This is a genomic window from Pseudocitrobacter sp. RIT415 (genome assembly GCF_003057695.2).
In the GTDB taxonomy this organism is placed as follows: Bacteria; Pseudomonadota; Gammaproteobacteria; order Enterobacterales; family Enterobacteriaceae; genus Pseudocitrobacter; species Pseudocitrobacter faecalis.
This window is the reverse complement of sequence record NZ_QBJC02000030.1, coordinates 1-54,116: the sequence shown is the minus strand read 5'-3', so window position 1 is coordinate 54,116 and position 54,116 is coordinate 1. Positions and strand designations below refer to the sequence as shown.

Genomic DNA, 54,116 nt, shown 5'->3' with positions numbered 1-54,116 from the left:
GTTAAAAAGTGTTCACCATGTCCCCGAACACCTGTCTACCATGTCCCCGGACCGTACACTCCCTTGAGGGAGAGGGGACCGATCGTGCCAAAGTTTAAGTGTCTGCAGTTTTCTCCCTCTCCCCTTGGGAGAGGGCCAGGGTGAGGGCGTTGTGTGCGGTTTCATCCCTTCTTCAACTGCGACACCACCAGTTGATGGCGTGAATTGTAAAATTTCCGGTACGTCAGATAGCAGGCAATAATCGTTGATAAACTGGCCGTCGATAACAGCATAAACGTCACCATTATCTGATATTTAATCGCCTTCACCGGGTCGATACCTGCAAATATCAGCCCCGACATCATGCCCGGTAAACTCACCAGCCCTACCGTTTTTGCCGAATCCACGGTTGGGATCAGCGACGCGCGAATACTTTCCCGGATAAGCCTCGCAGACGCCATTTTAGGCGTCGCGCCCAGGCTAAGTTTCTCCTGAATCTGCTGCTGCTCAGCACTAAAGCGCTGCCCAAGATTGTTGTAACACAGCCCCACCGCCACCATCGCATTGCCGGCAATCATCCCGGAAATGGGGATCACCTGCATCGGCGTAAATTCAATCGAGCCCGAAAAGACCAGAACTGCCAGCGTTAACCCGGCCCCGGTGGTGATGGCGATAAACGACGACATAAACGCTTTGCTGATGTATTTACTGCGTTTTTGCGCGTTATACGCGGCGTTAAAGCAGATAAACAGCACCATTAACAGCGTCAGAATCGCGTGGTTAACATTGAAAATGTATTTCAGCACATAGCCAACAATAATCAGCTGTACAACCGCCCGGCAAATACTCCAGATAATATCTTTTTCCAGCGCCAGCTTTTCCCGGTAGCTCACCAAAATCGCCACCAGCACTAATACCATTGAGAGCGCCAGCGATTCATTGGTAATGGCATGTTCATTCATGGGTGGCCTCCTGCACATCCTTTCCCGAGAGCGGTAATGTAATGACATCATCCGCATGTTCTATTTCATCTTTATCGTGGGTGACCCACAGCACAGCAATATTTTTCTCCCGTACATAGCGATGAATAATATCGTTCACGTTATGCTTATTTTCTTCATCAAGTGCACTGGTAATTTCATCCAGTAATAAAACATCCGGCAAAAATTGTAGGTTGCGGATCAGGGAAATACGCTGCTTTTCACCGCCAGAAAGATCGTTGATTGATTTTGATAACGTCTCTTCAGGTAAGCCAAACCGCGTCAGGAAGCCCAGAAAGGTATCCGGTTCGGTGCGTTTATTCCGGATCTGCCAGGGGAAAATCAGGTTGTCATAGACCGTCTCGCCAAACAAAGCGGGCGTCTGCGCGCAGTAGGAAACCTGCTGGCGATACTGCTCTGGGGACAGTGTGGTGTAATCCTGTCCTTTAAACTGAATGGTTCCTTCACACGGGCTTAATAGCGAAGCGATGATTTTTAATAATGTACTTTTACCACAGCCCGAGGGGCCGGTTATCAGCTTAAACTCACCCGGCGCAATGCTGAAATTGATATCGTTTAGCACTTGCCGTTCACCGATGCGATAACCCACGCCTGTTAATTGCAGAATCGCGTTGCCTTCCTTCATAATTATTTGAAACTCCTGTTCCGGACTAATGGACACAGTGTAACGATTTTTAAGGATGAGGCGTTAATCGAATTTATCTATTTCGCTGATGCAATAAAAATGGCGCTCACCGCGCATATTAGAGAACGCCTTTTCTCTTCTCCAGTAACGTTTATTCCGTCAGAAAAGTTCTTTTTTAAGTATTTCAGAACCTTTTTATTAACCTTACGTTCTGTGATTTTATAGCCGTTCCAGTACCCAGACTGCTCATGATAAACGTCTGGCGGAACGCTGAGATCATTGCAGGACACAGCGTAATCCTCCATGAAGATCACACTGCATTGGTTGCCTCAGGTGACGAAAACAGACATGAAGCTGCGGTGAGCTTCCTCCTTGCCGCAGATAGCTTCTCCGTCAGCGATGATTCTCAACAGATTTTATGATGAACATCATGAGAGAAATGAAGAATTAACACTGCTGGCCTTCGTGCTGCCCGATACGTTAAAAAACGATAGTCGTGTCTGCATGATGTTTCCCGCTTTTCCCTACCGGTTTTAAGAGGGGCTTTTTTAAAACACAATTAGCAGTTCTTTTAAAATGTCTTGTTCCGGACATTAGGTCTAAAGTGAAGCAATATCAAAATCTGGCAGGCGAATTTCGTCATGGTAGTCGATATACTTAACCTCAGCAGCGGCACATGCCGCGTATCTATACGGACGGTTTAACAGGAGGTTTCATGCTGATATTTATCCCTATCATGATTTTTGTTGTGCTGGTGGTGGTTGCCGCTGGCGTCAAAATCGTTCCTCAGGGCTACCAATGGACGGTCGAACGTTTTGGCCGCTATACCAATACGCTTCAGCCTGGGCTCAGCCTTGTTGTCCCCTTCATGGACAGGATTGGTCGTAAGATCAACATGATGGAGCAGGTTTTAGATATTCCGTCTCAGGAAGTTATCTCCAAAGATAACGCCAACGTCACCATCGACGCCGTCTGTTTTATTCAGGTCATTGATGCGCCAAAGGCTGCCTATGAGGTAAGCAACCTGGAACTGGCGATCATCAACCTGACGATGACCAACATCCGTACCGTGCTGGGTTCTATGGAGTTGGATGAAATGCTCTCCCAGCGCGACAGCATCAACACGCGTCTGTTGCATATCGTTGATGAAGCCACCAACCCATGGGGCATTAAAGTTACCCGTATCGAAATCCGCGATGTTCGCCCGCCCGCAGAACTGATTGCGTCGATGAACGCCCAGATGAAAGCGGAACGTACAAAACGTGCCTATATTCTGGAGGCGGAAGGTATTCGCCAGGCGGAAATCGTTAAAGCCGAAGGGGAAAAACAGTCGAAGATCCTCAAGGCGGAAGGTGAACGTCAGTCGGCCTTCCTTGAAGCGGAAGCCCGTGAACGTTCCGCAGAAGCGGAAGCGCGCGCAACCAAAATGGTGTCAGAAGCCATTGCTGCCGGGGACATTCAGGCGGTCAACTACTTCGTCGCGCAGAAATACACCGAAGCGCTCCAGCAAATTGGTTCATCCAGTAACAGCAAAGTCGTCATGATGCCTCTGGATGCCAGCAGCCTGATGGGATCTATTGCTGGCGTGGCCGAACTGATTAAAGACAGCGCCAACGAACGGAAAAGATAATGGTCGAGATGATTCTGGCTCATCCGCATATTTTCTGGTTAAGCCTCGGCGGTCTGTTACTCGCCGCCGAGATGCTGGGTGGCAACGGTTATCTGCTGTGGAGCGGCGTTGCCGGGGTGATCACCGGCCTGCTGACCTGGATCCTGCCCGTCAGTTGGGAGTGGCAGGCGGTTATCTTCTGTATCCTGACGCTGCTGGCGGCGTGGCTGTGGTCAAAATGGCTCGCGCGCCAGGTTAAAGAGCAGAAACCCGCCGACAGCCAGCTTAATCAACGCGGACAACAACTTGTGGGGCAGCGTTTTACCCTGGATAACGCCCTGGTGAATGGTCGTGGACAAGTTCGGGTGGGCGACAGCGCCTGGCCAGTGATTGCTGATGACGACTTGCCTGCGGGGTCAAAAGTTGAAGTCGTAGCAGTTGAAGGTATTACGCTGCGCGTCCGACTCTTTGAACAGGTAAAACGTTAAGCCTGTTTTTTATGCTGACAACAGCCCGATAAGTGGTCAATGATCGGGCAGTCCACGCCATCATCGCCAGGGCATGACGCCGCGAGCGCAAGAAGTTGATCGCGCATCGCCTGCAGGTCGCTGATATGCTTTTCAATTTCAGCGACTTTCTGCAAAGTATGCGCTTTCACATCAGCGCTGTGGCGTTTCGGGTCGTTGAACAGCGTCACCAGTTCGCCACACTCTTCCAGATTAAATCCTACCTGGCGCGCCTGACGTAACAGCGTAAATTCGTCGATATGTTTTTGGGTGTAGCTACGATAACCGTTCTCGCTGCGCAGCGGTGGCGTCACCAGCCCCTTCTCTTCATAAAAGCGAATCGCTTTACTGGTTAAACCGGTTTTTTTGGCAACATCGCTGATGTTCATCCTCTTCTCCAAATGCTGGGGTATCGCTCGCCCAAGTATAACCTGTTTAGGTTGCAGTAAAGCCCGGCAAAAAGGAATTCCGGTAATTGTTCACTACGTCCTTGACCTTCCCCTTGCGGGAAGGTTTAAGCTTATTCACACTCAGAAGATAAGGAGTCTGTTATGTCCAATACTATCGACCTGACGCTTGATGGCCTCTCCTGTGGTCACTGCGTTAAACGTGTAAAAGAGAGCCTGGAAAAACGTCCTGACGTTGAACAGGCTGATGTCACCCTCACCGAAGCCCACGTCACCGGTAGCGCCAGTGCGGAAGCGCTGATCGAAACCATTATTGAAGCGGGTTACGGCGCAGAGTTAAGCCACCCAAAGGCTAAACCGCTGGCGGAAGCAGTAATCCCGTCGGAAGCCCTGACAGCGGTCACCCCTGCGCTTCCGGCAGCCCAGGATCTGGACGACAGCCAGCAGTTGCTGATCAACGGAATGAGCTGCGCCAGCTGCGTCTCTCGCGTGCAAAAAGCCCTTCAGGCGGTACCGGGCGTCGCACAGGCACGGGTAAATCTTGCGGAGCGCACTGCACTGGTAATGGGCAGTGCCTCCGCCGCTGATTTAGTTCACGCCGTAGAGAAAGCAGGCTACGGCGCGGAAGCGATTGAAGATGATCTCAAACGTCGTGAACGTCAGCAGGAAACCGCGCTCGCCACCATGAAGCGCTTCCGCTGGCAGGCCATTGTCGCGCTGTTGGTCGGTATCCCGGTGATGATTTGGGGAATGATCGGCGACAACATGATGGTGACCGACGCCAACCGCTCACTGTGGCTTGTCATCGGATTGGTAACGCTGGCCGTAATGGTCTTCGCCGGTGGCCACTTCTACAGTAGCGCGTGGAAAAGCCTGAAAAACGGCACCGCGACGATGGATACGCTGGTGGCGCTGGGTACCGGTGTGGCGTGGCTCTATTCGATGAGCGTCAACCTGTGGCCACAGTGGTTCCCGATGGAAGCGCGTCATCTCTATTATGAAGCCAGCGCGATGATCATCGGTCTGATTAACCTCGGGCATATGCTGGAAGCCCGCGCCCGTCAGCGTTCATCAAAAGCGCTGGAGAAACTGCTCGATCTGACGCCGCCGTCTGCTCGTGTGGTGACGGAAGACGGTGAAAAAACCGTGCCGCTGGCCGAGGTTTTGCCAGGTATGACGTTGCGCCTGACCACCGGTGACCGTGTGCCGGTCGATGGCGAAATCACTCAGGGTGAAGCCTGGTTTGACGAAGCGATGCTCACCGGTGAACCGGTGCCACAAGAAAAAAGTCATGGCGATGCTATTCACGCCGGGACGGTGGTACAGGACGGTTCCGTTCTGTTCCGCGCCAGCGCGGTAGGCAGCCATACTACGCTTTCGCGCATAATTAAAATGGTGCGGCAGGCGCAAAGCAGTAAACCCGAAATCGGCCAACTGGCGGATAAAATTTCGGCGGTGTTCGTGCCTGCCGTAGTCGCCATCGCGCTGTTCAGCGCCGCCATCTGGTACTTCTTCGGGCCGGCACCGCAGATTGTCTACACTCTGGTGATCGCCACCACCGTACTGATCATCGCCTGTCCGTGTGCTCTCGGTCTTGCAACGCCGATGTCGATTATTTCTGGCGTGGGTCGTGCGGCTGAGTACGGCGTGCTGGTGCGTGATGCCGACGCGCTGCAACGGGCCAGCGAACTTACCACGCTGGTGTTTGATAAAACCGGCACGCTGACGGAAGGTAAGCCGCAGGTTGTGGCAGTGAAAACCTTCTCAGGCGTTGAAGAAGCGCAGGCGCTGCGTCTTGCCGCCGCGCTGGAACAAGGTTCAAGCCACCCGTTAGCGCGGGCAATTCTGGAAAAAGCGGGCGATGCAACGTTGCCGCAGGTTAACGCCTTCCGTACCCTGCGCGGGCTGGGCGTGAGCGGCGAAGCAGAGGGTCATACACTGCTGCTGGGTAACCAGGCGCTGCTCAATGAACAGAATATCTCAACCGCTGAACTGGAAAGTGAAATCAACGTGCAGGCTTCACGAGGTGCCACGCCGGTACTGCTGGCCGTCGACGGCAAAGCCGCTGCTTTGTTCGCCATCCGCGACCCGCTACGTGCCGATAGCGTTGCGGCGCTGGAGCGCCTGCACCGCGAAGGATACCGTCTGGTGATGCTGACCGGCGACAACCCAACCACCGCCAATGCCATTGCCAAAGAAGCGGGTATTGATGAAGTGATCGCCGGTGTTCTGCCGGACGGCAAAGCCGAAGCCATTAAAAATCTGCAACGTCAGGGGCAGAAAGTGGCGATGGTCGGCGATGGCATCAACGATGCGCCCGCACTGGCGCAGGCAGAAGTGGGTATCGCCATGGGGGGCGGCAGCGATGTGGCCATTGAAACGGCGGCCATCACCCTGATGCGTCACAGCCTGATGGGCGTTGCGGATGCGCTGGCGATTTCCCGCGCCACGTTGCGCAATATGAAGCAGAACCTGCTGGGCGCGTTTATCTACAATTCTCTGGGTATTCCTATCGCCGCCGGTATTCTCTGGCCGATAACGGGTACGCTACTCAACCCGGTAGTCGCTGGCGCAGCAATGGCGCTCTCGTCCATTACGGTTGTGAGCAACGCGAACCGATTGCTGCGGTTTAAACCGAAGGCATGATCCCTACTCCCTCCTGATTCAGTTTCAGGAGGGAGATTTGCACCTTTACGATGGCCGCGCTAGCATGAACCTTTCTCAAAGGGAGCGCGGATGAGTCTGTTAAATCAACTAAAACGCTTGTGGCACGCGCTGCGAGGCGCCCCCTATAGCTGGCCCGCCATCGATATCTCACTGCCTGGCGGTCGCGAACTTCATCTTGTCGGCAGTATTCATATGGGCACGCGCGATATGTCGCCGCTGCCGCCGAAGCTGGTCAAGAAGCTCCAGCAGGCCGATGCACTGATCGTTGAGGCAGATATTTCCGGCAATGAAGCACCTTTTGACAACCTTCCTGTTTGTGCTCCCCTGGCCGAACGCCTGACGGCGACGCAGCTTGCCAGGCTTGAAAAACTGGCCGATGAGCAAGGCTTACCGCTTGCGCGTTTCGATACCCAGCCACTGTGGCAAATCGCGATGGTGATGCAGGCAACGCAGGCGCAAAAGCTGGGCCTGCGCCCGGATTACGGGATTGATTATCAACTTTTGCAGGCGGCACGGCAGGCTTCCCTTCCCATTCAGGAACTGGAGGGCGCATCAAGTCAGATTGCATTGTTACTCCAGTTGCCTGATAACGGGCTGGCGCTGCTGGAGGACACCCTCACCCACTGGCACACTAACGCGCGGTTGTTGCAGGTGATGATTGGCTGGTGGCTGGAACAGCCGCCAACGGACAGAAATTCACCGCTACCGAATACCTTTAGCCAGTCGCTGTATGATGTGTTGATGGTGCAGCGTAATCAGGCGTGGCGCGATATGCTGCTGGCGCTGCCGCCGGGCCGCTATGTGGTGGCGGTTGGGGCGCTGCATCTGTACGGCGAAGGCAACCTGCCACAGATGCTGAAATAAAAAAATGGCCAATATCTCTATTGGCCCGTCAAAGAGGAATTTCATCATTATTATTATCCCGAAGTTCGCACTTCGGATCTTTTGATTGTCGCTCAAAGTCATCATCACTTCCATTACTATTGCGCAAGATAATACTATTTTTTAGCCAGCTCAGAGGCGTATGCTTAGAGGATGTCTGTTTAGTAGTAAGAAAGGATGATTATGACTCCCGCCGTTAAGTTACTCGAAAAAAACAAAATTTCTTTCCAGATTCACGCCTACGATCACGATCCGAGCGAAACCAACTTTGGTGACGAAGTGGTGCGTAAACTGGGTCTGAATGCGGACCAGGTCTACAAAACCTTACTGGTTGCCATCAATGGCGATATGAAGCATCTGGCCGTGGCGGTCACGCCGGTGGCCGGTCAGCTTGATTTGAAAAAAGTGGCGAAGGCGCTGGGCGCGAAAAAAGTCGATATGGCCGACCCGATGGTGGCGCAGCGTACAACCGGGTATCTGGTCGGCGGTATCAGCCCGCTGGGGCAGAAAAAACGCCTGCCGACGGTGATTGATGCGCCCGCGCAGGAGTTTGCCACCATCTATGTATCAGGCGGCAAGCGCGGGCTGGATATCGAACTCGCGGCAAGCGATCTGGCGAAAATTCTTGATGCGAAATTTGCGGATATTGCGCGTAGAGATTGAGTGCAGTCTTCCCTTCACCCCGGCCCTCTCCCGCAGGGAGAGGGAGAAAACCGAGTTCGTATTTGCATTGAGCACAATCCGTCCCTCTCCCTGCGGGAGAGGGTTAGGGTGAGGGGTAAAACCCTTATTCCCAGCGCACTTCCCCTTTCGGTTCGTAAGCATTCACATCTATCGGCGAGTTCTGTTCGATAAACTGCTTCAGCACTTCCGCATCAATAAACCCGGTGTTCACATAGCCCGGTAATTGATCAATCTGCGGATACCCATCACCGCCACTGGCATTAAAATTAAGCGTCGCCATACGGTAATTTTTTGCCGGGTCGACAGGCTCCCCTTTGATTTTCAGATCCGTCAGCTTACCGCCTTTCGCGATAAAACTGACGTTGGCAAACTGCGGGTAGGCACCGGAGTCAGGCTTTTTCTGTGCCACGGCGGTAAGGTAATCAGTCACCTCTTTACCCGTCATGTCAGCATAGACAACCACGTTGCCAAACGGTTGAACTTTCAGCACGCTTTTATAGGTGATATCACCCGCTTCGATAGAATCACGAATCCCACCGCCGCTCATCACCGCGAAATCAGCGCCGGTTCGCGCCATTTGCGCCGCAAGAATCACCCGCGCAAGGTTGGTCTGCACGAAACGGACTTTGCTGCGGTCGCCTTCCAGATGACCATTCACCGTACCAATTTTCACGCCGAGCTGCGCTTTGCCTTTATTCTGGAACGGGCTCAGCAGCGAGAGCATCTGCGCGCTTTCCGGGATTTGCGGCGTGTAAAGTACGCGCTCACTTTGCCCGTTATCGTAAGTCACTTTCTTCTTCAGGTTCACCGGGATCAGCTGATAATGCACCAGCTTGAGTTCGCCGTTGCGGAACTCAAAATCGGCGCGCCCAACGTATTTACCCCACTCATGGGCCTGCACAATCCAGATGCCGTTCTGTTTATCCGGCGCGCACGGCGTGCCTGGCACATAATCGACCTGCTTTTTATTCTCCGACGCCATGCAAACCGGATCTTGTGAGTGACCACCCACAATCATCGCCAGCGCCCCGGCAGGCAGGCTACGCGCCATTTCGACATCGCCCGGTGCGTTAGAACCGTGGTTACCGTTGTCATAGTGACCCATGTGCGTAGCGGCGATGATAAAATCAGGTTTTTCATTCATCTGAAGTTCCTGAATAACCAGCTTCGCTTCTTCGGCAGGCTTACGAAACTCAATATCAGTAAAGTTTTCCGGGTTGCCGATGCGCGCGGTGTCGTCGGTCGTCAGGCCAAGCACGGCGATTTTGAGATCCTGACGCTTGAAGATCGCCCACGGTTTAAACAGGCGCTCGCCGGTACTTTTCTGATAAATATTGGCCGACAGAAACGGGAATTTTGCCCATTTCTCCTGCTGGCGCAGCACGCTCAGCGGGTTATCGAATTCGTGATTGCCGACGGCCATCGCATCGTAACCGACCAGATTCATGCCACGAAAATCGGGCTCGGCGTCCTGTAGGTCAGACTCAGGAACGCCCGTATTGATATCGCCGCCTGAGAGCAGCAGCACGCTACCGCCTTCTGCGGCCACCTCTTTGCGAATGCCATCCACCAGCGTTTTTTGCGCCGCTAAACCGTATTCACCATATTCGCTGCGCCAGAAGTGACCATGGTGATCGTTGGTATGTAATATTGTGATTTTATAGGTTTTATCTTTTTCCCAGGCCTGAACGCCCGTGCTTGCCAAAGACAGCGCCGCCAGCATCGCCAGCGCTATGCCCCGTCGAACAAATTTCATGATCCGCTCCCTGATTGAATGACAAGTGCCGAAATTACAACGCTCTGAAAGAATAGTCGAATTTCATTTTAGAAATGAGACTTCCTTCATACGCCGCAGACAGGTATCTTAGGCTGATAACTATTACAACATCGATTATCTCCAACATCGCACCATCAAATATAAGTGGAATCTATGGCAATCAGTGAAACCAGTCCTGGGCTGTCCGGCTCCTCTGCGCCCCAGCAACAGGCACGCACGTCGTTTAAAATTCTCGGGGCCATCAGCCTCTCTCACCTGCTTAACGACATGATTCAGTCGTTAATTCTGGCTATCTACCCGCTGCTACAAGCTGAATTCTCGCTCAGTTTCGTACAGATCGGCATGATTACCCTCACCTTCCAGCTCGCCTCCTCGCTGCTTCAGCCGGTGGTCGGCTACGTGACCGATAAGCGCCCGATGCCGTGGTCGCTGCCTATCGGCATGTGCTTTACCCTGAGCGGCCTGATTCTGCTGGCACTGGCGGGCAGTTTCTATACCGTTCTGCTGGCCGCCGCGCTGGTCGGTACCGGGTCATCTGTTTTCCACCCGGAATCCTCGCGCGTGGCGCGCATGGCGTCCGGGGGCCGTCATGGTCTGGCGCAGTCGATCTTCCAGGTCGGCGGTAACTTTGGCAGTTCGTTAGGGCCACTACTGGCTGCCGTGATCATCGCCCCGTACGGTAAAGGCAACGTCGCCTGGTTCGTACTGGCGGCGCTGCTGGCCATTGTCGTACTGGCACAAATCAGCCGCTGGTATGCCGCACAGCACCGCATAAATAAAGGTAAACCTAAAGCCGCGATTATTAATCCGCTGCCGCGCAACAAGGTGATTCTGGCCGTTTGCGTCCTTCTGATGCTTATTTTTTCAAAATACTTCTACATGGCGAGTATCAGCAGCTATTACACCTTTTATTTGATGCATAAGTTTGGCTTATCCATCCAAAATGCGCAGATACACCTCTTTTCCTTCCTGTTTGCAGTTGCGGCGGGAACCGTGATTGGCGGGCCTGTGGGCGATAAAATCGGGCGTAAATATGTTATTTGGGGCTCTATCCTCGGCGTTGCACCGTTTACGCTTATTTTACCCTACGCATCGCTGGAATGGACCGGTATTTTAACGGTGATCATTGGATTTATCCTCGCATCCGCATTTTCGGCGATTCTGGTATACGCACAGGAGCTCTTACCTGGCCGAATTGGCATGGTTTCCGGTTTATTCTTCGGTTTTGCCTTCGGCATGGGCGGCTTAGGGGCTGCGGTATTGGGGCTGGTTGCTGACCACACCAGCATCGAACTGGTCTATAAAATCTGTGCTTTCCTGCCACTTCTGGGGATGTTGACCATATTCCTGCCTGATAATCGACAAAAACAGTAAGTTTAACGCAGCCAAAGTCAAACTTTGGCTGCGCACTACCCCAGCTACTGCGGAATTTCCCTTACTATTCCTCAGCCAATCCCACTTTTGGGGTTGTTCCGATCATAAATTCCTTTTTTTATTAAAATTCAACATTTATTCATAAACATGATGCCCCATTTTGTCATAAACTATTACAAGGTTTTTTGGTTTTCCGGATGATGTCACGCATCTGAGCCAAAAATGGAACAACGCACCACCACGAAAGGAGACGGAATGCATCACGCCACACCGCTTATCACCACCATTGTTGGTGGTCTTGTTCTCGCATTTTTCCTTGGCATGATTGCCAACAGATTACGCATATCTCCTTTAGTCGGTTATTTATTAGCAGGCGTCCTGGCCGGGCCATTCACGCCGGGTTTTGTCGCCGATACGCAACTGGCACCTGAACTGGCGGAACTGGGCGTGATTCTGCTGATGTTTGGCGTCGGTCTGCACTTCTCACTAAAAGACTTGATGGCGGTAAAGGCCATCGCCATTCCCGGTGCAATCCTGCAGATAGCGGTGGCGACGCTGCTGGGTATGGCACTTTCGTCATTGCTCGGCTGGTCGTTAATGACCGGTATCGTGTTCGGCCTCTGCCTTTCCACCGCCAGTACCGTGGTGCTGCTGCGCGCGCTGGAAGAACGCCAACTGATTGATAGCCAGCGGGGGCAGATTGCCATCGGCTGGCTGATTGTTGAAGATCTGGTGATGGTGTTAACGCTGGTTCTGCTGCCAGCCGTTGCGGGCATGATGGAAAAAGGCGACGTCGGGCTGGCTTCACTGGCGCTCGATATGTCGATGACTATCGGTAAGGTTATCGCCTTCATCGCCATCATGATGCTGGTAGGTCGCCGTCTTGTGCCGTGGATCCTCTCACGTAGCGCCGCCACCGGTTCGCGTGAGCTCTTTACTCTTTCTGTACTGGCGCTGGCGCTGGGCATCGCCTTCGGTGCGGTTGAGCTGTTTGATGTTTCTTTCGCACTCGGTGCGTTCTTCGCCGGAATGGTGCTGAACGAGTCTGAACTGAGCCACCGTGCGGCGCACGATACGCTGCCGTTGCGCGACGCGTTCGCCGTACTGTTCTTCGTTTCCGTCGGCATGCTGTTTGACCCGATGATTCTGATTGAGCAGCCGCTGGCCGTGCTCGGCACGCTGGCTATTATCGTCTTTGGTAAGTCGTTAGCGGCATTCTTCCTTGTGCGTATGTTTGGTCACTCACAGCGTACCGCGCTGACCATCGCCACCAGCCTGGCGCAGATTGGCGAATTTGCCTTTATTCTGGCGGGGCTCGGCATGGCGCTGGATCTCCTCCCGCAGGCCGGGCAGAACCTGGTGCTGGCAGGAGCCATTCTGTCGATTATGCTCAACCCGATTCTGTTTACTCTGCTGGAAAAATATCTCGAGAAAACCGAGACGCTGGAAGAGCAAACGCTTGAAGAAGCGATTGAGGACGAGAAGCAGATCCCGGTGGATATCTGTAACCATGCGTTGCTGGTTGGCTACGGACGTGTCGGCAGCCTGCTCGGCGAGAAGCTGATGGCGCAGGGTATTCCGCTGGTGGTGATTGAAACGTCCCGCACGCGCGTTGATGAGCTTCGCGAGCGCGGTATTCGTGCGGTGCTGGGTAACGCCGCAAATGAGGAAATAATGAACCTGGCGCATCTGGATTGCGCGCGCTGGCTGCTGCTGACCATTCCGAATGGTTACGAGGCCGGAGAGATTGTCGCCACCGCCCGCGAGAAATGCCCGGGCATTGAGATTATCGCCCGCGCGCATTATGACGATGAAGTGGCGTATATCAGCGAACGCGGTGCCAATCAGGTGGTAATGGGCGAGCGTGAGATTGCGAAAACCATGCTGGGCTTGTTAGAAAAACCGCCGCTTGAAGAGGCGGTGACAGGCTAAACATTGTGTGCCGGATGGCGGATTCGCCTTATCCGGCCTACAAATTCACATAAACGTTCCAGGCCCGGTAAGCGAAGCGCCACCGGGCAACACACAATACTACCTTTCCCAGTACGCCTCTTCGAGGCTATCTTCCCTTTCCGGCAGGCCGCGCGTCAGGCGCGGTGAATGCTGGTTCAGTACCTGATAACTCACCCGGTTGGCATATTTACACACCTGTGCCAGCGACGAATAGGTAAGCCAGTGATGCTGATGTTTACTGGAATTCGGCACGTTAGTACGATGGTAGTTATTGGCGGTGATATCGTGCAGCAGTGCCGCCAGCGCGCCGTCGCCTGCCCCGTTGGTATTCATGATTTTCTCCGGGCCGCCCATATAGGGCGCGATGTGCGAGTAAACGCGCAGCGGCTCCTGGCAATCTTTATAACGCACTGCACGGCTGAATTCATACTGGTTAAATTCGGCAATGGCTCCCGGCAGCAGCGGATGCTGAGTTTTCCGTTTTGCCTCGTTCTCGGTAAAGCCCGCCATATACAGCCCTATCGGCCCGGCGGTGCACAATACCAGATCCACCCAGTCCAGCGCTTTATCGGAGGCCAGCAGCGGGTCGTCCAGCCCGGTGAGCGCCAGGCCCTCTTCTTCATTCATTGCCAGAATCGAGACATGCTCTTTGAGAAATTCCTGCCACCACTGCGGGTTATCAGCAATCACATACTTGGTGCCGAGCGTCAGAACTACCGGAACGTTATATTTCTTCGCGTAGGCAATCGCCTGCATGGTGGCGTCTTTCATCGGCTCACCGGGCTTGCAGCGCACCAGGTAAGAGGTCAGCACCAGCGCAGACGCGCCCGCGATCACGGCTTCCGGAATACTTTCCGGGCGCAGTTGGTTCATGTGGCCTGGGCTAATCGCGAAGGTGCGTTCGCCGGATTCGCTGATCAGCGTGAAGCAGCGACCAATGGGGCCATCAACGCCCTGCAAATAGTTGAGATCGGTACGGCTGGAGGTATTGCAAAGATAGCGGTACGCGTAGCCGCCAATTTCTACATTACGGCACATCACCCCCAGCAGCACAGAGCGGTCGTCTGCCAGCACCGAATAGTTGTGCATCGTGTTGCCGATGGTTCCCCCGGCAAACTGATGGGTGATGAGGTTATTCTGCACCAGTTCCTGATACAGCGCTTCCGCGACATCATCTTCAATTACCAGCGAATGCCCGGCGCTCAGGCCGTAGCGTTGGATAAACGCGTCATCGACTTTAGCTTCGATATCCACCAGGGTTTGGTCGATGCCAACCACCCAGGAGACGCCATTTTCGCTTTCCGGCTGAATTTGTTTTAACAGCGGATCGCGGGCGTTAACGGGAAAATAGTGTTTTGATTTACGTTTACCGGGAAATTTCATGATTCTGTTTACTGGTGGATAGCCGAGCGAGAAATGGTAGCACATTCCACCAGCCGCATGCGACGAACGTCGTGCAGGTCAGCGTTCAATATCGGTCAGCGGGATCGCAGTTTCTCGCGCCGGGAACTCTACAATAGCGCAAGGATGATAAGGAGCGCGTGATGAAAGCGGAAAATAAGATCCCCGTACTGGAGAAAATCTCGGCAGAAATGCAGCAGGTCATGCAATTCGAGCGGCCCGACTTGCCGCCCTGGCCCGCCGATGCAACACAGGAAGTTCAGCGCGATTACTACACGCGTGAACGACAATTCTGGAACGAGGGTGCGCCCGAGATGGCCACCGTTGAGTGCGTGGTGCCCACGCCGTTCGGCACCGTGGCTACGCGGATTTACTCACCGCAGCCAGAAAGTCCGGCGACACTCTTTTATCTGCACGGCGGCGGGTTTATTCTCGGCAATCTCGACACGCACGACCGCATCATGCGTCTACAGGCAAAATATACTGGCTGTACGGTGATCGGTATCGACTACACTTTATCGCCGCAAGCCCGCTTCCCACAGGCCATTGAAGAGACGGTCGCTGTCTGCCAGTTTTTCCAGCGCCGCGACACGGCATATCACATCAACATGGAGAACATCGGCTTTGCGGGCGACTCTGCAGGTGCAATGCTGGCGCTCGCCAGCGCCCTGTGGCTGCGCGATCACCACATTTATTGTGGCAAGGTCGTAGCCACGTTGTTGTGGTATGGGCTGTACGGTTTGCAGGATTCAGTAAGCCGCCGGCTAATGGGCGGAAGCTGGGATGGGTTAACGCGCGAGGATCTGGCTAGCTATGAAAACGCTTATCTGCGAGATGCGCGGGACAAAGAATCGCCGTGGTACTGCCTGTTCAATAATGATCTCACCCGTGACGTGCCGCCCTGTTTTATCGCCGGTGCGGAATATGATCCGCTGATCGACGACAGCCGACTGCTGCACCAAACGCTGCAGGCGCACCAGCAGGCCAGCCGTTACGTGATGTATCCCGGCGTACTACATGCGTTCTTACACTATTCACGGATGATGAAAACCGCCGACCAGGCGCTGCGGGACGGCGCGGCTTTCTTTGTCGAACAGCTGCATTCACGCTAGCAGTGCGGCGTCACCAGCGCCTGCATCATATCAATATGTTCCGGTGAGTCGTTCAACGCCGGAATATATTCATATTTCACACCACCCGCTTCGAGGAACACTTCCCGGTTTTGCACCGCGATTTCTTCCAGCGTCTCCAGGCAATCGGCGGAGAAGCCCGGACACATCACCTGAATGTGTTTCACGCCCTTTTCACCCAGCATCTTCAGCGTTTCATCCGTATACGGTGTCAGCCACGGTTCACGGCCAAAGCGCGACTGGAAGGTCATCATCACTTTATCCGGGTCGATTTCCAGCGCGGAAACCAGCGCGCGTGTGGTATCGCGACAACGTTGCGGGTAATCATCGCCTTCGTTGGCGTAACGCTGCGGAATACCGTGATAAGAGAGCAGCAGCAAATCCGGCTCACCGTGGCGTGCGAAAGAGGCCTTCACCGTTCCCGCCAGCGCCTTAATGTAGTCGTGATCGGTCGCATAATCGCGAATAAACGTAACGCCCGGAATAGCGCGGGTTTTCCCCAGAATGCGCGCCAGTTCATCCCACACGGCGGCAACCGTCGAGCAGGAGTATTGTGGATACAGCGGCAGTACCACGATATGGTCAACATCCTGCGCCAGCAAGTCATTAACGGCGCTTTCCAGCGACGGCGTGCCATAGCTCATACCCAGCGCGACGGGCATCTCTGGCAGACGTTCAGCCAGCGCTTTTTGCTGTCTGCGGCTGTATACCATCAGCGGCGAGCCCTCTTCCATCCATACGGATTGATAGAGTTTCGCCACGCGCGGCGATCGGATAGGCAGAATAACACCGCGTAACAGCGGCCACCACAACAGGCGGGAAGTGTCGACAACGCGTCGGTCGCTGAGGAATTGCCGAAGATAGCGTTTCACCGCGTCGGCGGTCGGCGCATCGGGTGTACCGAGGTTTACCAGCAGAATTCCTGTTTTTTTATAACGCATTACCGCCTCTTATCCATTTATCGAGAGACAATTGTAGCGGAAATAAAAGGAAACGGAACCAATCACAGCGACAGGTAAAATGAGAAAGGTTCTCACCCGGGCAGCGCCGGGTGAGAGCATCGGCCTTAGCCGAGGATTTTTTCCAGCTCAGCGCGAACGTCTGCAACGGCTTTAGTACCGTCAACTTTCGCGTATTTGGTGTTACCCGCCTGCGCTTCTTTGGAGTAGTAGCCGATCAGCGGTGCAGTCATCTGATGGTATTCCACCAGACGTTTACGCACGGTTTCTTCCTGATCGTCTTTACGGGTGGTCAGCTCTTCGCCGGTCACATCATCTTTACCTTCCACTTTCGGCGGATTGAATTTGATGTGGTAAACACGGCCAGATGCCGCGTGAACGCGACGACCCACGATACGGTCAACGATCAGTTCGTCCGGCACGTCGAATTCCAGCACGTAATCCACGTTGATGCCCGCTTCTTTCATGGCGTCTGCCTGCGGAATAGTACGCGGGAAGCCGTCCAGCAGGAAACCGTTACGGCAATCTTCCTGGGAGATGCGTTCTTTAACCAGCGCGATAACCAGTTCGTCGGTAACCAGCTTGCCAGCATCCATGATGTCTTTAGCTTGTTTACCCAGTTCAGAACCGGATTTCACGGCGGCACGCAGCATATCGCCGGTGGAGATTTGCGGAATACCGTACTTCTCCATGATGAACTGAGCCTGAGTTCCTTTACCCGCGCCCGGAGCGCCAAGCAGAATGATACGCATTGCGAAAATCCCCTCAAAGGTTGTCTAAATTTTTCAAAAGCGCTAAACGATACCACCAACGCGCCATTGGCTCAAGGAAGCGGGGCGGCGCTGAAACGGTTAATGGGGGGAAAAGTGCGGTTTGATGCCCTCACCCCGGCCCTCTCCCACAGGGAGAGGGCGAAAAACGGCGCAGGGCTTAACAACGTGCACAATCGGTCCCCTAACCCTTGAGGGAGAAGACCGGCACCAAATGAACCATGGGCACAATCGGTCCCCTCTCCCTGAGGGAGAGGGTTAGGGTGAGGGGGTAGTGCTTACGACACCAGTAGTTGGTTCATACGGCGGATAAACTGGTTCGGATCTTCCAGCGTTCCGCGCTCTGCAAACAGCGCCTGATCGAGCAGCAGTTCAACCCACTCTTTAAACTGCGCTTCATCCTGGGTGTCCGCCGTGCGTTTCACCAGAACGTGATCCGGGTTCAGTTCAAAGATGTATTTCACGTCCGGTACGGCCTGGCCCGCGGCGGCGAACAGTTTCGCCATCTGGGTACTCATTTCATCCGCATCGGTAGTGACAATCGCCGGGGTATCCGTCAGGCGGTGCGTCAGACGCACCTCTTTCACGCGATCGCCCAGCAGGGTTTTCACGCGCTCAACGAACGGCGTCAGCGCTTTTTCCGCTTCTTTGGCGCTTTCGTCCACTTCATCTGCCAGCTTGTCGATGGATTCATCGGCTTTAGCCACAGACTGGAACGGCTTACCATCGAACTCGGTCAGGTAGTTCATCATCCACTCGTCGATGCGGTCAGAAAGCAGCAGAACTTCGATGCCCTTCTTACGCAGCAGCTCCAGGTGCGGGCTGCTTTTCGCTGCCGCATAGCTGTCAGCGGTGATGTAATAAATTTTTTCCTGCCCTTCTTTCATGCGGGAAACGTAGTCTGCCAGCGAAACGGTTTGCTCTGAAGAGTCCGTGTGCGTAGAAGCAAAGCGCAACAGCTTAGCAATGGCGTCCTGGTTAGCACTGTCTTCCGCCGGGCCTTCTTTCAGAACCAGACCAAACTGCTTCCAGAAGGTCTGGTATTTTTCCGCGTCGTCTTTCGCCAGTTTTTCCAGCATTTGCAGGACACGTTTGGTCAGCGCGCCGCGCAGGCTGCGCGTGACCGCGCTGTCCTGCAGGATTTCACGGGACACGTTCAGCGGCAGATCGTTAGAATCTATCAGACCACGCACGAAGCGCAGGTAGTTCGGCATGAACTGCTCGGCGTCGTCCATAATAAACACGCGCTGCACGTACAGTTTCAGGCCATGTTTATGGTCACGGTTCCACATATCCCACGGGGCCTGAGACGGGATGTACAGCAGACTGGTGTACTCCTGCTTCCCTTCAACACGGTTGTGGCTCCAGGTCAGCGGATCTGTAAAGTCATGGGCGATGTGTTTGTAGAACTCAGTATATTCTTCGTCTTTAATTTCAGACTTATTACGCGTCCACAGCGCCTGTGCTTTGTTGATTTTCTCCCAGGAGATAACGGTTTCGCCGTCTTTTTCTTCTCGTTTTTCAATCTCAACCGGCAGCGCGATATGGTCGGAGTACTTGCTGATGATGGAACGTACGCGCCAGTCGTCAAGGAACTCATCTTCGCCTTCGCGCAGATGCAGGGTAATTTCGGTGCCGCGATCGGCTTTGGTGATGTCGGCTACGGTGTAATCGCCTTCACCTTCTGATTCCCAGAACACGCCGTTTTCTGCCGCATCGCCCGCCGCACGGGTGCGCACAGTCACTTTATCGGCCACGATAAACGCCGAGTAGAAGCCTACGCCAAACTGACCAATCAGCTGGCTGTCTTTCGCCTGGTCAGAGCCCATCGATTCGAGGAACGCTTTGGTACCCGATTTGGCGATAGTCCCCAGATGGTCAATGACGTCATCACGGTTCATACCAATGCCGTTATCAGCAATGGTCAACGTACGCTTATCTTTATCGAAGGAAACACGCACGCGCAGCTCGCCGTCACCTTCATAAAGGTCCGGGTTGGAGAGCGCACGGAAACGCAGCTTGTCTGCCGCATCCGAGGCGTTAGAGATAAGCTCACGCAGAAAAATTTCTTTATTGGAATACAGGGAATGGATCATCAGGTGCAGAAGTTGTTTCACTTCAGACTGAAAACCACGAGTTTCTTGTCCTTTCATGTCGAAAATACCTCAATGCCAATTACAAGGTAAAAATGCGTTGAGAGGGAAATGGGGATAGCGGGGGAAAATTTCAAGCGAGAGCAGAAAATCCTGCTCTCGTTTGATTAAAAACGAATCTTATGACGACCCGCGAGCGAGTGCGACAGCGTGGTGCCATCGACCATCTCAAGTTCGCCGCCCACCGGCACGCCATGGGCGATTCGGCTGGCTTCCACACCGTGCTGAGCGCACAGCTCGGCGATGTAGTTGGCGGTCGCCTCCCCTTCCACCGTCGGGTTGGTGGCGAGGATAACTTCACTGAGCGATTCCGTTTCCAGACGCTGCTCCAGGCGGTCGAGGCCGATATCATCAGGCCCGATGCCGTCGAGCGGCGACAGGTGGCCCATCAACACGAAGTAGCGTCCAGAAAACTGCCCGGTCTGCTCAATGGCGTAGATGTCCGCAGGACTCTCCACCACACAGATTTGGCCGTTTTCCTGACGACGCGGATTCGAACAGATGTTGCACACTTCCTGCTCGGTGAAGGTGCGGCAATCGGCGCAGTGGCCGATTTCCGACATGGCGCGGGTCAGCGACTGCGCCAGACGCATTCCGCCGCTGCGGTCACGTTGCAGCAGCGTAAACGCCATGCGCTGCGCAGACTTAGGGCCAACGCCCGGCAGGCAGCGCAGTGCTTCCATTAGCTGAGTTAACAGCGGGCTGGTTTGCATCAGAACGGCAGCTTCATACCCGGCGGCAGTTGCATACCGGAGGACACGGAGGCCATTTTCTCTTTCTGGGTTTCGTCGATGCGACGCGCCGCATCGTTGAATGCCGCAGCAACCAGATCTTCCAGCATCTCTTTGTCATCTTCCAGCAGGCTTGGGTCGATTTCCACGCGACGGCAGTTGTGCGCACCGTTGATGGTCACTTTTACCAGACCTGCACCGGATTCACCGGTCACTTCCAGTTTCGCGATTTCTTCCTGCATCTGCTGCATTTTTTCTTGCATCTGCTGGGCCTGTTTCATCAGGTTACCCAGACCGCCTTTACCAAACATAGGCTTCTCTCTTTCATTCAAGGGTGACGACCATAAGCCAGGCTCACGATCAAATGGGGCGGATACTCTCTTCGTCCAGGTCCGCGTCGAAGAATCGACGCAGGGTCTGAATATTGTTATCCGCGATTATCGCCTCGCGCGCTTGCGCGAGTTTCTCTTCATAAATGGCCTGACGCCACTCAAGCGGCGTTCGCTGGGTTGAATTATCATCTTCAATGATAGTCAATTCAACGGGTGCGCCGTATAACGTGCCAAGCGCCTCGGCCAACTTCTGCTGCGCGCCCGGCGAGTTCAGATGTCGCTGGGTGGGGCGCAGATGCAGGCAGACCGTACTGCCGTTTTGCTCTTTCCACGCGTTCAGCGCTACCTGTTCAACCAGCTTTGGCAGCGCCAGTTGGCTCACCTGCGCGGCCCACTCGTCGCGCTCGATAGCCTCGGCGGCCAGTTTTGCGGCCAGTTCCGGCGTTTTTTCATGCTCCAGCGCTTTCTTCAACGCTTTTGGCGTTGCCACCTCCACTTTGACCTCTTGGGTCGGCAGGGTGGATTTCCAGCGATAGGCTTCTTTCTTCGCCGGTGCTTTCTCGAGTGCCGACGGTGCAGGACGCGAAGAAACGCGTTCCGTTACCGAAGCCAGTCTTTCCAGCGCAGCGTTATTCACCGGCCGCGCGCGGGAAGCGGCTGCCGGTTCACTCTTTTTTGTTTTGGGTGCTCCTGCGTTGCCCTGCTGAAGCTGGCGGCGGGCGGCCAGCACCTGATTCGTTGACTCAGGTAGTGGCACATCCGGCCCGCGTGGCGCGGGCGCAGCCTGCGGCTGAACCGGTGGCGGTGTCATCATCGCCGTCGCGGCCTGCGGGGCAAAGTTGTGCTGAGGCACCTCCGGCTCCGGTAGCGGCATACGCGGATGGAATGCCAGCGCGCGCAGCAGCGTCATCTCAATACCCATCCGGCGGTCTGGCGCATAAGGCAGTTCTTTGCGGCCAATCAGCAAGGTTTGGTAGTAGAGCTGAACATCGGTAGGCGGCACAGTTCGCGCTAAATCACGCATCCGCTGCTCAACCGGGGCCATATCGCTACCCAGCGCGGATGGCGATAGCTGAACCATCGCAATGCGATGCAGTAAGCTTTGCATCTCGACCAGCAGCGCTTCCCACTCAATGCCTCGTTGTGCGGCCTCGTTGACCAGCGCCATCACACGTTCGCCATCAGCGGCCACCAGCGCTTCAATTAATGAGAGCGCCTGGTCATCATCAAGCGTACCCAGCATGGCGCTGACCGATACGGTGGTCAGTTGACCTTCCCCGCTGGCAATCGCCTGGTCAGTAAGGCTTAACGCATCACGCAGGCTGCCGTCTGCTGAACGGGCGAGCAGTTGTAGCGCGCGTGGCTCGAAAGCAATTTTCTCTTCACCGAGAATATGCTCAAGCTGATGACGAATTTGTTCGACATCCAGCGCTTTAAGGTGGAATTGCAGGCAACGAGAAAGAATGGTGACCGGCAGTTTTTGCGGGTCAGTCGTTGCCAGCAGGAATTTAACATGTGCAGGCGGCTCTTCCAGCGTTTTCAACAGTGCGTTGAAGCTGTGGCGGGAAAGCATGTGCACTTCATCGATCAGATAGACTTTGAAACGCCCGCGCGCCGGTGCGTACTGGACGTTATCGAGCAAATCGCGCGTGTCTTCAACTTTCGTGCGCGACGCGGCATCGATTTCGATTAAATCGACAAAGCGCCCCTCTTCAATTTCACGGCAGTTATCGCATACGCCGCAGGGCGTGGCGGTAACACCGGTTTCGCAGTTCAGCCCCTTCGCCAGCAAACGGGCGATAGAGGTTTTACCGACGCCACGGGTGCCGGAAAAGAGATAGGCGTGATGAATGCGCCCTAACGACAAGCCGTTCGCCAGTGCAGTCAGCACATGTTCCTGGCCGACGACGTCAGCGAAGGTTTGTGGTCGCCATTTTCGGGCTAAGACCTGATAACTCATTGGCTGGCTCTGAGACGTTGGAAGGTGGATTCACGAGGGGGGTAATGCTATCACAGCCCCGCCAATACGGCGAGGCTCAGTATCGGGATTTGCTTAGTGGCCCGGGAAGGAAACCAGGCTATAGCTGGTGATGCCCTGTTTTTCCAGGCGCTGCTCACCACCGAGGTCGAACAAATTGATGATGAATGCGGCGTCAGTCACTTCACCACCCAGACGACGGATCAGTTTAACGGTCGCTTCAATCGTACCACCGGTTGCCAGCAGATCGTCCACAACCAGCACTTTATCGCCCGGTTTAATGGCATCCACATGAATTTCCAGCTGATCGGTGCCGTATTCCAGTTCATAGCTTTCCGCGATGGTTTCGCGCGGCAGTTTACCCGGCTTACGTACCGGAACAAAACCTACGCCCATCGCCAGGGCTACCGGTGCACCAAACAGGAAACCACGCGCTTCGGTACCGACGACTTTAGTGATACCCGCATCTTTATAGCGATTCACCAGCAGTTCAATGCTGAGGGCGTAAGCTTTCGGATCTTCCAGTAAACTGGTGACGTCGCGGAAAAGAATGCCCGGCTTCGGATAGTCGTGAATGCTTTTAATGCTGTTCTTCAGAAATTCAAGCTGCTGTGCAGTAGCGGTCATAGGTTTGTGCCTGCTTAAAACGATGTTACTCGAGGCGTGCATAATGGGCCAAAGTTACATTTGATTAACTTTTGACCGGCGCGCCTGTGCTCGAAAACGGTCGAATTTACTGACTGCTGATAAGAATTGCAACACCATTGATGCGCTTTACGGCTTTTGTTGTTCCGCATCAATCACCGGGATCCGCCACATGAAAATCAGCAGACAGGCAAGAATCACCAACAACAGTATGCGTACCCACATCATCTTCACCAGCCACAGAGAGATAGCGAAGGTCACCAGAATTAGGATAATAGCCCGAGGCTTTGCCCCGCGCGGCATAGCACGATACTTTTGCCAGTGGCGCAAATAGCCGCCAAACCAGGAGCGATAAAGCAGCCAATGGTGAAAACGCGGCGACGAGCGCGCGAAGCACCAGGCGGCGAGCAGGATAAACGGCGTGGTGGGCAACAGCGGTAAAACCACGCCTAACGTGCCCAGGGCTACCGCCAGCCAGCCAATAATGATTAAAATAGTGCGTTGCATAGCGAGAATCGTTATCAATACCAGCAGCTAATGTAGCATAGTCGATAAAAATAGTGACGGAGACTGGCGTGAAAATAGCGCAGCTTTTACAAACGCTGGAAGCCCAGCTTGCACGGTTGCAAGTGCGCATCGCGCCGCTGGCGCAGCACGCCACCCTGACGCCACGCTTTGACCGGCAACTGTTTCACACTCGCAGTACCACGCTACAGGCGTGCCTGAATGAAGCGCAGAAGAATTTCAGCGAGTTGCAGCGCGCTGTTGAGCAGCAGCAGCTTCCACAGGTGGCCTGGCTTGCTGAACAACTGGCTGCGCAAATTGAGGCGATCAGTCGGGAAAGTGACGCCTGGACTCTGCGTGCCTGGGATAGCGCCTCACCCGCGCAGACGCGCTGGCAGCGCAAGCGCCTGCAAACCCAGGAGTTTGAACGCCGGTTGCTGGAGATGAAACAGACGCGTGAGCAACAGCTTGCGCAGGCGACTACCTTTGATGAGCAACAGCGGCTTGGCCGCGAAATTACCGCCTTTGATGCCCGTCTGGCTCGCTGCCGACAGGCTTTGCAGGACATTGAAAACGTACTGGCGCGCCTGACGCGCTAAAGGGGAAAGTATGTCGCTTGAAAACGCGCCGGATGACGTTAAGCTGGCGGTCGATTTGATTATGCTGCTGGAGAGTCACGATATCGCGCCGGAAGTGGTATTAAGCGCGCTGGAGATGGTGAAACGCGATTTCGCGAAGAAGCTGGCGTCGGCCTCGGGCAATCGCGCCGAATAAACGCCCGGTGGCGCTACGCTCACCGGGCCAACTACAGAGGTATTAATCCGCTATCGCGAGATTGTTACCGCCGTTGTTATCACGCTTCACTTCCGTCACTTCATCGCCCTTCTCATTGTGCAGATGAACTTCCAGCTGGTTAAACGCGATATTGATGTTATTTTCACGGCACAAACGATCGATGGTGCGGTTCAGCTCATCGACGGTGTAGCTACGATCGCGCAGTTCACGCACATACAGACGCAGCTCGTGATCCAGCGTGCTGGCACCGAAGGTGGTGAATAACACTATCGGCTCTGGATCGTGCATCACTTTCGGGTGCTCCATCGCCGCTTTCAGCAGGATCTCTTTCACTTTATCAAGATCGGATCCATACGCCACGCCCAGGCTAATCACCACACGCGTAATGGTATCGCTGAGCGACCAGTTGATCAGCCGCTCGGTGACAAACGCTTTGTTCGGGATGATCACCTCTTTACGATCAAAGTCGGTGATGGTCGTCGCACGAATACGGATCCTGCTGACCGTCCCGGAGAAGGTGCCGATCGTCACGGTATCGCCAATACGTACCGGGCGTTCAAACAGGATAATGATACCGGACACAAAGTTACCGAAAATCTCCTGTAAACCAAAACCGAGACCCACCGATAACGCCGCCGCCAGCCACTGCAGTTTGTCCCACGAGACGCCCAGCGAGCCAAACACCGTCATTGCACCAACGGCGATGATCACGTAGTTGAGGATCGTGGTAATGGCGTAGGATGCGCCCTGGCGCATGTTCAGGCGTGAGAGCACCAGCACTTCCAGCAGGCCCGGTAAGTTGCGGATGAGCGCCCAGGCAATGGTGGCCGCTATCACCGCAAACAGCAGGCTGCCCATGGTGACGTTTTTCACCACGCTGGCACCCGCTTCCGTGCCGCTGTAATGCCACAGCGTAATGCTGTCGAGATAGGTAAAGACGGAAATTAAATCTGACCAGATCCCCCAGAACGCCGCCGCGAACAGACACACCATCAGCAACATAGTGATACGCAGCGTCTGCTGGTTAACCTGCTCCAGAGCGATGGTCGGCTCCTCCTGGGGCTCCGCCCCTTCCGCGCCCTCTTTAACAATGTTCTGACGACGCGCAACCGCACGGCGATAGGCGATACGCCGCGCCGCGACGCTTAAACCACGCAGAACGGTCTGATAAAGCAGGTTCCAGACAATCACCAGGTAGACGGTTTCAATCCAGCGGCCAGAGAGGCGCAGCGTGGTATAGAAATAGCCCGTCGCCGTCAGCACCATCAAGCCAATCGGTACCAGCGACAGCACGGTAATCGTGACCAGACGCAGCCCGTGCGACTCTTTATCACGCCAGCTGTCGCGGCACATCGGCCACACCAGAATGGCAATCAGCAGCAGGTTAAGCAGAATGACAAACTGACCCAGCACGTCGTCCATCAGATGCAGTGGCGAAAGCTCCGCCACGACAGACCAGAAGTGCAACGGTAACAACGCAAGGCTGATGCGCACAATCTGACGACGCCAGTGGCTGGTGAGCTGTTCTGGCATATTGAAGTGGCGTACCGCGACGCCGTCCTTTTCCAGTACTTTCCAGCACAAGCCAAAGACCAGCCAGAAGGTCGCCAGTTTTTTACAGAACGCCCATAGCAGGTCGCTGATGTTGAGCTGCATGGTCAGCAGAATCAGGCCCACAGCCAGAATCACTAATACCACCGGTAAGGCTCTTATCAGGTCGATGAGAATCGCTTTTGGCGTATGCAGTTGGCTATCGTTGCGTAGTTGCCCGACCTGTTCCGCTAAACGCGCCTGATACGCACGCAGCCAGGCCAGTTTCCAGCGGATGAGCCCGGCAATCAGCAGCAGCGGCAGGCCCGCCAGGAAGGCGATGAAGACGGCTGGCCACGCTTTTTCCCAGTTTACGGTGATTTTCATCGCCTTGAACTGATCCTTCAGCGCGCCCGGGAAGGATTTAATCCAGTCCCAGCCCATCGGTTTGTTGCTGTTTACCCAGAAGATTTGCTGGGTAAGGATCTCTTTAAGGTTTTTCGATACGCTCATCAACTGCTGCTGATTGATTTGCAGGTTGATAGCCATCATCAGCTGGTTCCCCAGCTGTTTGTTAATTAAGTCCAGCGCCTCACGACGCGCGTCAACCAGTTGCAGCAGCGCGTCATGCACTTCCGGCGTAATTTCGCTGGCGTGACCCTCTTCCAGTTTGGCGACAAAATCTTCGCTCTGGAACATGGCATCACGCTGCTGGTTAATTTCGAATTGCTCCAGACGCAAGTCCGCAATGCGGTTGGTCATGTCTTCCAGTTCATCGGCGGAAGGCAGCGTCTGTTGCTGCTGGTAAAGGATACGCGAGAGCAGCAGGCTACCCTTCAGCACCGCAATCTGCTCTTTCACATTGCGCTCAGATTGCAACGCACGGTCGAGCCAGTTCTTCACTCTGATGTTTTGCTGAACCAGCTGGTTACCGCTTTCGGTGACGTTAATCAGGCGCTGGCTTAACTGGTGGTTGATTTCCAGCTCCTGTTTGACCAGCGGGTTCGCCTGAATGCGTGCCGTATCTTCCGGCGAGGCGGTTTCCTGTGCCGTTTTTTCGGTCAGCGTCAGACGTTTATTGTTAGCCGCTTCCTGTAAAAGCTGAAGCTGGTGCTCAAGGCGGGTGCTGTACGCGGTAATGTAATCACGCTGTTTTTGCAGGGTATCCTGCAACGTGGTGTTGCCCTGCAGGCTTTTACGTTGCTGATCGAGCTCGGCATTCAGCAGCGCCTGCTGCACCTGCAACATGGTTTGCTGAGAAGGACGCAGCGCGCCTTCCCCGACCGTGGTGCCGTTCAGGCTATTGCGAATCTGTTGTAGCTGCTGTGACGCCGCATTCATGGCGTTCTGTACACGCTCAGGCTGCGTTTGCAACGAAACCAGTTGGGTATTGTAGGTCGCCAGATCGTTCTGGGCATTTTGCAGGTCATCGACCATCTGCGTTAAGCGCGCTTCCAGCTGGCGTAACGACAGCGTCGAGAGCGTTTTGCGTGTTTCATCGTCATTATCGACGTCGCTCAGCGCATTCAGTTTCTCTGTGGCCTCGCGCAGCTGCGCCGGGGCCTGATCGACCCTCTTCTGCAACTGGATGGTTTCATCTTTGACGCGATCGATTTTATCCAGGAACTGGAGAGTTTCGGTCAAATCCTGCAGCTCCAGCTTGTCCGCTGGGGTGGGATCTTTCTTCTTATTGATAGCATCGATTTGTGCCTGAATTTCGGCACGATCCGGAAGGTCGTTACCGCTGGTGACACGCGCCTGCGCGGCGGTGACAGCACAGAAAAGACATGCAATAACGACTATAAAAGCGAAAAATGTGTTTCGCGAGCGAATGTTATGCAGCATAGTTTTAACATGAGTGATTGCAAAAGCCGGAGAAACCCGGGGGATAAACGCGTGCGCAGAATAGCACTTCTGCAATCGACGGAATAGCGCCACTCTCCAGGATTATTCCTGGTAATAACGAATTTTCTGATTAACCTGATTTCTCGTGTAGCGTCGGGCAGAACTGAAACATCTCCAGCAGAATCGCCACGTAGTCGCGCGCCTCTTTTTTCAAATCGAATGAACCCGGCGCAAAGAGCCAATTCTCCATAATTCCAGAGACATAACTGCGCATCAGGATGGCGGCGCGGCGGGTTAACAATTTGGCAGGCAGCATTTGTGCAGATATACAATCTTTTAACACTTGCTCAATGCGGTCATAACTTTCCATGCAAAGATTCCGCTGAGCCTGTTGTAATAAGGCCATTTCACCGACAAATTCGCATTTATGGAATATAATCTCCATCATCAAACGTCTACGCTCTTCTACTACCGTTGCTTCAAGGATATAGACTAATATTTCCCTTAAAACTGAGAGTGGATCGTCGGGGAATTTTGCCCGATACTCAATCTCAAGATCGCTGATACTGGATTCTGATAACTCCCAGATTTCACCAAATAAATCCGACTTGTCCTTGAAATGCCAATAGATAGCGCCGCGCGTGACACCTGCCGCTTTGGCAATATCCACCAGCGAGGTTGAGGATACGCCCTGCTGAGAAAATAAACGCAAGGCCACATCGAGGATGTGTTGACGTGTGGCAAGGGCTTCTTGTTTGGTTTTTCGTGCCATAGGTTGGTGAATTTACAGAGGTTAGATTTACATACATTTGTGAATGTATGTACCATAGCACGACGATAATATAAACGCAGCAATGGGTTTGTGGACGCTGAACCATTGATCAATTTGAAATCGGACACTCGAGGTTTACATATGAACAAAAACAGAGGGTTAACGCCTCTGGCGGTCGTTCTGATGCTCTCAGGCAGCTTAGCGCTTACAGGATGTGACGACAAAGGGGCTCAACAAGGAGCGCAGCAGATGCCAGAAGTTGGCGTTGTGACGCTCAAATCTGAACCTCTTCAAATCACGACTGAACTCCCTGGACGCACCAACGCGTATCGTATTGCAGAAGTTCGTCCGCAGGTCAGCGGTATCATTCTGAAGCGAAACTTTACTGAAGGCGGCGATATTGAGGCGGGCGTGTCTCTGTATCAGATCGATCCTGCGACTTATCAGGCCGCTTACGAAAGCGCGAAAGGTGACCTGGCGAAAGCCCAGGCAGCTGCCAATATTGCTCAACTGACCGTGAAGCGCTACCAGAAACTTCTGGGTACGCAGTACATCAGTCAACAGGACTACGACACCGCGCAGGCGGATGCACAGCAGGCTAACGCTGCCGTTGTTGCTGCCAAAGCAGCGGTTGAAACCGCGCGTATCAACCTGGCCTATACCAAAGTCACCTCCCCTATCAGCGGCCGTATCGGTAAATCCGCGGTCACGGAAGGCGCACTGGTACAGAACGGGCAATCTACCGCGCTGGCAACCGTGCAACAGCTGGATCCTATCTACGTTGATGTGACGCAATCCAGTAACGACTTCCTGCGTCTGAAACAGGAACTGGCAAACGGCACGCTGAAGCAGGAAAACGGCAAAGCGAAAGTCGACCTGGTAACGAATGACGGTACTAAATATCCGCAGAGCGGCACATTAGAGTTCTCTGATGTGACGGTTGATCAGACCACCGGGTCTATCACCCTGCGCGCTATCTTCCCGAACCCGGACCATACTCTGCTGCCTGGCATGTTCGTTCGTGCACGTCTGCAGGAAGGTGTGAATCCGAAAGCGTTGCTGGTTCCTCAGCAAGGTGTGACCCGTACGCCGCGTGGTGATGCGACTGCGCTGGTGGTCGGTGAAGGCGATAAAGTTGAAACGCGTGATATTAAAGCAACCCAGGCGATTGGCGATAAATGGCTGGTCACTGAAGGGCTGAAAGACGGCGACCGTGTGATTATCACCGGCCTGCAAAAAGTCCGTCCCGGCGCGCAGGTGAAAGCGCAGGAAGTGACTTCTGACAATAAAGAACAAGCCGCAGCCGGCGCAGCGTCAGAAAAAACTCAGTCTTAACTTAAACAGGAGCCGTTAAGACATGGCTAATTTCTTTATCGATCGCCCGATATTTGCATGGGTGATTGCTATCATCATCATGCTTGCCGGGGGACTCGCGATCATGAAACTGCCGGTAGCGCAATATCCAACGATTGCGCCGCCAGCCGTGACGATCTCCGCGACCTATCCGGGCGCTGATGCCCAGACGGTGCAGGACACCGTCACACAGGTTATCGAACAGAATATGAACGGTATCGATAACCTGATGTACATGTCCTCCAACAGTGACTCTACCGGTACGGTACAGATCACCCTGACCTTTGAATCCGGTACTGACGCGGACATCGCGCAGGTACAGGTGCAGAACAAACTGTCGCTGGCAACACCGTTGCTGCCGCAGGAAGTTCAGCAACAAGGGATCAGCGTTGAGAAGTCCTCCAGTAGCTTCCTGATGGTTGTTGGTGTCATTAACACCAACGGCACCATGACCCAGGAAGATATTTCCGACTACGTTGCGGCGAACATGAAAGACCCGATCAGCCGTACGTCTGGCGTCGGTGACGTTCAGCTGTTTGGTTCTCAGTACGCGATGCGTATCTGGATGGATCCGACCAAACTGAACAACTTCCAGCTGACTCCGGTTGATGTTATCGCAGCGATCAAAGCACAGAACGCCCAGGTTGCAGCCGGCCAGTTAGGCGGTACGCCGCCGGTGAAGGGCCAGCAGCTTAACGCCTCTATCATCGCGCAAACGCGTCTGACCAGCACCGATGAGTTCGGCAAAATTCTGCTGAAAGTGAATCAGGATGGGTCGCAGGTTCGCCTGCGCGACGTGGCGAAGATTGAGCTGGGCGGTGAGAACTACGACATCATCGCGAAGTTCAACGGTAAACCGGCTTCCGGTCTGGGTATCAAGCTGGCAACCGGTGCGAACGCGCTGGACACCGCGAAAGCTATCCGTGCCGAACTGAAGAAGATGGAGCCGTTCTTCCCGTCAGGCTTGCAGATTGTTTATCCGTATGACACCACACCGTTCGTTCAGATCTCCATCAACGAAGTGGTGAAAACGCTGATTGAAGCCATTCTTCTGGTGTTCATCGTGATGTACATGTTCCTGCAAAACTTCCGCGCGACGTTGATTCCGACGATCGCAGTACCGGTCGTCTTGCTGGGTACCTTCGCTATCCTTGCCGCCTTTGGCTTCTCCATCAACACCCTGACGATGTTCGGGATGGTGCTGGCGATAGGGCTATTGGTGGATGACGCCATCGTGGTGGTAGAAAACGTCGAACGTGTGATGTCCGACGAGGGTCTACCCCCGAAAGAGGCGACGCGTAAATCGATGGGCCAGATCCAGGGCGCACTGGTCGGGATCGCGATGGTACTGTCGGCGGTATTTATCCCTATGGCGTTCTTCGGTGGTTCTACCGGGGCAATCTACCGTCAGTTCTCCATCACGATCGTTTCGGCGATGGCACTGTCCGTACTGGTGGCCTTGATTCTGACCCCGGCACTGTGTGCCACGATGCTCAAACCGGTCGCCAAAGGCGATCACGGTGAAGGCAAAAAAGGCTTCTTCGGTTGGTTCAACCGCATGTTTGATAAGAGCACGCACCACTACACCGACAGCGTAGGCAACATCCTGCGCAGCACCGGTCGTTATCTGCTGCTGTATATCATCATCGTGGTCGGCATGGCCTTCCTGTTTGTTCGTCTGCCAAGCTCGTTCCTGCCAGATGAAGATCAGGGCGTATTCCTGAGTATGGCCCAGCTTCCGGCAGGGGCAACGCAGGAACGTACGCAGAAAGTGCTGGATGAGATGACCGATTACTATCTCACCAAAGAGAAAGACAACGTTGCGTCCGTGTTTGCGGTTAACGGCTTTGGTTTTGCGGGTCGTGGTCAGAACACCGGTATCGCCTTCGTTTCTTTGAAAGACTGGGCGGATCGTCCGGGCGAAGAGAACAAGGTTGAAGCCATCACTCAGCGTGCGATGGGCGAGTTCTCGAAGATTAAAGATGCGATGGTGTTCGCCTTTAACCTGCCAGCGATTGTTGAACTGGGTACGGCGACCGGTTTCGACTTCCAGCTCATTGACCAGGGCGGCCTCGGCCACGAAAAACTGACGCAGGCACGTAACCAGCTGTTTGGCGAAGTGGCTAAGCACCCGGATCTGTTAGTCGGCGTACGTCCTAACGGCCTGGAAGATACGCCGCAGTTCAAAATTGATATCGACCAGGAAAAAGCACAGGCGCTGGGCGTATCTATCAGCGACATCAATACCACGCTGGGCGCTGCCTGGGGTAGTAGCTACGTCAACGACTTCATCGACCGTGGTCGTGTGAAGAAAGTGTACGTGATGTCTGAAGCGCAGTACCGCATGTTGCCGGAAGATATCAGCAACTGGTACGTCCGTGGTTCTGATGGTCAGATGGTGCCGTTCTCCGCGTTCTCAACGTCTCGCTGGGAATACGGTTCACCACGTCTGGAACGCTATAACGGTCTGCCGTCGATGGAAATCCTCGGTCAGGCGGCACCGGGAAGAAGTACCGGTGAAGCGATGACGATGATGGAAGAGCTGGCGGGTAAACTGCCATCGGGTATCGGTTACGACTGGACCGGGATGTCTTACCAGGAACGCCTCTCTGGTAACCAGGCCCCTGCCCTGTACGCGATCTCGCTGATTGTGGTCTTCCTCTGTCTGGCGGCGCTGTACGAGAGCTGGTCGATTCCGTTCTCCGTTATGCTGGTGGTTCCGCTGGGGGTTATCGGTGCGCTGTTAGCCGCTACCTTCCGTGGCCTCACTAACGACGTTTACTTCCAGGTGGGCCTGCTGACAACCATTGGCTTGTCGGCGAAGAACGCGATACTTATCGTGGAATTCGCCAAAGATCTGATGGAAAAAGAGGGCAAAGGCCTGATTGAAGCCACGCTTGAAGCGGTACGTATGCGTCTGCGTCCAATCCTGATGACGTCGCTGGCGTTCATCCTCGGGGTTATGCCGCTGGTTATCAGTACCGGCGCAGGCTCCGGCGCACAGAACGCGGTAGGTACCGGCGTAATGGGCGGGATGGTCACGGCAACGGTTCTGGCTATCTTCTTCGTTCCGGTATTCTTCGTGGTGGTTCGCCGCCGCTTTGGCCGCAAAGTTGAAGAAACTGAACACAGCCATCCGGTTGAACGTCACTAACTCTTACTGACGATGACAAAGGGTCGCGCGAGCGGCCCTTTTTTATGGTTTTTTATAATCGCACTTATCGCTATAAACGTTTTTAAAATGCAGTAATAAAATTTTATAATTAAAAAAGCGTGTTATCTTTAATAGTGATGATTCATCGCCGTGAAGATCCCAACGTTTAAAAGTTTAGGAAAACTCCGAAGTGAAAGATGTTTTCTCTGTATCTTCGTTGCGAATGGTCTTACACCTGCTGAAAATCCAGGCAATTGCACGCCGTATGAATTGTGTGGATAAAGGGTAAGTGAATGAATTCTAATGAATCAAATTTTGTTTTCTGGCAATACATTGAAAAATCTTAATCTAAGCCGCATTTCATAATCGGGGAATAAAGAAAAAGAGACTTAATTGTAATTTTTCGTAATAGCTCGGTGAAATCTCTTTCAGAGTAGATTATAGTTAGTGCATAAGGACTGTGCGTCTGCGCCAGGTTAGCCAGTAGTTACCCCATCCCACACACTGATTGTTCTCGTCGTTTACTCACGAATAAGGGGATGTGTTATGGACGAATACTCGCCAAAAAGGCATGATATCGCGCAACTCAGATTCCTCTGCGAAACGCTCTATCACGACTGCCTCGCCAATCTTGAAGAGAGTAACCACGGTTGGGTTAACGATCCCACCTCGGCTATCAACCTTCAACTTAATGAGCTGATCGAGCATATCGCAACCTTTGCGCTTAATTATAAAATTAAGTACAACGAAGATAATAAATTGATTGCACAAATTGACGAATATCTGGATGATACTTTCATGTTGTTCAGTAACTACGGCATAAATAGTGAAGACTTGCAAAAATGGCGCAAGTCAGGGAACAAACTCTTCCGCTGTTTCGTCAATGCCAGCCGGGCTAACCCTGTTAGTCTCTCTTGTTAAGATAATTACAATCACGTGGGTGAATTATGTCTGAGAAACCATTAACTAAAACGGATTATTTGATGCGACTGCGCCGTTGCCAGTCAATTGATACGCTGGAACGCGTTATTGAAAAAAATAAATATGAACTTTCTGACAATGAACTGGCGGTATTTTACTCAGCAGCCGATCATCGTCTGGCAGAATTGACGATGAATAAGCTGTACGACAAGATCCCGTCCACTGTCTGGAAATTTATTCGCTAATCACTATTTTCTGCAATCGCTACAGGCGTCAGTCAAGTTAACTCACGATCGTAACGTTCCGCTTACCCTGGTAAGTTTGTGATTAACTTCACATTGATAAACAGGGAACGTTCCCAATTATATCTGCGCCTCTTATGGTGAACACTCTTAACTGACGAGGAGTGTCACAATGAGTGAAGAGAAACGTAAAATGATCGCCGGCGAACTCTATCGCCCGGCTGATGCAACGCTCAGAGCCGATAGCCTGCGCGCTAAACAGTTATTGCACCGCTACAACCATTCGTCGCCCGACGAAAAAGCATTACGCCATCAGTTGCTGGCTGAACTCTTCGATAAAAGTCACGATGCGTATATTGAGCCCAATTTCCGCTGCGACTACGGCTATAACATTACGCTGGGCGCCAATTTCTACGCCAATTTTGATTGCGTAATGCTGGACGTTTGCCCTATTACCATCGGTGATAATTGTATGCTCGCGCCAGGAGTCCATATTTATACGGCGACCCATCCTCTGGATGCGACCGAGCGCAACAGCGGCTATGAATATGGTAAACCGGTGGTTATCGGAAATAATGTCTGGATCGGCGGACGCGCGGTGATAAACCCAGGCGTAACCCTCGGGAATAACGTTGTCGTCGCATCCGGGGCGGTCGTGGTGAAGGATGTCCCTGATAACGCGGTCGTGGGCGGCAATCCGGCCCGCATTCTTAAAATGCTGAGCTAATGCGACTGTTATGCTTTTTCGCAACCAATCTGTTACTTTTTGCATCGGTTAATGCAACATAGAATAGGGGAATCCGCCCTGAGTTGCAGAGCCCTATTATGACAGAAATCCAGCGATTACTTACGCAAACCATCGATGAGCTGAATGTTCGTGAAAAGCGCGACAACAGGCCGCGCTTTAGCATCAGTTTTATCCGCAACCACCCGGGTCTGTTCCTGGCGATGTACGCGGCCTTTTTCGCCACGCTGATTGTCATGATGCGCTCTGAAACACTGGAAGATTCCGTCTGGCTGCTGTGGGTACTGTTTGCCCTGCTGAATGCGTTTTTCTTCTTTGACGTGTATCCGCGTTATCACTACGAAGATATCGACGTGCTGGATTTCCGCGTCTGCTATAACGGCGAGTGGTACAACACGCGCTTCGTGCCGGACGAGTTAATTCAAGCCATTAAGAATTCGCCGCGCGTCAGCGCGCAGGCCCGCGCGCAGCTGGAAAAGATGGTCGCCAGAAAAGGTGAACTCTCATTCTACGATGTTTTCACTCTAACCCGCGCGGAAACGACGCAATAATCCGCTGTAGCGTCCGTATCGCTGGAATAAAGCGCGATGCGGACGTATTGCCATATCCCAGCACCAGTCCAGAACGCTGATGCTGCACATCCAGATAAAACTGACTGAGCGCCGCCGGTGACATCTGCTGCTGGCGGGCAAGTTTTACCACCGCCACATCATCAATCCCGTCGATAAGCACCGTCAGGTGCAGCCCTCCCTCCCCGGCCAATACCTGATGCGGAACCAGCAACGCCTGTGCCAGTGCCTCGCGTAGCTGTGATTGCCGTTTACGATAAAGCCGTCGCATCGCCGCCAGATGCCGCGCATAATGTCCCTCCTCAATAAACGTCGCCAGCGTGCGTTGCTCGGCGCGATGCCCACCGCGCAGCAAGGCGCGAATGGCCGGTTGTGCGGCGGCAACCAGCGCAGGCGGTAGCACCATAAAACCTAACCGCAGCGACGGAAACAGCGTTTTACTGAAGGTGCCCAAATAAACGACCGGCGCATCGCTTACCATTCCGCGCATCGCCGGGATAGGCTCACCGCTGTAGCGAAACTCACTGTCGTAATCGTCCTCAATGATCCACGCACCGGCGCGATGCGCAAACTCCAGCAGCGCCAGACGCCGCGCCGCACTCAGCACGCTCCCCGTGGGATATTGATGCGACGGAGAGGTGAAAATAAGACGTGGCGTCGACGCGGCCTGCGCAAACTGCATACCTTCATCGTCGACAGGAATTCCCTCAAGCTGTAACCCCGCCGCCAGAAAGGCGCTTTTTGCGCCAAAGTAACCCGGCTCTTCCACCCAGGCCAGTTGCCCCGGCTCGCTCAACAACTGGGTACAAAAATTCACCCCCTCCAGCGCACCTTCGGTGATAATCACCTGGCTGGCATCGCAGTGGATCCCCCGTGAAAGCGCGAGGTGACGGGCAATCGCCTCGCGAAGCGACGCTTCTCCGGCAGAATCACCGTAGCCCAGCAGCAAACTTCCCTCCTCCCGTAAGGTACGATCGAGCAACCGCCGCCACAGCGGTAAGGGAAAATAGTTAATGGCGGGCGTTCCCGGCGTAAAGAGCATCGGTGGCGACTCACGCGGCGTCGCGGGCGGGAGCTGGCGAAACCGCCCGGCCACGGAGGCGGGTAACGCAGGCGATGAAGCTGTCGCCTGCGTTTTGGGGAGTGACGTCACGCGCGTGCCCTGCCTGTCGCGCAGCAAATAGCCTTCCAGCGCCAGCTGCTCCAGCGCGCTGTTGACCGTATTACGGGAAATCGCCAGGCGCTGCGCCATGATGCGCGAACCGGGAAGACGGCAGTTTGCCTGTAGTTGCCCCTGCAAAATGGCGTCTCTTAGCGCGTTGTAAAGGCCGCGCTGCAGCGTCTGCGGGCCGCGCATAGCCAGCGCGCGTTGCAGGAAAGTAAAAAAGGGATCATCTGGAATATTCATCAGGGCTCCTCGTGGCACCATAAGAAGATACACATCTGGCACTTTTTATGGAACCAGTAAGTCTCTACTCTCAACTCGTCCACTTACAGCAAGGAGAGGTTATGAGTCAGCTTAATCAGTTTAATCAACCCATTGGCGATGCGTTACCCGACTGGCAACCGCGTCCTCATCCGGAACGAGTGGTGCTTGACGGCGCCTGGTGTCGTCTGGAGCCCCTGGCCGTTCATCACGCTGACACGCTGTTCGCCGCCCACCAGCTTGCCGCTGATACGCGCAGCTGGACGTGGCTCCTGCGTGAGCCGGACAGCAGTGTAGACGATTTTCGCCAGTGGGTTGCCAGCGTGGAAAACCTCAGCGATCCCATCCATTTTGCGGTGATTGATAAAAATACCGATAAGCCGGTGGGCTCACTGTCGCTGATGCGCATTGATGCCAATAATGGCGTGGTGGAGGTTGGGCACGTGCACTTTTCGCCGCTACTTAGCCGCACCCCGATGTCGACGGAAGCCCAGTGGCTACTGATGCGCTACGCATTTGATACGCTCGGGTACCGTCGCTACGAATGGAAATGCAATAGCCTGAATGAACCGTCGCGCAATGCTGCATTGCGTTTAGGCTTTCAGTTTGAGGGGCGCTTTCGTCAGGCGCTGGTGATTAAGGGGCATAACCGCGATACGGACTGGTTTTCGATTCTGGATAGCGAATGGCCTGCGCTTGATACGGCGTTTCGTCACTGGCTTGCCGCCGACAACTTCGATGCCGACGGCAAGCAGCGAAAAACCCTGGAACAGTGGCGCAATAATGGAAAAGATTAACGTCTTTTTTTACGACCCTGCACCGCTTTAAAACGCGGATTGGTTTTGCAAATGACATATAGCCGCCCTTTGCGCTTCACAATCTGGCAGTCCGGGTGGCGTTGTTTTGCACTGCGTAATGAATTCAGAACCTGCATTACTGGCCTCTCACATCAAGAAAACGACCGAAGCGCTGACGGAATTTCGCGGCGCTGCCTTCGCTGGAAAACGACTTTTGTTTTCCGGTATAGAACGGATGCGACTTCGCAGAAACCTCCAGAGTGACATAGGGATAGGTCTCTCCTTCAAGCTCAATTTCGCGATCGGTCTTGATAGTCGAACCGACTTTAAAATACTCGTTGGCGCTGGTGTCGTGGAAGACCACGGTACGATAATGCGGATGGATATTGGTTTTCATAACGCCCTCAACACATATGTTATAACATAACAATATGCTAAGGCATTAATGCGTCGCGATCAACCCTGCGCTTTCCATGGCTATTCCCTTATCACTTTTTCGCAAAAGCTCAGCACCCCGCAGCGGCATAAAATAGAAAATATCGTTATTGGTGACGCGTCAGCGAATCAGGCACGCTGGCGCTATCTCATCTCATCAGGAGCGATCATCATGCGTTGTTGTTGTTATCCCTTCACTCATAAAAATGCCCTTTTCCCCCAGCACTCCGGAGATAACAATGAGCCTGACGACACTGCCCGTTCTCAATCTGGCGCACTATCACTCTGCCGCTGAACGCGATGCTTTTCTTGAACAACTGCGTCATGCCGCACGCGACGTAGGGTTCTTTTACCTGACACATCACGGCGTTGATGAAACCCTTTCGCAGCAGCTCCAGCATCAGGCCCGACGTTTCTTTGCCCTACCCGACGCGCAAAAACAGCAGGTGGCGATGGTGCACTCCCCGCATTTTCGCGGTTACAACCGCAGCGCAGCCGAACTGACACGCGGCCAACCCGACTGGCGCGAGCAGTTTGATATTGGCGCGGAGCGTCAGGCGCTACATCTGAAGGAAGACGATCCGCGCTGGCTGCGCTTACAGGGGCCCAATCTGTGGCCTCAGGCGCTGCCGACGCTGAAGCCGGTACTTCTGGCGTGGCAACGTGCGATGACGGAGATGGCAATGACGCTGCTGCGCGCATTCGCGCAAGCGCTGCAACTGCCTGCCCATGCCTTTGATACGTTGTATGGCGACAAACCTAACGAACATATCAAGCTGATTCGCTATCCGGGCCAGCAGGAAACACAAAGCAGCACCCAGGGCGTAGGGGCGCACAAAGATTCCGGCTTCCTCAGTTTCCTGTTGCAGGATCAACAAAAAGGGTTACAGGTCGAGATACGTGAAGGTGAGTGGATCGATGCCGCCCCGCTGCCGGGCAGTTTTGTCGTCAACATCGGCGAATTACTTGAACTGGCGACCAATGGGTATCTGCGCGCGACCGTGCACCGCGTGGTTTCGCCCCCCGCCCATCAGGAACGCCTGTCGATCGCCTTCTTCCTCGGAGCCCAACTGGATGCGGTCGTCCCCGTCTACGATTTGCCGGAAGCACTGGCGCGAGAAGCGCACGGGCCGCAAAGCGACCCGCACAATCCGCTTCTGCGCGACGTGGGCTGGAATTACTTAAAAGGTCGCCTGCGTTCGCATCCGGACGTCGCGGAACGTCACTATTCCGATGTGCTTCGCGCTCGCAGCGAACAACTTATCGCCTGAAAACAATAATAAAGGAATCACACCATGAAAAATGCTGCATTCAAACTGGCAGGTATCGCGCTCTCTCTTTCTCTGGCCTGGAGCGCTTACGCGGCACCGCTGCGCATCGCCGCAGACCCGGTTCCGCACGCGGAAATTCTCAACTTTATAAAAAAACAGGATCCGTCACTCGACCTGCAGGTGGTGGAACTTACCAGCGGAGTCAACGCTAACGAACTGCTGGCAAATGGTGATGTGGATGCAAACTACTTCCAGCACGTGCCTTATCTGAAGGACCAGGAAAAAGCATTAGGAAAAACCTTCGCCGTGGCGGCAACGGTGCACATAGAACCGCTTGGCATTTATTCTCACAAGCATAAAGATCTGAAATCACTGCCCGAAGGCGCGACCATCGCCGTGCCGAATAACACCACAAATTTAAGCCGCGCGCTGTTCCTGCTGCAAAGCAAAGGGCTGATTAAACTCGACGGCAAATTCAACGATCCGGCGAGTACGCTCGCGACGCCGAACGATATTGTCGAAAATCCCCATAATGTGAAGATCCTGGAGATCGAATCGCCGCAGATCCCGCGGTCGCTGGACGATGTAGATCTGGCTGTGATTAACGGCAACTACGCGCTCGAAGCCGGATTAACGCCCGCAAAAGATGCGCTGGGGCTGGAAAGCGCGGCCCACAATCCGTATGCCAATATTCTGGTGACGAACCCGCAGCTCGCCAACGATCCGCGCATCAAAGAACTGGCGAAAGATCTGACCTCACCTCAGGTTGCGGAATTTATCCGCCAGCACTACAACGGTTCGGTGATCCCGGTCAGTGCGCCCCAGTCATGATCACGCTCGACGGGCTGAGTAAACAGTACGCCGGAACAGGCCGACCGGCGCTCAACAACGTCTCGCTTCACGTCCCGAAAGGGGCAATTTACGGTATTCTCGGGCGGAGTGGTGCGGGGAAAAGCACGCTGATTCGTTGTCTGAATTTACTGGAACGGCCCACGGCGGGCCGCATTCTGTTCAACGATGACGACATCACTCTGTTCAATAAAACCCAACTTCGGGCGCACCGCCTGCGCACGGGCATGATTTTTCAACACTTTAATCTGCTCCATGCGCGTACGGTGGCGGACAACATCGCGGTTCCGCTGGAAATCGCGGGCGTGGCGAAAACGGAACGTCAGCAGCGAATTGAAGAACTGCTGTTTTTAGTCGGACTGGCAGATAAAGCGCAGGCGTTTCCCTCCCAGCTTTCTGGCGGCCAGAAGCAACGCGTCGGTATTGCCCGCGCCCTGGCGGCGAAACCGGACGTGCTGCTATGCGACGAAGCCACCAGCGCGCTGGACGCCGACACCACCGCCTCGGTGTTAACGCTGCTCGACACCATCAATCGTCAGCTTGGGCTGACGATTGTCCTCATCACCCATCAACTGGAAGTGGTGAAAAACCTCTGCGACCACGCCGCATTGCTGGAAAACGGTGAATTGCAGGAGAGCGGAAAAATTGCCGACCTGCTGGTCTCCCCCTGGTCGCGCCTGCGTGAAATGCTGTTAGGCGATGCCGATGAAGAACGTCGCTTTCTGGCGCGTCACGGTATCAACGGGAGGCCTTTATGCGTGGTCGCATGAGCTGGGACGATCTTTGGCCTATTCTCCTGAACGGCACGCTGGAGACGCTGTATATGGTGGGGCTGGCGGCACTGTTGACAGTACTTATCGGCCTGCCATTGGGCGTGCTGCTGTTTATTTCCCGCCGCCACGGGCTGGTACCAATGCCGCGTTTAAATGCGCTGCTGGGTGCCCTGGTCAACACCGGACGTTCGCTACCGTTCATTGTGCTACTGATTGCACTGATCCCGTTCACCCGGTTATTGATCGGCACAACGCTCGGCAGCACGGCGGCCATTGTTCCCATTACCATTGGCGCCTTTCCTTTCTTCGCGCGGCTCACTGAAAATGCGCTCGATGAAGTGGATTCCGGGCGAATTGAGGCAGTGCTCTCAATGGGCGGCAACACCTGGCACGTGATCAGCAAAGCGCTGCTACCGGAAGCGCTGCCGGCCCTGCTGGCGGGGATCACCTTAACAGTGGTGATGCTCATTGGTTTTTCATCGATGGCGGGCGTGATTGGCGGCGGCGGCTTGGGCGATTTAGCCATTCGTTACGGTTATCAGCGTTTTAACGATCAAATCATGGTCGCGACGGTCGTGACGCTGGTCATTATGGTGCAGGGCGTGCAGATGACCGGCGATCGCCTGGTGCGCGCGCTGGCGCATCGGCGATAATTTGCGCAGTCAATCTCAGAATAACCCTATTGTTTAATAAGCTTATTATTTTAATGGGATATACTTGTCGTACTTTGCCACATTAAGGACAACGCTGTGACAACACGACATCTGGTGGGTCTGGTGACGGGCGTGCTCATTTTGGCAATTTTTTTGCCGATTTTACTGAGCATCTGGCTGGCTCATCAAGAAGCGGACGCCCAGTTCAGGGATGAACAGGAACTCTACGCTTCGCGCGTGATGGCGCGCACGCTGCAGGTGCTGGATCAAGCGAAAGCCGCGCTTGTCCAGATTGACGCCTCCAAAAATCCGGGCTGTAGCCCGCAGCAACTGCTTGAAATGCGCCGCCTCTCCTACTCCTGGCGCTATGTTCAGGAAGTGCTTTATCTTGAGGGCTCAACGCCGATTTGCTCCTCGCTGGAGGTGCAAAGCGCCCCCATCACCTATCCGGAACCCGATCGCGTGACACCCGATGGCTACCGAACCTGGTTTACCGCGAAGAACGATCTTGGCCTTGACCATCATATGATTGCTGTCGCCAGCAAGCAGCATATGGTGATTATCGACCCGCTTTCCTTTATCGACGTGATTCCCTCTGAGCTCAGCAATATTCAGTCTGCGCTTCTGGGCACGGTGAGAGACCGCGTGCTGGCAAGCAGCCAGCCGATTGATATTGCGGTGTTCAAACGCATGCAAAAAGAGGGGCTGGAAACCCTGACGGTCAATCACACTATCTACACCGTTCGACATTATCCCGAGCTTGATCTGGCGGTGGTCACCTGGTCGCCGGTACAACCTAAAGTCGCCAGCTGGCATCATCAATTGCTTATCTGGTTACCGATTGGCATCTTAATCAGTTTGTTAGCCGCCTGGTTTATTATGCGTCTGTTACGGCGCCTGCAGTCCCCCCACCACCGTATGCTCGACGCCTTAAATGAATCGGCCATCACCGTTCACTATCAGCCGATTGTTTCGCTAAAAAGCGGGCGAATTGTTGGCGCTGAAGCGCTGGCACGCTGGCAGCAAGCCGATGGCAGCTATTTGTCCCCGGAAATTTTTATTCCGCTCGCTGAGCAAACCGGGCTTATCACCCGACTCACAGAAACGGTGGTAAAAAACGTATTCCACGACCTGGGGAAATGGCTTCATGTTCATCCGGATCTCCACATCTCCATCAATCTTTCAGTTGAGGATCTTCGTTCTGCCACGCTTCCTGCGTTATTAAAAGAGCAGCTTAATCACAGCAAGGTATTGCCCTCGCAAATCGCCCTGGAATTGACCGAGCGTGGTTTTGCCGACCCAACCACCACGCTGCCTGCCATCGCAAGTTATCGCAAAGCGGGGCATGCGATTTACATCGATGATTTTGGCACCGGGTATTCCAGTTTGCGTTATCTGCAGGATCTGGAAGTCGATACCCTGAAAATCGATAAATCGTTTGTGGATGCGCTGGAATACCAGCAGGTGACGCCGCATATCATCGAAATGGCGAAAAGCCTGAAACTGGATGTGGTGGCCGAAGGGATCGAAAATGCCTGCCAGCAGGAGTGGTTATATCAGCACGGCGTGCATTACGGTCAGGGCTGGCTGTACAGCAAAGCGCTGCCAAAAACTGATTTTATTATCTGGGCCGAGGAGAATTTGCGCTCGCACTAAGGGCTATGCTTACGGTAAAGCCAACGAGAAGGAGAGCGCAATGAACAAGCAACACTGGCCTCTGGAAGATGTGCGTCACTGGCTGGAGCCCGGCCCGGTGGTGCTGGTCAGCAGCCACTGGCAGGGCAAAAACAACATTATGACGTTGGGCTGGCACACCATACTTGAGTTTTCTCCCTCGCTGGTGGGGTTGATGATTTCCGCCGGCAACGTCAGCTATGCCTTAATCCACCAGAGCGGCGAATGTGTGATTAATCTGCCCGATGCCAGCATGGTGGATATCGTCTCCGGCATCGGCAATTGTCGCGGCGACAGCACCGATAAGTTCGCCCATTTTGATCTTACGGCAGAAAAAAGCGAGCTGGTTGCTGCGCCGGGTATTGCAGAATGTCACGCCAGCTTTGAGTGTCGTTTGTATGATGACGCGCTGGTCGAGCGCTACAATTTCTTTATTTTTGAAGTGGTCGCCGCACGCGTGAAGCCCGAGCCTGAATGGCCGCAAACGCTGCATTATACGGGCGGCGGGATTTTTCGCGGTGACGGTGAGGTGATTGACCGCCACCGCTTGTTTACCAAAGTCTCCTGACATGCGTCTGGCTGGCGGCACGCCGCACAGCCAGCCTGGCTACTCGTCGACGATGGGCAGGAAACCACCGTAGATCATGCGGCGTCCGTCAAACGGCATCGACTCCCCCAGCGCCTTCATGCGCGGGTCGTTCATCATTTTCTCATTTGCCGCATCGCGAGCATCTTTAGAAGGGTATTCAATCCAGCTGAAGACCACCTCTTCGTGCTCTTCTGCCTGCACCGCCATGCGAAAATCGGTCAGATTGCCGTTAGGCACATCATCCGCCCAGCATTCGACAATGCGGGTTGCGCCGAACTCTTTAAACAGCGGCGCTGCTTTTGCGGCCATCTCGCGGTACGCCTCCTTATTTTCCGCGGGAACAGCCACAACGAAACCATCAACATACTTCATCAGATAAACCTCCGAAGTGACAGCACAGCCAGAAAACCTGGCCGCGTCTGTTGATAAGTTTAGTTCTGCTACCCGCTAAACGCGTAGCGCACCCGCAACTCTGCGCTCAGGAAATGACGGCCGCACTACGCGTGCCGGTGGGTTGACGAAACCACGGCAGGCAGAGCTGAATTAAGGGGCCGATCGCCAGGGCATACAGCACGGTGCCCACGCCAAACGTTCCGCCCAGCAGCACGCCAATCACCAGCACTGACAGTTCAATCGTGGTGCGAATCATCCGTACCGACCAGCCGGTACGCGCGTGCAGCCCGGTCATCAGGCCATCGCGCGGCCCCGCGCCGAAGCCCGCGCCGATATACATCCCCGTTGCCAGCGCATTCACCACAATTGCCGCAGCCAGCAGCGCGCTACGCGCCACCAGAGATTCCAGCGGCGGCAGAATAGCCAGCGTCGCATCGGCGGTCAGCCCCAGCACAATCACGTTACTGACCGTACCCAACCCCGGACGCTGGCGCAGGGGGATCCAGAACAGCAGCACCAGGACGCCGGTGGCGATAATCACCAGACCAATATTCATCGACAGCAGGCTGGCGACGCCGAGATGAAATACGTTCCATGGATCCGCCCCCAGATCCGCACGAACAAACATCGCCGTGGAGACACCGTAAAGAGCCAAACCGATATAAAGCTGGATAAGTCGACGGAGCATGATGCACCTCAAAATAAGCGTTCAGGACTTCATCATCGGTGAAAATGGACTTATGATTAATGACCAGTTTATAAAAAGTGGACTGCATATGACACCACGACGCTCGGCATCACACTCTTTGGTACGCCTGCTGGGCCACTGGCAGGAGACAAACTCACGCACTCCGCTCTGGCGGCAGCTGGCTCAGGCGCTGCGTTTGCTGATCCTTGATGGGCGATTACCGCTGGAGAGCCGTTTGCCCGGCGAACGTGAATTTGCCACGGTGTTAGGCGTCAGTCGTACCACTATCGCCAGCGCACTGGCGCAGCTGCGGGATGAAGGGTATCTACAAAGTCGCCACGGTAGCGGCTCGTGGGTAATGTTACCGGAAGGCCGCCGAGAGATTCCGACCCGCATGTCGGCACCTGAGGCGCTGGATCTTTCTACCGCCGCGCTGAGTGCGGGCGCTGAAATTCATCAGGCCTACAGCCATGCATTAACCATGCTGCCAGGCTATCTGCACCACACGGGCTACGACCAGCATGGATTAAGGGTACTGCGGGAAGCCATTGCGCATCGTTACTGCGCACGCGGCCTGCCGACAAAAGCGGACGAGATTATGCTGGTGAACGGCGCGCTCAGCGGGCTGGCGCTGGTGTTACGTGCAATGACCGGGCCGGGCGATCGCGTGGTGGTTGAGAATCCTACTTATCCGTTAGCGATTGCCGCGATTCAGGGCGCATCCTGCCGCCCCGTGGGTTTATCATTGCCCACGCAGGGCTGGGATACCGACGGGCTGGCGGCCATCATCGCGCAGACCGCGCCGCGTCTGGCATGGCTGATGCCTGATTTTCATAATCCCACCGGTCGCTGTATGGACCACGCCACACGGCAGATTGTTGCCGACCTTAGCGCTCGCACGCGCACCACGCTGGTGGTAGACGAAACGATGGTCGATTTATGGTACAACGCCCCGCCTCCCCCGCCGCTGGCCGCTTTCAATGCCGATGCCCCGGTGATTACCATCGGCTCTGCCGGGAAAAGTTTCTGGGGTGGTTTACGTTTAGGGTGGGTTCGGGCCTCAACACGCACGCTCGCGTCGCTGATTCAGGCGCGCGATACGCTCGATCTCGGCTCCCCCCTGCTGGAACAATTAGCGGCGCTGTGGTTACTGGAAAACAGTGACCAATTAATGCCTGCCAGAAGAGCGATGCTGGCGCAACGTCGCGACATGTGCGCCGCACTCATGCAAAACTATTTTCCGGAGTGGCGCTTTACCCAGCCTGAAGGCGGACTCTCTTTCTGGGTTGAGCTGCCCGAAATGCTGGCGACGCAGTTTGCCGCCCAGGCGGAAGGCGTGGGAATTCATCTGGGCACAGGCACGCGCTTCGGGCTGGCGGGCGCGTTTGAACGCAACCTGCGTCTGCCTTTTACGCTGCCGGATGAAACATTGCGTAATGCCTTCGAATCATTACAGCCGATGTGGCAGACGCTTGCCGGGCAGCAAAATACGCATCGCTTACGCAAAATCATTTAACGGCTTTGCCGCGACTCAGAGGCGATGAAAGATGTCGTGGTATTGTTGAGAGAGGAGAACGTTATTGCGGAGAGCTGAATTGGGTGGGGGCCCTGCCAGGTGCCGTTAGTACTAAATTGTGCTGGTTAATCAATTGATTATAGTGGTAGTACTACAACAGTACTGTACCACTCTCGATAGTACCGTCCAGCACAAAATCTTGCAAGGTAACGTGCCGTCATGGTTGGGGACATGATATGCACTTTTCGAAATTTATAGTGTCGGAAGTGCCTACCCGATGTACATAAAAAAGGGGCGACAAGCCCCTTATTCAATTACTTCTTATCCTTTGGTGGACAAGGATCGTTACCATGCGAATCTTTTTTTGCGATCCTGCCATCCTTGTTATGGATCACAAGCTCACTTTTTTGGTTTGTAGCAATCCCTCTTGCAGCGTCCACCGCAGATTGCTTTGTTGAGTGAACGGAGGTCGCTTTACTGTTTCCTGCCCCCTTAACGGCCCAACCTCCATCATGAGGAACAACATGCTGATCTTTACCCATTATCGAACCCTCTATTTCCATGGAAACATCAGCATATAGCGACAAAACCAACCACTCAATACTACATATTGTGTTTAAATTGATTTTAATCACAAAACGTGGATAGATATCGAAAGGATTCTTTCACTACGAAACTGTAAGTACCCTTCCTTAACCCTATACCGCTATATTCGTTAACAATCTGGCAGTGCTGGCCTACTCTGCCCTTTGTTACCCACTATTCTGCTGTAAGAGATGAGTTTTTAGCCACCTTTGCGATAGTAGCCCTTGAACAACCGATCAAAGCCTGAATTTTGCTCCAGCTTTTACCGTCAGACAGTAATTCTTGTACTTTATGATGCAGGCTCTCATCAACTGGGCGACCACGATATTTTTTCTCTCTCTTGGCCTTTTCAATACCCTGCTTTTGTCGTCTGCGGCGATCTTCGTAGTCCTTGCGACTGATTGCCGCCAGCATATCGAGCATCATAGAATTCATTGCTTCAAACATACGAGCGGTGAACTCATCCTGAACATGTAAAAGCTGATGGCTCGTAGGCAAATCTAACGATACAACCCTGATCCCTTTAGATTCGATGAGTCCTCGTAAGGTTTTCCAGTCCTCTGCGGTAAGTCGGCTTATACGATCTATTTGCTCACAGAGCAGAATATCGCCACGTTCCGCGATATCTAAGAGTAAAAATAATTGAGGCCGCTGTAGGCTTGCACCTGATTCATTTTCCTTAAAGTACTTTGATATTTTCAGATCATGTGAATGAGCAAATGCCTCCAACTCTTTCAAAGCCCTATCTGCATCTTGCTCTTTCGTCGATGCTCTTAGATATGCCCATACACGCATGATACTCACCCTCAGTCTGTTTTATATGGTTCATTATACACAGTCTGTTTTAGGTTGTAAAATTCATTTAATGAACCACTTTGAATGAAGATCTGTGCAGGTCTGCTTGAGGTATACATATGATGTACTAGGAATACTGCACATCAATAACAATAAGTTACTATTTCCAATGAAATAATATCCATTTACGCATAGACAAATCGAGCTAACTGTCTGGCTTATAGAGAATTTTTCATGTTTAATTAGATGTATCGCAGTCGGCAGTGTTTATGTTAGTGACAACCTCTTCTAATTTTTTGTAAAGGTGCTGGTAGATAGATTCATTCGGAATATACTGTATGAATAACCAGTGCTGTGATTTGATTTCTTATAAGGACTTATCAGCAATGAGTGAACTTAAAGTTATATCACACGCAATGTTTAACATATCCGTAGAACAGGCAGAAGCAAGTAGGGTAGACCTTGAACACGGTGAGGGCGATTTTCAGAAGTATTGCGGCCAATTGTTAGATGAGTTACTGGAAAATACTCGCAGCAAATCCTTTAAATTCAGAGCAATAGAAGAATTTGTCCCTGCTCATCTTAACGTGCTTGTTAATGATCAAAACGAGTGGGACAAGAGAACACTTGGAATTGCTGAAAAACTTTTGTCCGTGGAAATAGATGCTCAAGATAAAATTAAGGCTATGAAGAAAAAAATTAAAAAAGGAGCCTTATTAATTTTATTACTTTCTCGTGACAATAATTTCAATTTCGTAATACTTAAAATTGAACATAGCGATTTTTTTGATGAGATAGAGTCAAAAATCAAAAAAGGACTTCCTCTTAATCGTCAAAGGCTCCAAAAATCATGTTTAGTTAGCTTCAGCAACACATATGATGTTGAAGAGATTCTTATATCGGATAGTGGAGCTTCAATTAGTGAATATTGGTGGAAAAACTTCCTTAGTACTATAGAACTTCAAAGTTCGGAACTTAATACAAAAAATGCGTTTGGTTCAATTGAAAACTTTCTTAAAAGGGAAGTAGAAAAGCACTCTTCCGTGGATTATTGGTATATGCGTAATGACATTATTGCTTACTTTAGAAACAATGAGCAATTTGCATACGATGAATTAGTAGAGAAAGTACGTTCACATAAGCCAGAAAGCCCTGCTATTGATGAACGTTTCGACCAAATAATCGAGAAATTTAAAGCATTACCAGATCATAAAAACTCGAAATTTGATAGGCAATTTCAATTAGAACCAAATGTAATTCGTGCTAGAATAAAGAAAACAATAGCTTTGTCGGACAACATTGAATTAAGAATCAACGGGGAAGTTGCTGATTTCCGTAAAAAAATTGTTCCCGAATCAGATGCGTTAGGTAAATATCTGAAAATCTACTCAGATACTGGTTACGAAGAATTTAGTGCAGGAAAAGAAGATAACGTATGAATATAGTATCTAAAATAGCCGATTTATTCATGCCATCGCAAGAAGTTTCTTCTTGCGACAACTTTCATTTATTTAAGGCTGAATATCGTATTTTAGACACTACTATCCATCAAGATTATTCTCAACGGGTGGAAGAATTAACAAATGAAGTCATAGCTAACAATCTAGATATTGAAATTGACTTTAAGTTTCAGACTTGTGATTCATTCACCCTTCTTATTTCCCCAGAATATTGTAGTGATCTTCAACAAGTTAAAGATAAAATTGACAATGCTATTCAATTTTCAGAAACTGATGATACCATTATTATTTGCATTTCTATTGATAAAAAAATCGCCTTAGATAAAGACAATAAAATACATATATTTAACTTTGATAATTTCATCAAAAATGTCTTTGGGGCGAATGTATCCAGTATTCTGACATATCTTAACTGCTTTGATCTACATAAGGAGTTGCTTTTTAATGTCTGGGACGACATTAACTCCTTTGGTAGTGAAACAATCAAATTTGTTAGCCAAAAAGATTTGGTTGGTTCTAATACTCTCAGCATAGCCCGGGATTCCATCATCTCAAAAAGAAATAAAAGCTGCCATTTTATAAATGATTCACAATATAAATTCATTCCCGATGATTTTTTCCTGTCCCCTTCAGGGTCTTGTCATTCTGATATAAAAAACACATTTGATTCTCTATTAACAACTTTTCTCATTGTTTATCTCGCTGATACATCTGAAATTTCAGTTGAGAATGATAGTAATGATTTATATATTGATTATAAATTCAAAGGTTATAGACTAATCAGTGAAGTTATTGCAATAAAAGACATGAGCAATAACAGTACAAGTGAGCTTTTCGATATTTACAAGTGGGTCTATAATAGCGGCAACTTCATAGATAAAATTGGTCTTGCTCGAAATATAATATCCATTCATATGGTGGATAAGAGTATGACATCGATAAATCATGGCACATTAAAGTCCATAGAATCGGGCTATGACATATACCTTAAGGATAATGTAAAGCAATACATTGAAATAAAAAATAAAATCTCTGAGTTTCTCGTTGGGCAATCAGACAAAGCATCTGACATTACTAAAAACATGTTTTCCACCTTCAAAACTAGTTTTTGGAGTATTATAACATTCTTTATTTCGGTATTTCTCATTAAGATAATCACATCTAATAGTTATAGAGGAACTGTAACCTTAGAAACTCTAGTTGTAACTCTGGTGTTTATTTTATTCTCTGTTGTCTATTGGTATTTTACAAATAAAGAAGTATTGGAAGAAAAAGATAGATTACTCAGCCGTTATGACACAATCAAAAACAGATATAAAGATCTTCTTAATGAAGACGATTTAAATAACATAATTAATACAGAAAAATTAAAAGCAGATGACACTGCATACATAGAGTCCCGACGGAAAAGATTTTCAATTATTTGGAATAGTTTTAATGCTGTTATTGCAATAGTGGTATTGGGGTTGTTTTGCTTAGATAATAATATGTCACCGAGTAATAAATTAGAAGAAGAGGTAAAAGCACAGCCACAGCCACAGCCACAGCCACAGCCACAGCCACAGCCACAGCCACAGCCACAGCCACAGCCACAGCCACAGCCACAGCCACAGCCACAAAATACAAAGCAGAAATTGCAAAATCAAGATCTAAATACAAATTAAGTGATATTTTAATTCGTGTAGAAAAAAATAGCCTTTATTTTTATTTGCGTAAACGATTCCTTTACTTTTAGCACTAAAAGCAAGAAAACTATAATTTTATAATTTTCTTTGTTTAAGGCCAGTAATGTTATCGGCGTTTCAATTGTCCTCGACGAAGGCCGCTTCCGCGACCTTATCTAGCTCGTGTTCATTGAGAACGGTCAACTATCATGTATGTTGGTTGACACAGGCTGCCGCGTTCCTGTAACCAGTAGTAATCAAGATCCGCAACACGCATATCCAATCCCGAATCCACACGATTGATCTGTAACCGCAGCCCTACAGTATCTTTGTACGATAAACCAGATTTAACATTGTACTTGTACTTAACCCCGCTTTCTTCTTCAAAAGATTTGAGATAAGGGGTGATTTGCTTCTGAATTTCTTTCAAACAAATAACTTCCCCATCAATTACGAACGGCTTTTCAGTTTTACCGTCAGGAATAGTAGCCGCAATTGTGGTTAATGGAACTATCGACAACAGTACTGATAATGCTCTTTTCATCTGTTCTTCCCCTTGAATATAATCATTGTTTAGAACAAATTTGTGTAATGGTTGCATTATGGTTAAATTCAACATCAATTACTTTTATATTATTATCATTAAGTACAGATACAAAATAATTACTTGACGAATTTCCGTACTTCCTTGAACCATCTGCTGCAATCTTGTTGAATTTAGCAGTATATACACTATCTTTATCGCCGGGAATTGGCATTCGGCTGATTAATTCATTATCGGATATAGTATAATAAATTAAAATTCCTTTATCTGAATAGTAACCTGAATCGCTTTTTGTTCCCTGTCGAGTTTGTATTATTGCATCGAACTTATCGCATTTATAAACATTGGTTTTGGCCTTTTCAGTACTGGTAGACGTTGAAGCCTTTGCATCAGTACTTTTATCTTGTGAAACAACCCCGGAACCGATACCTACCGAAACGACAAAGACAATAAAACTCATGCCTAACGACGTAATCAAAGTACGGAACTTTCCCCGACCTTTATTTCTGGAATAGTTTGAAACTTTCCTGAAAGTAAGTACTGCAAGGATCACACAAATGATGAAAACGACAAGCCCGGCCATAAAATCCCTCAAACGTTGTGTATCAAAGGCAATGATAGTATCACTTCGCAATACATTGATCGCCAAAAACGATCAATTTTTAATTTTTGATCGTTTAAATCTATCGACATCTATTAATTGAAGGAAAATCAATAGGTAAAAACGATCAGACGTTGGTCAGTACTTCGGAAACACCAGAAGTATGGTTTGGGTCTGCCGTTTAAACGCCCTCAGAAAACCGCTAAGGTCTCTTTATCGCATATGGCTTGGGATTCAGCCTTTGGCTAAAATCGCTTTCAGGGGGGCTTCTTGTGCGTTTTGTCGGGAACACCATCATGGAGGGGGATAAATCGGATCGAAGTCGCTTCGCTCTGGTCAGTACTGGAAGGGTTAGCTTATCTGGCGAGGGAAGATGGTTGGTTTTGTGGACAAGAATAACTGCCGTTTTGAGTATTACCCCTCACACCCAACAAACCTACCCATTAGCAAGGGGGAGTACTTTCTCGTAGTATACAGAACGAATAAATTCTTTGTATACTTCCGTTTTATCCTAAAGCGATTTGATTATGGACGAGAATAATAAAGAAGTTATTGAAATAAGACCAGAAGATAAGGACTTTTTCGCAGAATTTATTGATTGTGAAGGTCCAATCATCCAAGATTCAATTGATCATAAAAAAATCACCCTTGCACTTGATAAAGCCCACGACATAAGAAAGTTTGAAATAGATCTCTATTGGAAGCGTGCTACATACTTCTTCGCATTCTTCACTGTAATAACAGCTGCATTTGGTTATTTGTTCACCCATAAAAACTATACTTTCTTAGCCCCTGCACTTGCGATCATTGGTTCTGTTTTTGCTTTATGTTTTTGTTATGTGAATATCGGTAGTAAGTATTGGCAAGAAAACTGGGAGTTTATAATTGATAAAATTGAATATTATGTCACAGGAAACCTTTATAAACTTTTCTTCTTCGAAAACCATAGAACCAAACGCCCATCAGTCACTAAGATTAATATATTTCTAAGCAAGCTAATTATAGCTATATGGTACGCTTGCTTTATACTTTCCATGCACCAGATATGGAATCAAAGCATGGTATTAAATGTCTCTTATATTATCCTTATCATATATAGCACTGGAACGACCTTATATTACTGCGATAAAACTGTTGCAGACATATCGAACAATGATAAAGAATCACCACGATTCTTTAGATTCAGAAATCCTAATTACATAAAATCATAAACATGGGGGCATTTGATGCCCCTTGTAAATTGATAATCCGACCTAAAAATACTTTGAGTACTTCATTTGTCAGTACTGTTATCTGTCTGAGCGAGAGCGAGTAAGGGCTTTGGCGTTCTTTCGAGTACTGGCGAGAAAAACGCAAAGTTACGATCTAATATTTGGTTTTTATAGAGACTAACGAGCAGAGCGAGTTAGG

General features: G+C 52.1%; 51 protein-coding genes and 1 other annotated feature. Of the genes, 27 read left to right on the top strand and 24 right to left on the bottom strand.

Going from position 1 to position 54,116, the window contains the following annotated elements; all coding sequences use genetic code 11:
* Positions 1-161 precede the first annotated feature (161 nt).
* Together fetB and fetA are read right to left on the bottom strand one after the other, a co-directional pair.
* Positions 162-941: an iron export ABC transporter permease subunit FetB gene (fetB, locus tag DBY68_RS21310; protein ID WP_108474895.1), complete on the bottom strand. Its 780-nt coding sequence runs from the start codon at positions 939-941 to the stop codon at positions 162-164.
* Complete coding sequence (gene fetA, locus DBY68_RS21305; protein ID WP_108474894.1) at positions 934-1,605, bottom strand: iron ABC transporter ATP-binding protein FetA; 672 nt, start codon at positions 1,603-1,605, stop codon at positions 934-936. The genes fetB and fetA overlap by 8 nt, the downstream gene beginning before the upstream one ends.
* 715 nt (positions 1,606-2,320) lie before the next feature.
* Between fetA and DBY68_RS21295 the strand changes: the two genes are divergently transcribed.
* Together DBY68_RS21295 and DBY68_RS21290 are read left to right on the top strand one after the other, a co-directional pair.
* The gene (locus DBY68_RS21295) at positions 2,321-3,235 is read left to right on the top strand and encodes an SPFH domain-containing protein (RefSeq protein ID WP_108474892.1); all 915 of its coding nucleotides are present in this window, start codon (positions 2,321-2,323) and stop codon (positions 3,233-3,235) included.
* Positions 3,235-3,702, top strand: a complete 468-nt coding sequence (locus tag DBY68_RS21290) for an NfeD family protein (protein WP_108474891.1) — start codon at positions 3,235-3,237, stop codon at positions 3,700-3,702. The genes DBY68_RS21295 and DBY68_RS21290 overlap by 1 nt, the downstream gene beginning before the upstream one ends.
* Here DBY68_RS21290 and cueR read toward each other — a convergent pair.
* Positions 3,699-4,109 (bottom strand): Cu(I)-responsive transcriptional regulator, encoded by a 411-nt coding sequence (gene cueR, locus DBY68_RS21285; protein ID WP_015965507.1) that lies wholly within the window; start codon positions 4,107-4,109, stop codon positions 3,699-3,701. The two genes, DBY68_RS21290 and cueR, sit on opposite strands and share 4 nt — an antisense overlap.
* A 162-nt stretch (positions 4,110-4,271) precedes the next feature.
* Here cueR and copA point away from each other — a divergent pair, with 162 nt between their 5' ends.
* The 3 genes from copA (at position 4,272) to ybaK (ending at position 8,339) form a co-directional block, all read left to right on the top strand.
* Positions 4,272-6,773, top strand: a complete 2,502-nt coding sequence (copA, locus tag DBY68_RS21280) for a copper-exporting P-type ATPase CopA (RefSeq protein WP_108474890.1) — start codon at positions 4,272-4,274, stop codon at positions 6,771-6,773.
* Positions 6,774-6,863: 90 nt separating this feature from the next.
* Positions 6,864-7,658 (top strand): TraB/GumN family protein, encoded by a 795-nt coding sequence (locus tag DBY68_RS21275; protein ID WP_108474889.1) that lies wholly within the window; start codon positions 6,864-6,866, stop codon positions 7,656-7,658.
* Positions 7,659-7,859: 201 nt separating this feature from the next.
* Entirely contained in the window at positions 7,860-8,339 is a 480-nt protein-coding gene (gene ybaK, locus DBY68_RS21270; RefSeq protein ID WP_108474888.1) for a Cys-tRNA(Pro)/Cys-tRNA(Cys) deacylase YbaK, read from the top strand.
* 124 nt (positions 8,340-8,463) lie between these two features.
* Here ybaK and ushA read toward each other — a convergent pair whose 3' ends face one another.
* Positions 8,464-10,116, bottom strand: coding sequence for a bifunctional UDP-sugar hydrolase/5'-nucleotidase UshA (gene ushA / locus DBY68_RS21265; protein ID WP_108474887.1), 1,653 nt, complete (start codon positions 10,114-10,116; stop codon positions 8,464-8,466).
* A 174-nt stretch (positions 10,117-10,290) separates the two neighbouring features.
* Here ushA and DBY68_RS21260 point away from each other — a divergent pair, with 174 nt between their 5' ends.
* Both DBY68_RS21260 and ybaL read left to right on the top strand, forming a co-directional pair.
* Positions 10,291-11,511 (top strand): MFS transporter, encoded by a 1,221-nt coding sequence (locus DBY68_RS21260; protein WP_108474886.1) that lies wholly within the window; start codon positions 10,291-10,293, stop codon positions 11,509-11,511.
* 255 nt (positions 11,512-11,766) lie between these two features.
* Positions 11,767-13,443, top strand: a complete 1,677-nt coding sequence (gene ybaL, locus DBY68_RS21255) for a YbaL family putative K(+) efflux transporter (protein ID WP_108474885.1) — start codon at positions 11,767-11,769, stop codon at positions 13,441-13,443.
* 99 nt (positions 13,444-13,542) lie between these two features.
* On the opposite strand, the gene DBY68_RS21250 is transcribed toward ybaL, so the two are convergent.
* Entirely contained in the window at positions 13,543-14,847 is a 1,305-nt protein-coding gene (locus DBY68_RS21250) for an inosine/guanosine kinase (protein WP_108474884.1), read from the bottom strand.
* Between the two features lie 161 nt (positions 14,848-15,008).
* Between DBY68_RS21250 and aes the strand changes: the two genes are divergently transcribed.
* Positions 15,009-15,977 (top strand): acetyl esterase, encoded by a 969-nt coding sequence (gene aes, locus DBY68_RS21245; RefSeq protein WP_108474883.1) that lies wholly within the window; start codon positions 15,009-15,011, stop codon positions 15,975-15,977.
* On the opposite strand, the gene hemH is transcribed toward aes, so the two are convergent.
* From hemH to DBY68_RS21200, 8 genes are all read right to left on the bottom strand, one after another.
* Positions 15,974-16,936: a ferrochelatase gene (gene hemH, locus DBY68_RS21240; protein WP_108474882.1), complete on the bottom strand. Its 963-nt coding sequence runs from the start codon at positions 16,934-16,936 to the stop codon at positions 15,974-15,976. The two genes, aes and hemH, sit on opposite strands and share 4 nt — an antisense overlap.
* A 125-nt stretch (positions 16,937-17,061) precedes the next feature.
* Entirely contained in the window at positions 17,062-17,706 is a 645-nt protein-coding gene (adk, locus tag DBY68_RS21235) for an adenylate kinase (protein ID WP_108474881.1), read from the bottom strand.
* A gap of 296 nt (positions 17,707-18,002) precedes the next feature.
* On the bottom strand, positions 18,003-19,877 hold the full coding sequence (gene htpG / locus DBY68_RS21225; RefSeq protein ID WP_108474880.1) for a molecular chaperone HtpG: 1,875 nt from the start codon (positions 19,875-19,877) through the stop codon (positions 18,003-18,005).
* 107 nt (positions 19,878-19,984) lie between these two features.
* Positions 19,985-20,590: a recombination mediator RecR gene (gene recR, locus DBY68_RS21220; protein WP_015965522.1), complete on the bottom strand. Its 606-nt coding sequence runs from the start codon at positions 20,588-20,590 to the stop codon at positions 19,985-19,987.
* The gene (locus DBY68_RS21215) at positions 20,590-20,919 is read right to left on the bottom strand and encodes a YbaB/EbfC family nucleoid-associated protein (RefSeq protein WP_108474879.1); all 330 of its coding nucleotides are present in this window, start codon (positions 20,917-20,919) and stop codon (positions 20,590-20,592) included. Before DBY68_RS21215 ends, recR begins: the two co-directional genes overlap by 1 nt.
* A 49-nt stretch (positions 20,920-20,968) precedes the next feature.
* Positions 20,969-22,900, bottom strand: coding sequence for a DNA polymerase III subunit gamma/tau (dnaX, locus tag DBY68_RS21210; RefSeq protein ID WP_108474878.1), 1,932 nt, complete (start codon positions 22,898-22,900; stop codon positions 20,969-20,971).
* Positions 21,572-21,635 (bottom strand) — a sequence feature (DnaX frameshifting element). Its footprint overlaps the gene before it by 64 nt.
* Positions 22,901-22,993: 93 nt before the next feature.
* Complete coding sequence (apt, locus tag DBY68_RS21205) at positions 22,994-23,545, bottom strand: adenine phosphoribosyltransferase (RefSeq protein WP_015965525.1); 552 nt, start codon at positions 23,543-23,545, stop codon at positions 22,994-22,996.
* A gap of 147 nt (positions 23,546-23,692) precedes the next feature.
* Positions 23,693-24,070, bottom strand: a complete 378-nt coding sequence (locus DBY68_RS21200) for a DUF454 family protein (protein ID WP_041686299.1) — start codon at positions 24,068-24,070, stop codon at positions 23,693-23,695.
* A 68-nt stretch (positions 24,071-24,138) separates the two neighbouring features.
* On the opposite strand from DBY68_RS21200, the gene priC reads away from it, so the two are divergent.
* Together priC and rsmS are read left to right on the top strand one after the other, a co-directional pair.
* On the top strand, positions 24,139-24,666 hold the full coding sequence (gene priC / locus DBY68_RS21195; protein ID WP_108474877.1) for a primosomal replication protein N'': 528 nt from the start codon (positions 24,139-24,141) through the stop codon (positions 24,664-24,666).
* A 10-nt stretch (positions 24,667-24,676) separates the two neighbouring features.
* Positions 24,677-24,841: a pleiotropic regulatory protein RsmS gene (gene rsmS, locus DBY68_RS21190; RefSeq protein ID WP_108474876.1), complete on the top strand. Its 165-nt coding sequence runs from the start codon at positions 24,677-24,679 to the stop codon at positions 24,839-24,841.
* A 42-nt stretch (positions 24,842-24,883) separates the two neighbouring features.
* Here rsmS and mscK read toward each other — a convergent pair whose 3' ends face one another.
* Together mscK and acrR are read right to left on the bottom strand one after the other, a co-directional pair.
* On the bottom strand, positions 24,884-28,237 hold the full coding sequence (gene mscK, locus DBY68_RS21185; RefSeq protein ID WP_108474875.1) for a mechanosensitive channel MscK: 3,354 nt from the start codon (positions 28,235-28,237) through the stop codon (positions 24,884-24,886).
* A gap of 130 nt (positions 28,238-28,367) precedes the next feature.
* Positions 28,368-29,009, bottom strand: coding sequence for a multidrug efflux transporter transcriptional repressor AcrR (gene acrR, locus DBY68_RS21180; RefSeq protein ID WP_108474874.1), 642 nt, complete (start codon positions 29,007-29,009; stop codon positions 28,368-28,370).
* 141 nt (positions 29,010-29,150) lie between these two features.
* Here acrR and acrA point away from each other — a divergent pair, with 141 nt between their 5' ends.
* The 6 genes from acrA (at position 29,151) to DBY68_RS21150 (ending at position 35,975) form a co-directional block, all read left to right on the top strand.
* Complete coding sequence (gene acrA / locus DBY68_RS21175; RefSeq protein ID WP_108474873.1) at positions 29,151-30,344, top strand: multidrug efflux RND transporter periplasmic adaptor subunit AcrA; 1,194 nt, start codon at positions 29,151-29,153, stop codon at positions 30,342-30,344.
* 22 nt (positions 30,345-30,366) lie between these two features.
* Positions 30,367-33,516: a multidrug efflux RND transporter permease subunit AcrB gene (acrB, locus tag DBY68_RS21170; RefSeq protein ID WP_108474872.1), complete on the top strand. Its 3,150-nt coding sequence runs from the start codon at positions 30,367-30,369 to the stop codon at positions 33,514-33,516.
* 546 nt (positions 33,517-34,062) lie between these two features.
* The gene (tomB, locus tag DBY68_RS21165) at positions 34,063-34,437 is read left to right on the top strand and encodes an Hha toxicity modulator TomB (RefSeq protein ID WP_015965533.1); all 375 of its coding nucleotides are present in this window, start codon (positions 34,063-34,065) and stop codon (positions 34,435-34,437) included.
* Between the two features lie 26 nt (positions 34,438-34,463).
* Positions 34,464-34,682, top strand: a complete 219-nt coding sequence (locus DBY68_RS21160) for an HHA domain-containing protein (protein WP_015965534.1) — start codon at positions 34,464-34,466, stop codon at positions 34,680-34,682.
* Between the two features lie 169 nt (positions 34,683-34,851).
* Positions 34,852-35,406 carry a maltose O-acetyltransferase gene (gene maa / locus DBY68_RS21155; protein WP_108474871.1) on the top strand — a complete coding sequence of 185 codons (555 nt, stop codon included), beginning with the start codon at positions 34,852-34,854 and terminating at the stop codon, positions 35,404-35,406.
* Positions 35,407-35,504: 98 nt separating this feature from the next.
* Positions 35,505-35,975, top strand: a complete 471-nt coding sequence (locus DBY68_RS21150; protein ID WP_108474870.1) for a YlaC family protein — start codon at positions 35,505-35,507, stop codon at positions 35,973-35,975.
* On the opposite strand, the gene DBY68_RS21145 is transcribed toward DBY68_RS21150, so the two are convergent.
* Positions 35,944-37,401 carry a PLP-dependent aminotransferase family protein gene (locus tag DBY68_RS21145; RefSeq protein ID WP_108474869.1) on the bottom strand — a complete coding sequence of 486 codons (1,458 nt, stop codon included), beginning with the start codon at positions 37,399-37,401 and terminating at the stop codon, positions 35,944-35,946. The two genes, DBY68_RS21150 and DBY68_RS21145, sit on opposite strands and share 32 nt — an antisense overlap.
* Before the next feature lie 101 nt (positions 37,402-37,502).
* On the opposite strand from DBY68_RS21145, the gene DBY68_RS21140 reads away from it, so the two are divergent.
* The gene (locus DBY68_RS21140; RefSeq protein WP_108474868.1) at positions 37,503-38,216 is read left to right on the top strand and encodes a GNAT family protein; all 714 of its coding nucleotides are present in this window, start codon (positions 37,503-37,505) and stop codon (positions 38,214-38,216) included.
* Here the strand turns inward: DBY68_RS21140 and ykgO are convergent.
* Both ykgO and DBY68_RS21130 read right to left on the bottom strand, forming a co-directional pair.
* Complete coding sequence (gene ykgO / locus DBY68_RS21135; protein WP_005125190.1) at positions 38,213-38,353, bottom strand: type B 50S ribosomal protein L36; 141 nt, start codon at positions 38,351-38,353, stop codon at positions 38,213-38,215. The genes DBY68_RS21140 and ykgO overlap by 4 nt on opposite strands.
* A complete protein-coding gene (locus DBY68_RS21130; protein ID WP_015965539.1) occupies positions 38,353-38,613 on the bottom strand; it encodes a type B 50S ribosomal protein L31 in 261 nt (86 codons plus the stop codon). The genes ykgO and DBY68_RS21130 overlap by 1 nt, the downstream gene beginning before the upstream one ends.
* Before the next feature lie 277 nt (positions 38,614-38,890).
* Between DBY68_RS21130 and DBY68_RS21125 the strand changes: the two genes are divergently transcribed.
* The 6 genes from DBY68_RS21125 (at position 38,891) to DBY68_RS21100 (ending at position 44,439) form a co-directional block, all read left to right on the top strand.
* Positions 38,891-39,922: an isopenicillin N synthase family oxygenase gene (locus tag DBY68_RS21125; RefSeq protein WP_108474867.1), complete on the top strand. Its 1,032-nt coding sequence runs from the start codon at positions 38,891-38,893 to the stop codon at positions 39,920-39,922.
* A gap of 24 nt (positions 39,923-39,946) precedes the next feature.
* Positions 39,947-40,753, top strand: coding sequence for a MetQ/NlpA family ABC transporter substrate-binding protein (locus DBY68_RS21120; protein ID WP_108474866.1), 807 nt, complete (start codon positions 39,947-39,949; stop codon positions 40,751-40,753).
* Positions 40,750-41,541 (top strand): methionine ABC transporter ATP-binding protein, encoded by a 792-nt coding sequence (locus DBY68_RS21115; RefSeq protein WP_108474865.1) that lies wholly within the window; start codon positions 40,750-40,752, stop codon positions 41,539-41,541. The genes DBY68_RS21120 and DBY68_RS21115 overlap by 4 nt, the downstream gene beginning before the upstream one ends.
* Entirely contained in the window at positions 41,538-42,197 is a 660-nt protein-coding gene (locus tag DBY68_RS21110; RefSeq protein WP_167405929.1) for a methionine ABC transporter permease, read from the top strand. The genes DBY68_RS21115 and DBY68_RS21110 overlap by 4 nt, the downstream gene beginning before the upstream one ends.
* 96 nt (positions 42,198-42,293) lie before the next feature.
* Positions 42,294-43,853, top strand: a complete 1,560-nt coding sequence (locus DBY68_RS21105) for an EAL domain-containing protein (RefSeq protein WP_108474863.1) — start codon at positions 42,294-42,296, stop codon at positions 43,851-43,853.
* 40 nt (positions 43,854-43,893) lie between these two features.
* On the top strand, positions 43,894-44,439 hold the full coding sequence (locus tag DBY68_RS21100; RefSeq protein WP_108474862.1) for a flavin reductase family protein: 546 nt from the start codon (positions 43,894-43,896) through the stop codon (positions 44,437-44,439).
* A 39-nt stretch (positions 44,440-44,478) separates the two neighbouring features.
* On the opposite strand, the gene DBY68_RS21095 is transcribed toward DBY68_RS21100, so the two are convergent.
* Together DBY68_RS21095 and DBY68_RS21090 are read right to left on the bottom strand one after the other, a co-directional pair.
* Positions 44,479-44,832, bottom strand: coding sequence for a DUF1428 family protein (locus DBY68_RS21095; protein ID WP_108474861.1), 354 nt, complete (start codon positions 44,830-44,832; stop codon positions 44,479-44,481).
* Between the two features lie 106 nt (positions 44,833-44,938).
* Positions 44,939-45,541 carry a hypothetical protein gene (locus tag DBY68_RS21090; protein WP_108474860.1) on the bottom strand — a complete coding sequence of 201 codons (603 nt, stop codon included), beginning with the start codon at positions 45,539-45,541 and terminating at the stop codon, positions 44,939-44,941.
* Positions 45,542-45,629: 88 nt separating this feature from the next.
* On the opposite strand from DBY68_RS21090, the gene DBY68_RS21085 reads away from it, so the two are divergent.
* Positions 45,630-47,057, top strand: a complete 1,428-nt coding sequence (locus DBY68_RS21085) for a PLP-dependent aminotransferase family protein (protein ID WP_108474902.1) — start codon at positions 45,630-45,632, stop codon at positions 47,055-47,057.
* A gap of 314 nt (positions 47,058-47,371) precedes the next feature.
* Here the strand turns inward: DBY68_RS21085 and DBY68_RS21080 are convergent, their stop codons facing one another.
* Both DBY68_RS21080 and DBY68_RS21075 read right to left on the bottom strand, forming a co-directional pair.
* Complete coding sequence (locus DBY68_RS21080; protein ID WP_024183738.1) at positions 47,372-47,599, bottom strand: DUF2188 domain-containing protein; 228 nt, start codon at positions 47,597-47,599, stop codon at positions 47,372-47,374.
* A gap of 217 nt (positions 47,600-47,816) precedes the next feature.
* On the bottom strand, positions 47,817-48,437 hold the full coding sequence (locus DBY68_RS21075; protein ID WP_072202902.1) for a recombinase family protein: 621 nt from the start codon (positions 48,435-48,437) through the stop codon (positions 47,817-47,819).
* 386 nt (positions 48,438-48,823) lie between these two features.
* Here DBY68_RS21075 and DBY68_RS21070 point away from each other — a divergent pair, with 386 nt between their 5' ends.
* The gene (locus DBY68_RS21070; RefSeq protein ID WP_058679169.1) at positions 48,824-49,876 is read left to right on the top strand and encodes a nucleoid-associated protein; all 1,053 of its coding nucleotides are present in this window, start codon (positions 48,824-48,826) and stop codon (positions 49,874-49,876) included.
* Positions 49,873-51,561 (top strand): hypothetical protein, encoded by a 1,689-nt coding sequence (locus tag DBY68_RS23025; protein WP_199538683.1) that lies wholly within the window; start codon positions 49,873-49,875, stop codon positions 51,559-51,561. The genes DBY68_RS21070 and DBY68_RS23025 overlap by 4 nt, the downstream gene beginning before the upstream one ends.
* A 187-nt stretch (positions 51,562-51,748) precedes the next feature.
* Here DBY68_RS23025 and DBY68_RS21060 read toward each other — a convergent pair whose 3' ends face one another.
* Positions 51,749-52,105: a hypothetical protein gene (locus DBY68_RS21060; protein WP_058679171.1), complete on the bottom strand. Its 357-nt coding sequence runs from the start codon at positions 52,103-52,105 to the stop codon at positions 51,749-51,751.
* Positions 52,106-52,127: 22 nt separating this feature from the next.
* Positions 52,128-52,754, bottom strand: coding sequence for a hypothetical protein (locus tag DBY68_RS21055; protein ID WP_146745494.1), 627 nt, complete (start codon positions 52,752-52,754; stop codon positions 52,128-52,130).
* 479 nt (positions 52,755-53,233) lie between these two features.
* Between DBY68_RS21055 and DBY68_RS21050 the strand changes: the two genes are divergently transcribed.
* The gene (locus tag DBY68_RS21050) at positions 53,234-53,917 is read left to right on the top strand and encodes a hypothetical protein (protein WP_058679173.1); all 684 of its coding nucleotides are present in this window, start codon (positions 53,234-53,236) and stop codon (positions 53,915-53,917) included.
* Positions 53,918-54,116 lie beyond the last annotated feature (199 nt).

What these genes read in the sequence shown, in the direction of transcription:
- ybaK (WP_108474888.1), top strand. Translation starts at nt 7,860, where the DNA reads ATGACTCCCGCCGTTAAGTTACTCGAAAAAAACAAAATTTCTTTCCAG.
- DBY68_RS23025 (WP_199538683.1), top strand. Translation starts at nt 49,873, where the DNA reads ATGAATATAGTATCTAAAATAGCCGATTTATTCATGCCATCGCAAGAA.
- DBY68_RS21100 (WP_108474862.1), top strand. Translation starts at nt 43,894, where the DNA reads ATGAACAAGCAACACTGGCCTCTGGAAGATGTGCGTCACTGGCTGGAG.
- DBY68_RS21295 (WP_108474892.1), top strand. Translation starts at nt 2,321, where the DNA reads ATGCTGATATTTATCCCTATCATGATTTTTGTTGTGCTGGTGGTGGTT.
- dnaX (WP_108474878.1), bottom strand. Translation starts at nt 22,900, where the DNA reads ATGAGTTATCAGGTCTTAGCCCGAAAATGGCGACCACAAACCTTCGCT.
- apt (WP_015965525.1), bottom strand. Translation starts at nt 23,545, where the DNA reads ATGACCGCTACTGCACAGCAGCTTGAATTTCTGAAGAACAGCATTAAA.
- DBY68_RS21200 (WP_041686299.1), bottom strand. Translation starts at nt 24,070, where the DNA reads ATGCAACGCACTATTTTAATCATTATTGGCTGGCTGGCGGTAGCCCTG.
- fetA (WP_108474894.1), bottom strand. Translation starts at nt 1,605, where the DNA reads ATGAAGGAAGGCAACGCGATTCTGCAATTAACAGGCGTGGGTTATCGC.
- DBY68_RS21115 (WP_108474865.1), top strand. Translation starts at nt 40,750, where the DNA reads ATGATCACGCTCGACGGGCTGAGTAAACAGTACGCCGGAACAGGCCGA.
- acrA (WP_108474873.1), top strand. Translation starts at nt 29,151, where the DNA reads ATGAACAAAAACAGAGGGTTAACGCCTCTGGCGGTCGTTCTGATGCTC.
- maa (WP_108474871.1), top strand. Translation starts at nt 34,852, where the DNA reads ATGAGTGAAGAGAAACGTAAAATGATCGCCGGCGAACTCTATCGCCCG.
- adk (WP_108474881.1), bottom strand. Translation starts at nt 17,706, where the DNA reads ATGCGTATCATTCTGCTTGGCGCTCCGGGCGCGGGTAAAGGAACTCAG.
- DBY68_RS21250 (WP_108474884.1), bottom strand. Translation starts at nt 14,847, where the DNA reads ATGAAATTTCCCGGTAAACGTAAATCAAAACACTATTTTCCCGTTAAC.
- aes (WP_108474883.1), top strand. Translation starts at nt 15,009, where the DNA reads ATGAAAGCGGAAAATAAGATCCCCGTACTGGAGAAAATCTCGGCAGAA.
- DBY68_RS21160 (WP_015965534.1), top strand. Translation starts at nt 34,464, where the DNA reads ATGTCTGAGAAACCATTAACTAAAACGGATTATTTGATGCGACTGCGC.
- acrB (WP_108474872.1), top strand. Translation starts at nt 30,367, where the DNA reads ATGGCTAATTTCTTTATCGATCGCCCGATATTTGCATGGGTGATTGCT.
- DBY68_RS21140 (WP_108474868.1), top strand. Translation starts at nt 37,503, where the DNA reads ATGAGTCAGCTTAATCAGTTTAATCAACCCATTGGCGATGCGTTACCC.
- hemH (WP_108474882.1), bottom strand. Translation starts at nt 16,936, where the DNA reads ATGCGTTATAAAAAAACAGGAATTCTGCTGGTAAACCTCGGTACACCC.
- DBY68_RS21275 (WP_108474889.1), top strand. Translation starts at nt 6,864, where the DNA reads ATGAGTCTGTTAAATCAACTAAAACGCTTGTGGCACGCGCTGCGAGGC.
- ushA (WP_108474887.1), bottom strand. Translation starts at nt 10,116, where the DNA reads ATGAAATTTGTTCGACGGGGCATAGCGCTGGCGATGCTGGCGGCGCTG.
- DBY68_RS21070 (WP_058679169.1), top strand. Translation starts at nt 48,824, where the DNA reads ATGAGTGAACTTAAAGTTATATCACACGCAATGTTTAACATATCCGTA.
- ybaL (WP_108474885.1), top strand. Translation starts at nt 11,767, where the DNA reads ATGCATCACGCCACACCGCTTATCACCACCATTGTTGGTGGTCTTGTT.
- DBY68_RS21090 (WP_108474860.1), bottom strand. Translation starts at nt 45,541, where the DNA reads ATGCTCCGTCGACTTATCCAGCTTTATATCGGTTTGGCTCTTTACGGT.
- cueR (WP_015965507.1), bottom strand. Translation starts at nt 4,109, where the DNA reads ATGAACATCAGCGATGTTGCCAAAAAAACCGGTTTAACCAGTAAAGCG.
- DBY68_RS21050 (WP_058679173.1), top strand. Translation starts at nt 53,234, where the DNA reads ATGGACGAGAATAATAAAGAAGTTATTGAAATAAGACCAGAAGATAAG.
- DBY68_RS21290 (WP_108474891.1), top strand. Translation starts at nt 3,235, where the DNA reads ATGGTCGAGATGATTCTGGCTCATCCGCATATTTTCTGGTTAAGCCTC.
- DBY68_RS21095 (WP_108474861.1), bottom strand. Translation starts at nt 44,832, where the DNA reads ATGAAGTATGTTGATGGTTTCGTTGTGGCTGTTCCCGCGGAAAATAAG.
- DBY68_RS21085 (WP_108474902.1), top strand. Translation starts at nt 45,630, where the DNA reads ATGACACCACGACGCTCGGCATCACACTCTTTGGTACGCCTGCTGGGC.
- DBY68_RS21215 (WP_108474879.1), bottom strand. Translation starts at nt 20,919, where the DNA reads ATGTTTGGTAAAGGCGGTCTGGGTAACCTGATGAAACAGGCCCAGCAG.
- DBY68_RS21145 (WP_108474869.1), bottom strand. Translation starts at nt 37,401, where the DNA reads ATGAATATTCCAGATGATCCCTTTTTTACTTTCCTGCAACGCGCGCTG.
- rsmS (WP_108474876.1), top strand. Translation starts at nt 24,677, where the DNA reads ATGTCGCTTGAAAACGCGCCGGATGACGTTAAGCTGGCGGTCGATTTG.
- acrR (WP_108474874.1), bottom strand. Translation starts at nt 29,009, where the DNA reads ATGGCACGAAAAACCAAACAAGAAGCCCTTGCCACACGTCAACACATC.
- mscK (WP_108474875.1), bottom strand. Translation starts at nt 28,237, where the DNA reads ATGCTGCATAACATTCGCTCGCGAAACACATTTTTCGCTTTTATAGTC.
- DBY68_RS21130 (WP_015965539.1), bottom strand. Translation starts at nt 38,613, where the DNA reads ATGAAAACCAATATCCATCCGCATTATCGTACCGTGGTCTTCCACGAC.
- DBY68_RS21060 (WP_058679171.1), bottom strand. Translation starts at nt 52,105, where the DNA reads ATGAAAAGAGCATTATCAGTACTGTTGTCGATAGTTCCATTAACCACA.
- tomB (WP_015965533.1), top strand. Translation starts at nt 34,063, where the DNA reads ATGGACGAATACTCGCCAAAAAGGCATGATATCGCGCAACTCAGATTC.
- DBY68_RS21110 (WP_167405929.1), top strand. Translation starts at nt 41,538, where the DNA reads ATGAGCTGGGACGATCTTTGGCCTATTCTCCTGAACGGCACGCTGGAG.
- DBY68_RS21260 (WP_108474886.1), top strand. Translation starts at nt 10,291, where the DNA reads ATGGCAATCAGTGAAACCAGTCCTGGGCTGTCCGGCTCCTCTGCGCCC.
- ykgO (WP_005125190.1), bottom strand. Translation starts at nt 38,353, where the DNA reads ATGCAGGTTCTGAATTCATTACGCAGTGCAAAACAACGCCACCCGGAC.
- DBY68_RS21075 (WP_072202902.1), bottom strand. Translation starts at nt 48,437, where the DNA reads ATGCGTGTATGGGCATATCTAAGAGCATCGACGAAAGAGCAAGATGCA.
- copA (WP_108474890.1), top strand. Translation starts at nt 4,272, where the DNA reads ATGTCCAATACTATCGACCTGACGCTTGATGGCCTCTCCTGTGGTCAC.
- fetB (WP_108474895.1), bottom strand. Translation starts at nt 941, where the DNA reads ATGAATGAACATGCCATTACCAATGAATCGCTGGCGCTCTCAATGGTA.
- DBY68_RS21080 (WP_024183738.1), bottom strand. Translation starts at nt 47,599, where the DNA reads ATGGGTAAAGATCAGCATGTTGTTCCTCATGATGGAGGTTGGGCCGTT.
- DBY68_RS21125 (WP_108474867.1), top strand. Translation starts at nt 38,891, where the DNA reads ATGAGCCTGACGACACTGCCCGTTCTCAATCTGGCGCACTATCACTCT.
- DBY68_RS21150 (WP_108474870.1), top strand. Translation starts at nt 35,505, where the DNA reads ATGACAGAAATCCAGCGATTACTTACGCAAACCATCGATGAGCTGAAT.
- recR (WP_015965522.1), bottom strand. Translation starts at nt 20,590, where the DNA reads ATGCAAACCAGCCCGCTGTTAACTCAGCTAATGGAAGCACTGCGCTGC.
- DBY68_RS21120 (WP_108474866.1), top strand. Translation starts at nt 39,947, where the DNA reads ATGAAAAATGCTGCATTCAAACTGGCAGGTATCGCGCTCTCTCTTTCT.
- htpG (WP_108474880.1), bottom strand. Translation starts at nt 19,877, where the DNA reads ATGAAAGGACAAGAAACTCGTGGTTTTCAGTCTGAAGTGAAACAACTT.